Source organism: Paenibacillus sp. Soil787, from assembly GCF_001429545.1.
Taxonomy (GTDB): domain Bacteria; phylum Bacillota; class Bacilli; order Paenibacillales; family NBRC-103111; genus Paenibacillus_E.
Genome location: NZ_LMSP01000012.1, coordinates 576,713 through 634,383 on the forward strand (window position 1 = coordinate 576,713; position 57,671 = coordinate 634,383).

48 protein-coding genes and 1 other annotated feature (2 of these 49 running past the window's edge) are annotated in these 57,671 nt (G+C 45.3%); of the genes, 5 read left to right on the forward strand and 43 right to left on the reverse strand.

From position 1 onward, the window contains the following. The 5 genes from carB to pyrR form a co-directional block, all read right to left on the reverse strand. Nucleotides 1-2,149 carry the 5' portion of a carbamoyl-phosphate synthase large subunit gene (gene carB, locus ASG93_RS15250; RefSeq protein WP_056833290.1) on the reverse strand. 1,061 nt of this gene lie to the left of the window's left edge, so 2,149 of the gene's 3,210 nt are visible here — the first part of the coding sequence; it begins with the start codon at nucleotides 2,147-2,149; its stop codon lies off the left edge, out of view. A 14-nt stretch (nucleotides 2,150-2,163) separates the two neighbouring features. After that, on the reverse strand, nucleotides 2,164-3,348 hold the full coding sequence (gene carA, locus ASG93_RS15255; protein WP_056833293.1) for a glutamine-hydrolyzing carbamoyl-phosphate synthase small subunit: 1,185 nt from the start codon (nucleotides 3,346-3,348) through the stop codon (nucleotides 2,164-2,166). Nucleotides 3,349-3,535: 187 nt separating this feature from the next. After that, nucleotides 3,536-4,819, reverse strand: coding sequence for a dihydroorotase (locus ASG93_RS15260; protein ID WP_056833295.1), 1,284 nt, complete (start codon nucleotides 4,817-4,819; stop codon nucleotides 3,536-3,538). Nucleotides 4,820-5,031: 212 nt separating this feature from the next. Further along, a complete protein-coding gene (locus ASG93_RS15265) occupies nucleotides 5,032-5,937 on the reverse strand; it encodes an aspartate carbamoyltransferase catalytic subunit (RefSeq protein WP_056833297.1) in 906 nt (301 codons plus the stop codon). Further along, nucleotides 5,934-6,488 carry a bifunctional pyr operon transcriptional regulator/uracil phosphoribosyltransferase PyrR gene (gene pyrR / locus ASG93_RS15270; protein WP_056833298.1) on the reverse strand — a complete coding sequence of 185 codons (555 nt, stop codon included), beginning with the start codon at nucleotides 6,486-6,488 and terminating at the stop codon, nucleotides 5,934-5,936. Before pyrR ends, ASG93_RS15265 begins: the two co-directional genes overlap by 4 nt. 1,067 nt (nucleotides 6,489-7,555) lie before the next feature. On the opposite strand from pyrR, the gene ASG93_RS15275 reads away from it, so the two are divergent. The 4 genes from ASG93_RS15275 to ASG93_RS15290 all read left to right on the forward strand — a co-directional run bounded on the left by ASG93_RS15275 (nucleotide 7,556) and on the right by ASG93_RS15290 (nucleotide 13,083). Continuing rightward, nucleotides 7,556-9,280 carry an ABC transporter ATP-binding protein gene (locus ASG93_RS15275; protein WP_056833300.1) on the forward strand — a complete coding sequence of 575 codons (1,725 nt, stop codon included), beginning with the start codon at nucleotides 7,556-7,558 and terminating at the stop codon, nucleotides 9,278-9,280. After that, on the forward strand, nucleotides 9,277-11,157 hold the full coding sequence (locus ASG93_RS15280) for an ABC transporter ATP-binding protein (RefSeq protein ID WP_056833302.1): 1,881 nt from the start codon (nucleotides 9,277-9,279) through the stop codon (nucleotides 11,155-11,157). Before ASG93_RS15275 ends, ASG93_RS15280 begins: the two co-directional genes overlap by 4 nt. 72 nt (nucleotides 11,158-11,229) lie before the next feature. Next, nucleotides 11,230-11,940, forward strand: a complete 711-nt coding sequence (gene dapD, locus ASG93_RS15285) for a 2,3,4,5-tetrahydropyridine-2,6-dicarboxylate N-acetyltransferase (protein WP_056833304.1) — start codon at nucleotides 11,230-11,232, stop codon at nucleotides 11,938-11,940. A gap of 21 nt (nucleotides 11,941-11,961) precedes the next feature. Beyond that, on the forward strand, nucleotides 11,962-13,083 hold the full coding sequence (locus tag ASG93_RS15290) for an N-acetyldiaminopimelate deacetylase (protein WP_056833306.1): 1,122 nt from the start codon (nucleotides 11,962-11,964) through the stop codon (nucleotides 13,081-13,083). A gap of 94 nt (nucleotides 13,084-13,177) precedes the next feature. Here the strand turns inward: ASG93_RS15290 and ASG93_RS15295 are convergent, their stop codons facing one another. The 3 genes from ASG93_RS15295 to lspA are packed head-to-tail and all read right to left on the reverse strand — an operon-like array spanning nucleotide 13,178 to nucleotide 15,810. Continuing rightward, entirely contained in the window at nucleotides 13,178-14,335 is a 1,158-nt protein-coding gene (locus ASG93_RS15295) for an aminotransferase A (RefSeq protein ID WP_056833308.1), read from the reverse strand. A gap of 31 nt (nucleotides 14,336-14,366) precedes the next feature. Then, entirely contained in the window at nucleotides 14,367-15,317 is a 951-nt protein-coding gene (locus ASG93_RS15300) for an RluA family pseudouridine synthase (protein WP_056833309.1), read from the reverse strand. Next, nucleotides 15,292-15,810 (reverse strand): signal peptidase II, encoded by a 519-nt coding sequence (gene lspA / locus ASG93_RS15305; protein ID WP_056833311.1) that lies wholly within the window; start codon nucleotides 15,808-15,810, stop codon nucleotides 15,292-15,294. Before lspA ends, ASG93_RS15300 begins: the two co-directional genes overlap by 26 nt. Before the next feature lie 134 nt (nucleotides 15,811-15,944). On the opposite strand from lspA, the gene ASG93_RS15310 reads away from it, so the two are divergent. Next, entirely contained in the window at nucleotides 15,945-16,688 is a 744-nt protein-coding gene (locus tag ASG93_RS15310) for a molecular chaperone DnaK (RefSeq protein WP_056833312.1), read from the forward strand. Nucleotides 16,689-16,739: 51 nt separating this feature from the next. Here ASG93_RS15310 and ileS read toward each other — a convergent pair whose 3' ends face one another. The 35 genes from ileS to ASG93_RS15485 form a co-directional block, all read right to left on the reverse strand. Further along, on the reverse strand, nucleotides 16,740-19,508 hold the full coding sequence (gene ileS / locus ASG93_RS15315; protein WP_056833313.1) for an isoleucine--tRNA ligase: 2,769 nt from the start codon (nucleotides 19,506-19,508) through the stop codon (nucleotides 16,740-16,742). A gap of 66 nt (nucleotides 19,509-19,574) precedes the next feature. Continuing rightward, nucleotides 19,575-19,823, reverse strand: a binding site (T-box leader). Between the two features lie 72 nt (nucleotides 19,824-19,895). Next, nucleotides 19,896-20,372, reverse strand: coding sequence for a DivIVA domain-containing protein (locus tag ASG93_RS15320; RefSeq protein WP_029196502.1), 477 nt, complete (start codon nucleotides 20,370-20,372; stop codon nucleotides 19,896-19,898). Between the two features lie 156 nt (nucleotides 20,373-20,528). Then, entirely contained in the window at nucleotides 20,529-21,311 is a 783-nt protein-coding gene (locus tag ASG93_RS15325; protein WP_056833314.1) for an RNA-binding protein, read from the reverse strand. A 2-nt stretch (nucleotides 21,312-21,313) separates the two neighbouring features. Next, entirely contained in the window at nucleotides 21,314-21,553 is a 240-nt protein-coding gene (locus tag ASG93_RS15330) for a YggT family protein (protein WP_056833507.1), read from the reverse strand. A 65-nt stretch (nucleotides 21,554-21,618) separates the two neighbouring features. Next, nucleotides 21,619-22,041: a cell division protein SepF gene (locus tag ASG93_RS15335; protein WP_047672372.1), complete on the reverse strand. Its 423-nt coding sequence runs from the start codon at nucleotides 22,039-22,041 to the stop codon at nucleotides 21,619-21,621. 39 nt (nucleotides 22,042-22,080) lie between these two features. After that, entirely contained in the window at nucleotides 22,081-22,767 is a 687-nt protein-coding gene (locus ASG93_RS15340; RefSeq protein ID WP_056833315.1) for a YggS family pyridoxal phosphate-dependent enzyme, read from the reverse strand. Between the two features lie 44 nt (nucleotides 22,768-22,811). Further along, complete coding sequence (pgeF, locus tag ASG93_RS15345; RefSeq protein WP_056833316.1) at nucleotides 22,812-23,657, reverse strand: peptidoglycan editing factor PgeF; 846 nt, start codon at nucleotides 23,655-23,657, stop codon at nucleotides 22,812-22,814. Between the two features lie 118 nt (nucleotides 23,658-23,775). Then, a complete protein-coding gene (locus ASG93_RS15350) occupies nucleotides 23,776-24,075 on the reverse strand; it encodes a YlmC/YmxH family sporulation protein (RefSeq protein WP_047672367.1) in 300 nt (99 codons plus the stop codon). 135 nt (nucleotides 24,076-24,210) lie between these two features. Further along, complete coding sequence (gene sigG, locus ASG93_RS15355) at nucleotides 24,211-24,993, reverse strand: RNA polymerase sporulation sigma factor SigG (protein ID WP_056833317.1); 783 nt, start codon at nucleotides 24,991-24,993, stop codon at nucleotides 24,211-24,213. A 161-nt stretch (nucleotides 24,994-25,154) separates the two neighbouring features. After that, a complete protein-coding gene (gene sigE / locus ASG93_RS15360; protein WP_047672364.1) occupies nucleotides 25,155-25,877 on the reverse strand; it encodes an RNA polymerase sporulation sigma factor SigE in 723 nt (240 codons plus the stop codon). Between the two features lie 189 nt (nucleotides 25,878-26,066). Then, nucleotides 26,067-26,990: a sigma-E processing peptidase SpoIIGA gene (spoIIGA, locus tag ASG93_RS15365; protein ID WP_047672362.1), complete on the reverse strand. Its 924-nt coding sequence runs from the start codon at nucleotides 26,988-26,990 to the stop codon at nucleotides 26,067-26,069. A 234-nt stretch (nucleotides 26,991-27,224) separates the two neighbouring features. Further along, the gene (gene ftsZ, locus ASG93_RS15370) at nucleotides 27,225-28,346 is read right to left on the reverse strand and encodes a cell division protein FtsZ (protein ID WP_029196512.1); all 1,122 of its coding nucleotides are present in this window, start codon (nucleotides 28,344-28,346) and stop codon (nucleotides 27,225-27,227) included. Nucleotides 28,347-28,376: 30 nt separating this feature from the next. Further along, nucleotides 28,377-29,624, reverse strand: a complete 1,248-nt coding sequence (gene ftsA, locus ASG93_RS15375; RefSeq protein WP_056833318.1) for a cell division protein FtsA — start codon at nucleotides 29,622-29,624, stop codon at nucleotides 28,377-28,379. Nucleotides 29,625-29,993: 369 nt separating this feature from the next. After that, nucleotides 29,994-30,902 carry a cell division protein FtsQ/DivIB gene (locus ASG93_RS15380; protein WP_056833320.1) on the reverse strand — a complete coding sequence of 303 codons (909 nt, stop codon included), beginning with the start codon at nucleotides 30,900-30,902 and terminating at the stop codon, nucleotides 29,994-29,996. A 98-nt stretch (nucleotides 30,903-31,000) separates the two neighbouring features. Next, nucleotides 31,001-32,269, reverse strand: coding sequence for a UDP-N-acetylglucosamine 1-carboxyvinyltransferase (murA, locus tag ASG93_RS15385; protein WP_056833323.1), 1,269 nt, complete (start codon nucleotides 32,267-32,269; stop codon nucleotides 31,001-31,003). A 15-nt stretch (nucleotides 32,270-32,284) separates the two neighbouring features. Continuing rightward, the gene (gene murB / locus ASG93_RS15390) at nucleotides 32,285-33,190 is read right to left on the reverse strand and encodes a UDP-N-acetylmuramate dehydrogenase (RefSeq protein ID WP_056833324.1); all 906 of its coding nucleotides are present in this window, start codon (nucleotides 33,188-33,190) and stop codon (nucleotides 32,285-32,287) included. A 203-nt stretch (nucleotides 33,191-33,393) separates the two neighbouring features. After that, nucleotides 33,394-34,464, reverse strand: a complete 1,071-nt coding sequence (locus ASG93_RS15395; protein ID WP_056833326.1) for an undecaprenyldiphospho-muramoylpentapeptide beta-N-acetylglucosaminyltransferase — start codon at nucleotides 34,462-34,464, stop codon at nucleotides 33,394-33,396. A gap of 7 nt (nucleotides 34,465-34,471) precedes the next feature. After that, entirely contained in the window at nucleotides 34,472-35,569 is a 1,098-nt protein-coding gene (gene spoVE, locus ASG93_RS15400; RefSeq protein WP_056833329.1) for a stage V sporulation protein E, read from the reverse strand. 101 nt (nucleotides 35,570-35,670) lie between these two features. Further along, nucleotides 35,671-37,065, reverse strand: a complete 1,395-nt coding sequence (murD, locus tag ASG93_RS15405; protein WP_056833331.1) for a UDP-N-acetylmuramoyl-L-alanine--D-glutamate ligase — start codon at nucleotides 37,063-37,065, stop codon at nucleotides 35,671-35,673. A gap of 3 nt (nucleotides 37,066-37,068) precedes the next feature. Beyond that, nucleotides 37,069-38,004 carry a phospho-N-acetylmuramoyl-pentapeptide-transferase gene (gene mraY / locus ASG93_RS15410; RefSeq protein WP_056833508.1) on the reverse strand — a complete coding sequence of 312 codons (936 nt, stop codon included), beginning with the start codon at nucleotides 38,002-38,004 and terminating at the stop codon, nucleotides 37,069-37,071. A gap of 99 nt (nucleotides 38,005-38,103) precedes the next feature. Then, nucleotides 38,104-39,501, reverse strand: a complete 1,398-nt coding sequence (locus tag ASG93_RS15415) for a UDP-N-acetylmuramoyl-tripeptide--D-alanyl-D-alanine ligase (RefSeq protein ID WP_056833332.1) — start codon at nucleotides 39,499-39,501, stop codon at nucleotides 38,104-38,106. Further along, nucleotides 39,498-40,985 carry a UDP-N-acetylmuramoyl-L-alanyl-D-glutamate--2,6-diaminopimelate ligase gene (locus ASG93_RS15420; RefSeq protein ID WP_056833335.1) on the reverse strand — a complete coding sequence of 496 codons (1,488 nt, stop codon included), beginning with the start codon at nucleotides 40,983-40,985 and terminating at the stop codon, nucleotides 39,498-39,500. Before ASG93_RS15420 ends, ASG93_RS15415 begins: the two co-directional genes overlap by 4 nt. Before the next feature lie 110 nt (nucleotides 40,986-41,095). Beyond that, nucleotides 41,096-43,024 carry a stage V sporulation protein D gene (locus tag ASG93_RS15425; protein WP_056833337.1) on the reverse strand — a complete coding sequence of 643 codons (1,929 nt, stop codon included), beginning with the start codon at nucleotides 43,022-43,024 and terminating at the stop codon, nucleotides 41,096-41,098. 86 nt (nucleotides 43,025-43,110) lie between these two features. Next, the gene (locus ASG93_RS15430) at nucleotides 43,111-45,393 is read right to left on the reverse strand and encodes a penicillin-binding transpeptidase domain-containing protein (RefSeq protein WP_063891872.1); all 2,283 of its coding nucleotides are present in this window, start codon (nucleotides 45,391-45,393) and stop codon (nucleotides 43,111-43,113) included. A 16-nt stretch (nucleotides 45,394-45,409) separates the two neighbouring features. Next, the gene (locus ASG93_RS15435; RefSeq protein ID WP_056833339.1) at nucleotides 45,410-45,847 is read right to left on the reverse strand and encodes a septum formation initiator family protein; all 438 of its coding nucleotides are present in this window, start codon (nucleotides 45,845-45,847) and stop codon (nucleotides 45,410-45,412) included. A 92-nt stretch (nucleotides 45,848-45,939) separates the two neighbouring features. Continuing rightward, nucleotides 45,940-46,890 carry a 16S rRNA (cytosine(1402)-N(4))-methyltransferase RsmH gene (gene rsmH, locus ASG93_RS15440; RefSeq protein ID WP_056833341.1) on the reverse strand — a complete coding sequence of 317 codons (951 nt, stop codon included), beginning with the start codon at nucleotides 46,888-46,890 and terminating at the stop codon, nucleotides 45,940-45,942. 50 nt (nucleotides 46,891-46,940) lie between these two features. Continuing rightward, on the reverse strand, nucleotides 46,941-47,378 hold the full coding sequence (mraZ, locus tag ASG93_RS15445; protein WP_056833343.1) for a division/cell wall cluster transcriptional repressor MraZ: 438 nt from the start codon (nucleotides 47,376-47,378) through the stop codon (nucleotides 46,941-46,943). Nucleotides 47,379-47,502: 124 nt separating this feature from the next. Further along, entirely contained in the window at nucleotides 47,503-48,438 is a 936-nt protein-coding gene (locus ASG93_RS15450; RefSeq protein ID WP_162262856.1) for a DUF4349 domain-containing protein, read from the reverse strand. A 1,199-nt stretch (nucleotides 48,439-49,637) separates the two neighbouring features. After that, entirely contained in the window at nucleotides 49,638-50,900 is a 1,263-nt protein-coding gene (locus ASG93_RS15455) for an adenosylhomocysteinase (protein ID WP_056833346.1), read from the reverse strand. A 12-nt stretch (nucleotides 50,901-50,912) separates the two neighbouring features. After that, nucleotides 50,913-52,547, reverse strand: a complete 1,635-nt coding sequence (gene bshC / locus ASG93_RS15460) for a bacillithiol biosynthesis cysteine-adding enzyme BshC (protein WP_056833348.1) — start codon at nucleotides 52,545-52,547, stop codon at nucleotides 50,913-50,915. 144 nt (nucleotides 52,548-52,691) lie between these two features. Beyond that, complete coding sequence (locus ASG93_RS15465; RefSeq protein WP_056833350.1) at nucleotides 52,692-53,654, reverse strand: ABC transporter ATP-binding protein; 963 nt, start codon at nucleotides 53,652-53,654, stop codon at nucleotides 52,692-52,694. Then, complete coding sequence (locus tag ASG93_RS15470) at nucleotides 53,647-54,684, reverse strand: ABC transporter ATP-binding protein (protein ID WP_056833352.1); 1,038 nt, start codon at nucleotides 54,682-54,684, stop codon at nucleotides 53,647-53,649. The genes ASG93_RS15465 and ASG93_RS15470 overlap by 8 nt, the downstream gene beginning before the upstream one ends. A gap of 13 nt (nucleotides 54,685-54,697) precedes the next feature. After that, entirely contained in the window at nucleotides 54,698-55,630 is a 933-nt protein-coding gene (locus ASG93_RS15475) for an ABC transporter permease (RefSeq protein WP_056833354.1), read from the reverse strand. 2 nt (nucleotides 55,631-55,632) lie between these two features. Then, on the reverse strand, nucleotides 55,633-56,565 hold the full coding sequence (locus ASG93_RS15480) for an ABC transporter permease (RefSeq protein ID WP_029196531.1): 933 nt from the start codon (nucleotides 56,563-56,565) through the stop codon (nucleotides 55,633-55,635). Nucleotides 56,566-56,666: 101 nt separating this feature from the next. Then, nucleotides 56,667-57,671, reverse strand: partial view of a peptide ABC transporter substrate-binding protein gene (locus tag ASG93_RS15485; protein ID WP_056833356.1) — the 3' portion only. 678 nt of this gene lie beyond the right edge of the window; the window shows 1,005 of its 1,683 coding nt (coding positions 679-1,683); the start codon falls outside the window, past its right edge — the gene reads right to left on this strand; it ends in the stop codon at nucleotides 56,667-56,669.

The window sequence follows — 57,671 nt, forward strand, 5'->3', positions numbered from 1 at the left end:
AGGAAGGGCGAACGATAACCGGATAACCGAATTTCGCAGCTGTACCCACAGCTTGGTCAACCGATGTAACGGTGCCGCCTGGTGGTTGAGCAATCGAGAGCTTGCTAAGTAAAGCTTCGAATTTCTTACGATCTTCCGCTGTATCGATACTTTCAAGATCGGAACCGAGAATGCGTACACCGGCTTTGTGTAAAGGTGCAGCCAAGTTAATCGCTGTTTGACCACCGAATTGAACGATAACCCCGATTGGGTTCTCGCGTTCGATCACATTCATCACATCTTCAAAGAACAGAGGCTCAAAGTACAAGCGATCGGATGTATTGAAATCCGTCGATACCGTTTCTGGGTTATTGTTGATAATAACCGCTTCGTAACCTGCCGCTTGAATCGCCCAAACCGCATGAACCGTGGAGTAATCGAACTCAATCCCTTGACCGATACGAATCGGACCGGAACCCAGAACAACCACTTTCTCTTTCGTTGTTTCCGTAACTTCATCTTCTTGCTCATAAGTTGAATAGTAGTATGGCGTTGAAGCTTCGAATTCCGCTGCGCAAGTATCAACCATTTTGTAAACCGGCTTGATGTTTTGCTTCAAACGGTGCATTCTGACTTCAGCTTCTTTGGTGAATGTCGAACAACCAGCCAGTGTACGAATCTCAGCAATCGCACGGTCTGTAAAGCCTTTGCGTTTCGTTTCGAATAGCAGCTCGTTTGTAAGTTCGCTAGCTGCAATCTCTTTCTCGTATTTAATCAGACCGTCCAGTTTGTTCAAGAACCACCAGTCAATATTCGTCAATTTTTGCAATTGTTCCACGGTATAACCTCTGCGATAAGCTTCTGCTAGTAAGAACAAGCGCTCATCATCGGGCTTTTGCAAACGGAACTCGAGTGTTTCTTGATCTAAGAGATCCGTCTCTTTAAGGAACAAACGGTGTACACCGATTTCTAACGAACGAACCGCTTTATGAATGGACTCTTCGAATGTACGGCCAATCGCCATAACTTCGCCAGTCGCTTTCATTTGCGTACCCAGCTTACGGTTTGCAGCTGTAAATTTATCGAACGGCCAACGTGGAATTTTGGAAACGATGTAATCCAGAGCTGGCTCGAAGCAGGCATAGGTTTGGCCTGTTACTGGATTGACTAGCTCATCGAGCGTGTAGCCAATCGCAATTTTCGCAGCCATCTTCGCAATCGGATAGCCCGTTGCTTTGGATGCAAGCGCTGAGGAACGGCTTACACGCGGGTTTACTTCGATTACGTAATATTGGAAGCTATGCGGGTCAAGCGCGTACTGTACGTTACAGCCACCCTCGATGTTCAAAGCGCGAATGATTTTAAGCGATGCCGAACGCAGCATTTGATACTCACGGTCTGACAAGGTTTGGCTTGGTGCTACAACGATACTATCTCCGGTATGTACACCAACTGGATCAAAGTTCTCCATGTTACATACCACGATGCAGTTATCGTTCGCGTCACGCATTACTTCGTACTCGACTTCTTTCATGCCTGCAATACTGCGCTCTACTAGACATTGACCGATTGGGCTGTAACGAATACCGGAAGCAACGATTTCCGTCAACTCTTCCATCGTGTTACAGATACCGCCGCCCGTTCCACCTAATGTGTAGGCAGGACGAACAATGATAGGAAAGCCGATTTCGTTAGCAAAATCCACCGCTTGAGCAACCGTAGTTACGATTACGCTATCTGGTACAGGCTGCTCTAATTCTCTCATCAAGTCTCTGAAAAGGTCACGATCCTCTGCTTTCTCAATCGCTGTTAGCTGTGTTCCCAGAAGCTTCACGTTCTCGCTTTCTAGAACACCTGCGCGAGCCAGTTCTACAGCCATGTTCAAACCTGTTTGACCACCGAGTGTTGGAAGCAAACCATCGGGACGCTCTTGACGAATGATTTGCGTAACAAACTCAAGCGTAATCGGTTCAATATATACTTTATCCGCCATGTTCGTATCCGTCATGATCGTAGCAGGGTTGCTGTTGATCAGGATAACTTCCATGCCTTCTTCTTTAAGCGCTTGGCAAGCTTGTGTACCTGCATAGTCAAATTCCGCTGCCTGACCGATGACGATAGGACCGGAACCGATAACTAGAATCTTTTTGAGTGTATTATTTTTTGGCATATTGCAGTTCCTCCCTAGAGTTTTGCGTTAGCAAAACTTGCTTCGTAAGCTTTACTTACAGATGTCGATGCCGTTGAAGCTTTCCACTGTGCAAGCATTTGCGCTTGGCGCGGCTGCTGTGGGTTATCGATTTTGTGCTGACGAATCAGCGAGATGAAATCATCGAACAAGTAGCTGGAGTCAAATGGCCCCGGTGCTGCCTCTGGGTGATACTGAACCGAGAAAGCAGGGTATTTTTTATGTTTCAAGCCTTCAATAGTGCGGTCATTATTGTTGATGTGCGTCACTTCAAGGTCAGTTCCTTGGACGGATTCTTCCTTAACCGTGTAGCCATGGTTTTGTGATGTAATGTAGCAGCGTCCGGAAATTAAATCTTTTACCGGATGGTTACCGCCGCGGTGACCGAACTTCAGTTTGTCTGTGTCTGCGCCGCATGCTAGTGCGAACAGCTGGTGACCCAAGCAAATGCCGAAGAGCGGGATATCGCCGAGCAAGCCTTTGATCATTTCGACAGCGTGAGGTACGTCTTTGGGATCCCCAGGGCCGTTAGACAGCAGCACGCCGTCTGGCGCAAGGCGACGAATTTGTTCAGCTGTAGCATCTTGAGGTACAACGACAACGTCGCAGTCACGTTTGCTTAAGTCGCGGATGATTCCGCTTTTCGCTCCGAAGTCTACGAGAACGATACGTTCTTTGTGACCAGGTGCACCGTATACACTTTTCGTGGATACACGAGCGACTTGATCCGTTATAAGAGGCGTTCCTCTTAAGATTTCAGTCAGCTCAGCAATGGATTTATTCGATGTTGTCAAAAGGCTTTTCATAACGCCGTGATGACGGATTTTACGAGTTAACATGCGCGTGTCGATGCCGCTGATCCCAACGATGCCGTATTCTTTCAGCAGGCTGCCCAGCGTATATTGCGCCCTCCAGTTACTTGGAATCTCTTCATGTTCACGAACAACAAAGCCATGAATGAAAGGACGTACGGATTCAAAATCATCCCGAATCACACCGTAGTTCCCCACCAATGGATACGTCATAGTCACGATTTGACCGCAGTAGGAAGGATCGGAAAGCACCTCCTGATAACCTGTAATTCCTGTATTGAATACAACCTCGCCGACGGATTCACCTTCACTACCGAACGATTTTCCTGTAAAAAGAGTGCCGTCTTCCAGCAACAATCTTGCCTGCATGTTCTTTCAACTCCTTCGCTATTGTCAGCGATCCTCACGAACCGCGGATGTCATGCCTACATTTCTTTGTTTTTGCATAAGATTTGCATAAAAATCAATCATTCCGTATAAATATACACGAATTTTCGATCTGCGTATAGATCTTAATGCGGATTTACGCTTGATTTCGACGTTATTTAAGAACGATTTATGACCAAACCACTTTACCGGAAGCGATGGTAACAATCGGCCAGCCTTGCAGCTTCCAACCGATGAATGGCGTGTTTTTGCTGCGTGAAACGATCTCTTCTTTGAGAACTTCGCGCTCTGTTTCCAAATCCACGATGGTAATATCAGCTGCGCTGCCTACTTCCAGTGTTCCGTATGGAAGACCGAATACGTCGGCAGGTTTTTTCGTCATACGATCCACGAGGAATCCTAAGGACCATTTGCCTGTCAGCACAAATTTCGTGTACAGCAGGGAAAACGCAGTTTCGAAGCCGAGGATGCCGAATGGAGCCAGCATCATGCCTTTCTCTTTCTCTTCTTCGGTGTGCGGCGCGTGATCCGTCACGATAATGTCTATCGTACCGTCTTCCAATCCTTCAATGACTGCCTGCACATCGCGCGGCGTGCGCAGCGGCGGATTCATCTTCCAGTTGGCATCGAGCCCAGGAATGTCTTCATCCGAGAGCACGAGGTGATGCGGACATACCTCGGCAGTTACTTTGATTCCGAACTGCTTCGCATGTCGGATTAAGCGAACTGATTGCTCGGTGCTTACGTGGCACACGTGGTAGTGAACACCCGTCGCTTCAGCTAGCAGCACGTCGCGACCTACATGAATCGCCTCGGACTCATTCGGAATCCCCTTCAGCCCGTGCTTCTTCGCGAACGCGCCTTCGCTTACCGGCGCGCCAACCACAAGCGTGTCATCTTCGCAATGCGCGATGATTGGCATCCCGATCGATGCGGCCAAAGCCATAGCATCCTTCATCATTTGCGCGCTTTGTACGCCAACGCCATCATCGGTGTAGCCGATGACGCCCGCTTCTTTCAGCGCAGCGAAATCGGTCAACTCGCGGCCGAGCTCGTTCTTCGTAATCGTGCCGTATGGGAGAACACGGACGACACCTTCCGTTGCAGCTTTATCTAATATGTAGTTCACTGTATCAACGGTATCGATCACAGGTCTTGTATTCGGCATGCAAGCGATGGTTGTGAAGCCGCCTCTTGCTGCGGAACGTGTTCCAGTCGCAATATTTTCTTTATGTTCAAAACCAGGCTCTCTCAGGTGAACATGCATGTCGATGAATCCTGGAGTCACCAGCTTACCTGCTGCATCAATAACTTCATGGCCTTCGGTTTGTGGAGCCGAACCTTCTGCTGCATCTATAACCTTTGCAATTTTATCATTCTCTACCAAAATGTGTTTCTTCGCTTGTACATTATTTACATCGACTGTTAGTCCGTTTAATACCCAGATACCCATTGTGAGATTGTCCTCCTAGTATTCGTTTGGGGCCCCCGCAAGTAATGTCTAAACTCTTATCGAAGCAATTCGACGTAGTATGACCGCTTTGAATGGTAAGTTTAGTCGCCGATCGAGCTAAAGCTCAATGCGGGAGGAATCAGCTTTCAGAGCTTGGCTTCACTTTGTGAGACATTATAGGGATCATTGATCAAAGATCAAAGTCTCTCCTTTTAGGATAAAGCTCGTTCGATGACCGCCATACGAATCGGAACACCGTGAGCAATTTGTGTGAAAATTTTGGATTTCTCGTGTTCAACCAACTCATCATCAAGCTCTACGTTTCGATTGACCGGAGCTGGATGCATGATGATTGCGTGAGGTGCCATGCGGCTTGCACGCTCTGCCGTTAGCCCGTACTGCTCGCGGTATTCCTCTGCTGAGCGAATGATTCCTTTGTCGTGCCGTTCAAGCTGCACACGCAGCATCATGACCACGTCCGCTTTCAGCGCTTCCTCGAAGGACACATACGGAGCAAACTCAGCTAGCTCTGGAGCTTGCATGCTTTCCGGCGCGCAGAACTGCACTTTTGCTCCCAGGGCGATGAGTCCCCATAAGTTGGAGCGAGCGACACGGCTGTGCAGGATATCTCCGATGATCGAGACCGTCAAACCTTTGATGGCGCCGAACTGCTTGCGCATCGTGTAGAAATCGAGCAGCGCTTGCGTTGGATGCTCGTTATTGCCGTCCCCCGCGTTAATGAGCGGGATTTTAATTTTCTCAGCCAACTCTTGCAGGACACCGTTCGGCTTCAATCGGATAACTCCCGCATCGATGCCCATGGACTCGAGTGTACGTACTGTATCGTAGATAGACTCACCTTTTTGTACACTGGATTCTGCAGCGGAGAAATTGAGTACGTCGGCTCCTAGCCGCTTTTGCGCCAGTTCAAAAGAGAACCGTGTTCTTGTACTATTTTCAAAAAACAAGTTGGAAACGAATTTGCCTTGAAACTGATTCGTCACTTTCGAAGAAGATTGTTCCCAGTAGGCAGCACGATCAAGTATGCTCGTTATCTCCCCTGCGCTTACGCCTTTCAATCCCAGAAAATGCTTGGTTTGTATACTCACTATGCTCACTCCTGTTTCCCCCTCTGTTGAAGAATAACGACGCCATCTTTTTCATCGATTTCCGTAAGCAGCACTTCAATACTTTCACTTTTGGAGGTAGGTACGTTCTTTCCTACATAATCAGGACGAATGGGCAACTCACGATGTCCTCTGTCAACTAGAACGGCCAGCTGGATCATTTGCGGTCTACCCAGATCGATCAATGCATCCATGGCTGCCCTCACCGTTCTTCCGGTGTAAAGCACATCATCGAACAGGATAATTTTGCGGTCTTGAATTTGGATCTTACCGCCTTCCTGAACATTTTCCACTGACCTCACCTTAACGCGATCATCACGATAAGAAGTGATATCAATCTCACCGACAGGAATCGGCACACCTTCAATCTCAAGAATTCGCTCTGCTACTCGCTTGGCCAAGTAAATACCACGGGTCCGAATCCCAATCAAGGTACAATTCTCTACACCCTTATTCTTTTCCAGTATCTCGTGTGCAATCCGTGTCAGCGCCCTGCGAATTCCCATTTCATCAATAATCGTGTGTTCGGCCGTTTCATTCATCTTTTTCGCCTCCTAAGAGTTTTGCTTTAGCAAAACTGGCATCGTAAGCATTAACTGAGTTTTGCTTTAGCAAAACTGGCATCGTAAGCATTAACTGAGTTTTGCTTTAGCAAAACTGGCATCGTATGCATTCGCAGGTTTTCTGTTAGTAAAACCAAAAAACTCCTTGCCATTTATTGGCAAGGAGTTACGAGTGCGTAAAGATACAGAGCGGGGCATAAGGATGCGCACATCCCCAAGCTTTGTCATACACTGAATTCGCGACTCAGTATATCCCGTCTTTTCTCATCGACTACCTTGCCAGCCTCTCTGGACTGTTTTTAAAGGTACATATTTAATTAAAAGAATTATCCCACTTTCGACACGATAAGTCAATATCAAAATCTATTTTCATGACAAAAGCTGAGATGTATTCAGCTATTCCTTTCGGAAAGCTCGTGACATGAGTCAGACGGTAGATTGCAACGTGATGGCTGCTCCAAATGATCAAAAAATCAGCATGTGAACGAAACGTAGACGCGAATTTGCGACAGCTGATGAGCGTTCGAAATCAATTGATGCAAAAAGTGCAGTTAGTCAGAGATATTTCCTCAATAAATGGCGTTTAACTGCATTTTGTACAACTCTATTGTTAGTTTTCACCCGATATTGAGAGTTGAGCGCAGATTATATGCATTTTTTGCATCTATTCACCTGAAATTAAAGATTTAGGAGAAATTAGATGTCACAAATGCATCTATTTCCACTGGTCCATTATGGACTCACGCCCCTACTCCGTCCCATAACTCTTTTTGAGCAGACGCTCATCCATGTGTTATAATTTACATATGAGAAAACCTCTATCGAGGCCATTCAAAGATGAGCGACCGCGTTCATCGAGGAGAGACTTTGGTTACGACCAAAGATCCCTATATTAGGTTTTATCGCCAATAAGAAAGCGGTTTTCGGGAACCAAAAACTTATACTTTCTTATGTGGTAAAAACTCGAGCTTTGCCCGTTTTCTTGCGAAAATTCAGCAACGCTTATGATACCCGTTATACTAGGGTAAAACGCTAAGGAGGAACCTATGTTCAAATTGTTTCGGCTTCTGAAACCGTACAAAGCTTCTGTGGTTGCGATTATTACTTTGATGCTCTTGCAATCACTGGCGCAGTTGTACCTGCCCACTCTGCTCGCTGACATTGTCGATGTCGGGGTTGTGAAAGGAGATATTTCCTTTATTCTCCGGTTTGGCGCTTACATGCTTTTAGTAGCGATGGGTGCGATGGTTTGCGTCATTATCGCGAGCTACTTGCTCGCACGAACGGCGACAGGATTCGGCAGGGATTTACGGCGAACACTTTTTACTCATGTTGAAAGCTTCTCCTTGCACGAATTCGATAAGCTCGGTACTTCCTCCCTCATAACCAGAACTACGAATGACATCGCACAAGTTCAGCAAGTGATTGTCATGATGCGGATGTTCATCGGCGCACCTACGATGCTAGTAGGCGGAGTCATCATGGCCACTTATAAGGACGCTCATCTCGCCATTGTACTAATCTCCATCATCCCCATTCTTGCACTTGCTATTGCGGGGATCATGCGTAAAGGACTTCCCTTATTCAAAGCATTACAGATCAAAATCGATGGCATTAATCTGGTGCTGCGTGAAAATTTAACCGGCATTCGCGTCATTCGAGCCTTTAATCGTTCTGAACATGAAAAACGTAAATTCGAAAAAGCGAACCTGGATTATACGCAAATAGCTGTAAAAGTAAATGTGATCATGGCTACGATGATGCCCATCATGATGCTTGTATTTAATCTTGGGGTTGTCGTCATTCTTTGGTACGGCGGAGTTCGTATTGATGCCAATCAAATGCAGATTGGTGACTTAATGGCCTTCATCCAATATGCCATGCAGATTATGTTTTCTATGTTCATGATGACGATGATTTTTATGATGATTCCACGTGCATCCGCTTCTTCTGTCCGTATTAATGAAGTTTTAGCCCATCAATCTAATATACATAACGCCGAAATGGCAAAATCTCTAGAGTCCAATCAAGCTGCCGTTGAATTTAAGCATGTATCCTTTAGTTATCCCGGTGCTGAGCAGCCAGCAATTCGTGATCTATCCTTCCGGGCTGAGCCTGGTGAGGTAACAGCAATTATTGGAGGAACCGGATCAGGCAAGACGACCCTCATTCATTTACTTTTGCGCTTCTATGATGTAGAGTCCGGCACGATCCTCTTAGATGGTCATCCCCTGCCTACTTTGAAGTTAGAAAGTCTACGACAGCAAATCGGTTATGTCCCGCAAAAGGCGGCGCTTTTCTCAGGAACCGTTGCGGATAACATTCGTTTTGGGCGTGAGATAGCAACGGAAGAGGAAATTCAGCATGCTGCGACCACTGCCCAAGCTGCAGATTTCATCGCCGAGATGAAAGATGGCTACCAAGCTGTTCTGGCCCAAGGTGGAACGAACTTATCCGGCGGCCAGAAGCAGAGGCTTGCCATTGCGCGTGCACTCGTTCGTAAACCAAACATCTATGTATTTGATGATAGCTTCTCTGCGCTTGATTTCAAAACAGATGCTAAGCTTCGCGCAGCTCTCAAAGCCGAAACCGAGCAAGCAACGATGATCATTGTCGCTCAACGTGTCAGTACAATTATGGATGCCAGCCGAATTATCGTACTGGAAGAAGGACAAATTGCAGGGATCGGCACCCATTCAGATTTGATGAAAACATGTGCTGTGTATCAAGAAATTGTTGCTTCTCAGCTGTCAGAGGAGGAAATTGCATGAGCGACAAACCAAAAGAGAGAACTCCTTCTCAAGCGGGTGTAAATCCTGGTCACTTTGGCCGAGGCGGTATGGGCGGCATGGGAATGCCAGTTCAAAAGGCTAAGGATTTCAAGGGAACTATACGACGGTTGTCCCGGTATATGAGTCCTTTCCGTATATCTATCCTACTTGTTTTAATCTCGGCTGTACTCAGCACACTTTTCAGCATTATTAGTCCCAAACTTATGGGTAACGCAACAACCATATTGTATGAAGGCTCTATCGCGAAGTTCAAGGGTGTTGCCGGTGCCAAAATTGACTTTGATGCTATTTTCCAAATCGTTATTATCCTAGCAGCTCTTTACATACTTAGCGCCATACTTACTTTCATCCAGCAATGGATTATGGTCGGTGTCACACAGAAAATCGTATTTAATCTTCGTAAAGATATCAGCGAGAAGCTCACCCGAGTACCTCTCTCCTTCTTCGACTCACGCAGTCATGGAGATACGATGAGCCGAGCTACTAACGACGTAGATACTCTCAGTTCTACCATGCAGCAAAGCTTGACGCAGTTGATTACTTCAATCGTTACCTTGGTCGGGATCATTATTATGATGCTAACCATTAGTCCTTTGTTGACCTTGGCCACGATCGTAACCTTACCGCTCAGCATTTTGGGAACGAAAATGATTGCATCACGGTCACAGAAGTATTTTAAAGGACAACAAAAAACGCTCGGTGAACTGAATGGTCACGTGGAAGAAATGTACACAGGGCATACCATTGTCAAAGCTTTCGGCCGTGAGCAGAAATCCGTTGAGCAATTCAATGAAATTAATGAGCGCTTGTATCATTCAGGCTGGCGTGCCCAGTTTATCTCTGGGATGATCTTCCCCCTTATGTCCTTTATCGGGAATATCGGCTACGTATTGGTCAGTGTGATTGGTGGCATCATGGTAACAAATGGGGCTATTAAAATCGGAGATATCCTAGCGTTTATTCAATATTCAGGACAATTCGGGATGCCTATTGCTCAGGTGGCTAATATAGCCAACGTGATTCAATCCACAATCGCTGCCGCGGAACGTATCTTTGAGTTGTTAGATGAGCCTGAAGAAGTACAGGAACTCGCCCAAGTAAAAACGACCCAGAATGTTAAGGGTCAAGTTCAATTTAAACAGGTTGACTTTGCTTACAAAGAGGACACCCCGTTGATTCAGGATATGAATATCCAAGTAGAGCCTGGACAAACGGTTGCCATTGTTGGCCCTACAGGTGCGGGTAAAACAACGATTGTCAATTTACTGATGCGTTTCTACGAATTAAAGAATGGTACGATTTCCATTGATGCGGTAGATACACGTGAAATGTCACGCAGTCATCTGCGCGGACTATTCGGTATGGTCCTGCAAGACACATGGCTGTTCAACGGAACGATTCGCGAAAATATCGCTTACGGACGTGATGGCGCCACTGAAGAAGAGATCGTTAGTGCGGCTCGCGCGGCTTATGCCGATCATTTCATACGAACCCTGCCGGAAGGTTACGATACTAGATTGAATGAAGAAGCATCCAACCTTTCACATGGGCAAAAACAGCTTCTGACCATTGCCCGCGCCATACTTGCGGATCCAACCATTTTGATTCTTGATGAAGCGACGAGCAGCGTAGATACACGCACGGAAGTATCCATTCAAAAGGCGATGAATAACCTGATGGAGGGTCGCACAAGCTTCGTCATTGCACATCGACTTTCCACCATTCGAGATGCTGATCTCATTCTTGTTATGAATCATGGTTCCGTTATTGAACAAGGAACACATGAGCAGCTGTTGGAACAGCACGGTTTTTATGCAGATCTGTACAATAGTCAGTTCGCTCAAAAAGCTCTATGAATACACATTGGCTGAAATGCCCCCTTTCTGATAATATAGGAGAGTCAATCTAAATTTTAAGGAGATGTCACCATGACCGAGATGAATACGTTAGAAATTATTCAGTTTATTAAAGAAAGCAAGAAAAAAACGCCTGTTAAAGTATACGTAAAAGGAAACCTTGAAGGTATTAACTTTGGCGAAGGCAGCCAATCCTTTATATCCGGCGGAAGTGGCGTTGTTTTTGGCGAATGGAGTGAAATTCAGCCCGTTCTTGAAGCAAACAAAGCGCAGATCGCTGATTTCGTTGTTGAAGCGGATCGTCGCAACTCTGCGATTCCAATGCTTGATCTGAAGCCAATCAATGCCCGCATTGAACCAGGTGCGATCATTCGTGATAAAGTACATATCGGAGATAACGCCGTCATCATGATGGGCGCTCTCATTAATATCGGTGCTTCTGTTGGCGATGGCACAATGATCGACATGAATGCTGTTCTTGGCGGTAGAGCACAAGTCGGCAAAATGTGTCACATCGGTGCTGGTGCAGTTGTTGCAGGCGTTATTGAGCCCCCTTCCGCACAACCTTGTGTGATTGAGGATGATGTGCTTGTTGGAGCAAATGCTGTTATCTTGGAAGGCGTACGTATCGGAAAAGGATCTGTTGTTGCTGCCGGCGCAATCGTTACACAAGACGTAGAAGAATATACAGTTGTAGCAGGAGCACCTGCACGAGTGATTAAGAAAGTGGACGATAAAACGAAGTCCAAAACAGAAATTTTACAAGATCTGCGCACCCTGTAAGGTGTTCTGGAGGTATTCACCATGCTTAGCCCCTTTATAGAGCTGCGCCGTCAGCTTCACCAAATTCCGGAGCCGGGCTTTCAAGAGTTCAAGACGCAACAGCTTCTCCTTGATCATCTAGCAGAGCTTCCTCAGGATAGACTGACGATTCGCACTTGGCGCACTGGCATTTTGGTTTACATCAAAGGTACGAATCCTACCAAACGCTTCGGATATCGTGCGGATATGGACGGGTTGCCCATCACGGAAGAGACCTCTCTTCCGTTTCCTTCCCAGCATCCTGGTTACATGCATGCGTGCGGACATGATTTTCACATGTCGATTGGGATGGGTGTTGTTACGCATTTCGCTCAGCAGCCAATGAAGGATGACCTGATTGTACTGTTTCAGCCGGCTGAAGAAGGCCCTGGCGGTGCATTGCCCATGCTTGCTGCTGAAGAATTACAGGACTGGAAGCCCGACCAGATTGTAGCTCTCCATATAGCTCCTGAGTATCCAGTAGGCACGATTGCCACGAGGCCGGAGATCTTGTTTGCCAATACATCTGAGCTGTTCATTGACCTGCTAGGCAAAGGCGGACATGCCGCTTACCCGCACCAAGCGAACGATATGATCATTGCTGCGACACAAATGGTTGGTCAACTGCAAACCATTGTTTCCCGCAATGTGAATCCGCTTGATTCGGCCGTCATTACCATTGGCAAAATGGAGGCAGGAACAAAGCAGAATATAATCGCGGAAAAAGCCCGCTTGGAAGGTACAATTCGAACTCTTTCCGCTGATTCTATGAATAAGATCAAGAAACGGATCGAAGCTGTAGCGGCAGGAATCGAAAGCTCCTTCGAGTGTCAAGTCTCTATTGATTATGGCTCGAATTACCGCCAAGTGTTCAATGATCCTGCTTTGACCGTGGAATTCATGAACTGGCTCCGCGGTAAGGATAACGTACAGCTTGTGGAGTGTACAGAAGCGATGACAGGCGAAGACTTCGGCTACTTTTTGGAGCAAATACCCGGCTTCATGTTCTGGTTAGGGGTAGATACCCCTCATGGGTTGCATAACGCCAAGCTTGATCCTAACGAGAGTGCCATTGATTTAGCCATAGATACCATTACAGCCTATTTACGGTTTAAATCTAATTAAAAGCAAAGAAAACCTCCAACCCACTTTTGTGGATTTGGAGGTTTTTTCGTATTGTCTTTAACACAACGCTGAAATGCTTAACATTTAGCTAAGTTCACGTTAGCTTATTTACAAAGCGCTCAAGACGATCGAGGGACTCTGCTAATACTTCTTGTGAATAAGCATAAGAAATGCGGATATAGCCTTCTCCATAAAAAGTGAAAGCATCACCAGGAACAACAGCAACATGCTCCTCATGAAGCAGCCTCATAGTAAAGTCTTGCGAACTTAGTCCGAATTTGGCGATGGAAGGGAATAAATAAAACGCCCCATTCGGCTTTTCCAACTCGAAGCCCATAGAGACCAAACGATCATAGACATAATCCCTACGAACTTCATAGGCATTGCGCATAGGCAGAGCATCATCCATACCAACTGTCAAAGCCTCTAATGCCGCATACTGGCTTACTGAGCTTGCGCAAGTCACATTATACTGATGCACCTTGACCATATGCTCGGTAATGTAAGCAGGCGCTAAAGTGAATCCAACTCGCCAGCCTGTCATAGCGTGGGATTTGGATAGGCCATTAATAACAATTGTTTTCTCGCGAAGCTTACCTATCGTTGCAATTGAATGATGTCGGACTCCGTACACAAGCTCACTATAAATTTCATCGGATAAAATAAATAATTCCCGATCTTCTAATAATTGAGCCAAATCGGCCAATTCCTGCTCCGTGAGTACTTGCCCTGTAGGATTAGATGGGTAGCACAAGATAACGCAGCGCGTGTTAGCTGTTAGATAAGGCTCAAGCAACTCTGCCGTTAACTTCAAGCCATTCGGCCTGGTATCGACGTAGACAGGAACTCCCCCTGCCAACCTGATTAATGGCTCGTACCCAGGGTAAATTGGCGCGGGAATAATAACTTCCGCACCAGGTGTAAGGATGGTACGTAACGTAATGTCTACCGCTTGACTCGCTCCAGCGGTCACGATAATTTCATCAGCCGCGCGGTATTGTTGGCCGTACTTACCCAGAACGAAGCTGGATACCGCTTCTCGGAGCTCCAATAGTCCGGGATTTTGTGTGTAAACTGTTTTATTTTGATCCAAAGCCCTCTGTCCCGCCTCAATAATATGCCGCGGCGTCGGGAAATCAGGTTGTCCAATCGTTAACGTCAATGCTCCCGGAATCGTGCTGACGAGATTAGATATTTTGCGTATGCCCGAAATTTGAATGTCTTTCACTTGTGGATTAATCAGATGCTCCATGTGATTCACTCCTCTCCCACTCTGAAGAACCCTAGGATGTTCGAATTGTTTGCAGAAGGTTTTCCATATCAGCTGGAATCGGCGCTTCAAATTGCAGCCATTCCTCTGTTCGAGGATGCTTAAAGCCCAGAATGGCAGCATGCAGCGCTTGGCCATCCATCAGCATCCCTTTGCTCTTGCCATACATCGGATCACCAACAAGCGGGTGACCAATGAATTTCATATGCACACGAATTTGGTGAGTTCTTCCTGTTTCCAGCTTCAACTCCACCAAGGTAAAATCGCCAAAGCGTTCGATAACTACGAAATGAGTTACCGCTTGCTTGCTGTTTTTCTCCGTTACCGCATACATCTTGCGATCATTGGAATCGCGTCCGATCGGAGCGTCGATGGTACCTTGATCGTGCTGTAGATTCCCATGTACCAAGGCGATATATTTGCGATTGACCGTATGAGCCTTTAACTGTTCAGCTAAGCTAGCGTGTGCTTTGTCGTTCTTTGCTGACATGATAAGACCGGATGTGTCCTTATCAATCCGATGTACGATGCCAGGACGCAGTTCTCCGTTGATGCCAGACAGATCCTTGCAATGGTACATCAATGCGTTAACCAATGTACCTGAGTAATGACCAGGCGCTGGATGAACGACAAGTCCCCGCTGTTTATTGATCACGATGACATCTGCGTCTTCATATACAACATTCAGGGGTATGTTTTCCGCGGCTAGCTCAACACCCTGGGGTTCAGGAATTCGCAAAGAAATAATATCTTGTTCAGACAGCTTATAGTTTGGTTTTATTGTTTTCCCATTCACTTTAACATGTCCATCTTTGACCCATTGCTGAACAAGTGTTCTTGACACATCTTCTTCCAATGCTTCCGTAATGAATTTATCAATACGTTCACTGGCATACTGCCCTTCAACCGTCCATTCGACGACTTCATTTGTCGCGGCCTCAGATGAGGTCTGGTTTGTGTTCATTCGTTGCTCCTTTTTTCTCTTTTCTCCAAGTAAGTAACGATTCTAGGAAAATCAGGATGACCCCGATCACGATGGCCGAATCAGCTAAATTGAAAATTGGATAGATATAATAAATGGCTTTGCCGAACAAGCTAAAATCAAAGGTAAACTGCAGGAAATCCACAACTTCACCGAATAAAGCTCGATCAATGAAATTACCGATTGCTCCTCCTAGCAGAAGGCTAAGCGCAAAAGATAACAAAACTTTTCTTTCACGAATCGTCCGACGGATGTACCAGAGTATACCAATCACTACAATAAGCGTAATCACAATGAAAAACCATCTTTGGTTTTGCAAAATGCCGAATGCCGCGCCTCTATTACGATGCGACGTTATGATGAAGAAATCACCCAACACTGGTCGCTCCTCGCCAAGCGGTATCCGTTTCACAATAAACCATTTGGATACTTGATCCAAAATAAATACGATGAGCGCATAAAAATAATATTTCATTATCTTTTCCTCCTAATAGTTTTCGTAAGCTTAAACATGTTCCTTAGTTTCAAGGAATTACCTCACTAAAAAAAGCTGTCACTCGGCATTATAACGGTATGCATCAGCTGTAAGAAAGGAGCTGTACACGACCTATGAGCCATTTATCCGAGGAGCAATTAAAAGAATTATATTTGCAATTATTGGAGGAAAAGGTTTATCTCGAGAAACATTTTGCCATGAATGATAATTATGGCCTGTCCAATTCTTTTAAAGATAGCACGGGAGAGCTCTCCATGTACGATAATCATCCAGGAGATATCGCCACAGAAATTTACGAACGGGAAAAAGATATTTCACTCAACGAACATGCTGAATTTCATTTAAATCAAGTCAATGAAGCCTTAGCTCGCATGGAGAGTGGAGAATACGGTATATGTGTGTTCAGTAAACAACCGATTCCCTTTGAGCGTCTTCAAGCTATCCCTACAACCATTTACAGCTTAGAACACGTTCCTGATCCTGACCGGTCATTCAGAAGACCAGTTGAAGAACAAATACTCTACCCGCCTTTTGGCCGAACCAGCTTTGACGAACGTGACGATGAGACCGAATTCGATGGTGAAGATGCCTGGCAAATCGTTGAAAGTTGGGGCACCTCCAATTCGCCTGCCTTTGCTGAAGATCCCAATGTGGATCACTATAATGAAATGTATGTGGAAGCCGATGAGCACGTTGGTTATGTTGAGTCCTTTGAGAGCTTTGTTGCGACAGACCTGTATGGTGAACATGTCACTATTGTTAGAGGCAAGGCCTACAATGATTATATGCATAAAGGCGAGGGCGATCCTCTACTCGAACCAGAAAACCTTTCCTACTCGGAGGATGAGCAGCTCTAGAAAAAACAGGACAAACGAGCATCGCATAAGCGAAAGCTCGTTTGCTTCCTTTTACTCGTGGTAATGAGCCGAAACAACCTCATTACATCTGGCACAAAGTGTCGGATGTTCTTTATTTTGCCCCACCTCAGGGGTCACTATCCAGCAGCGCTCGCACTTCTCGCCTTCAGCTACAGTGATAGCAATGGCAGCGTCCTTCGATTGATACACCCCAGCAGGAGCCTCCGAACCAGGTTTGTGCACGCTCACAGCAGACACGATGAACAATTGATCCAATTGCTCTAATTGCATAAGTAAGTTGTAAGCAGCTTCATTCGGATATAGATGTACAGCAGCTCCTAACGAGTTACCGATGACCTTCTCTTTACGCGCCTCTTCGAGAGCTTTCAGAACTTCATCTCTCACTTCCAGGAAGCTATTCCATTTATTTTCCAATTCTTCCTTGTATAAACTTGAATCGACTTCAGGCAGCTCATCTAACTGCACACTGCTCAGCTCAACTCCAGGGATGTACTTCCATACTTCATCCGCTGTGTGCGGGAGAATCGGTGAAATCAGCTTCGTGATCGCAGTTAGGGAAGCATATAATACGGTTTGCGAAGCTTTCCGAGCTGGATCATGAGGCGCGTTTGCATACAAACGGTCTTTGATAATATCCAAATAGAATGAGCTCATTTCAACCGCGCAGAAATGATGAATCGTTTGGTATACGACATGGAATTCATACGCTTCGTAAGCCTTCACTACCTTCTCAATCATGCGATTCAAGCGAATCAACGCATAACGGTCGAGCTCCGACAAACTCTCCGTAGCTACACGATCGGTTTCTGGGTTGAAATGACTCATGTTACCCAGCAAGAAGCGCATCGTGTTGCGGATTTTACGGTATACTTCCGTCGTTTGGTTCAAGATATTATCCGAGATCCGGTGATCCGATTGATAATCGACTGAGGATACCCACAGACGCAGAATATCGGCACCTAGCTTCCCACAGACAACATTCGGATCAATCGTGTTTCCGATCGACTTGGACATTTTCCGTCCTTCTCCATCCAGCGTAAAGCCATGGCTAAGAACGCCTTTATATGGCGATTTCTCTCTTGTGGCAACACCAGTAATGAGGGAGGAGTTGAACCAACCACGGTACTGGTCAGAACCTTCTAAGTACAGATCCGCAGGCCACTGCAGCTCTGGACGGGATTCTAGAACAGCCACATGGCTGGAACCAGAATCAAACCATACGTCCATGATGTCCGTTTCCTTACGGAACTCACCATGACCACATTTGGAGCAGCTGGTTCCCTGAGGAAGAAGATCCTTTTCATCCTTGATAAACCAAGCATTTGAGCCTTCTTGCTCAAATAACTGAGCCACATGTTGGGTGGTTTGCTCATTGACAAGCGGTTCGTTACAACTGCGGCAGTAGAAGATCGGAATCGGAACACCCCAAGCACGCTGCCTCGAAATACACCAGTCTCCGCGATCTGCAATCATGTTATGGAGGCGGATTTCGCCCCACTCTGGCGTCCACTTCACTTGCTTGATTTCATCCAGCATCTCTTGTCTGAATTTATCGATAGACGCAAACCATTGCTCAGTTGCTCGATAAATTACAGGCTTCTTCGTACGCCAATCATGAGCGTATTGATGCTGAATTTCGCCAGCTTTAAGCAATAGACCTGATTCTTGCAGCTTTTCGATAATCAGTTTGCCGCCTTTTTCATAGAACATGCCTTCAAATCCCGGTGCTTCCGCTGTGAAATGCCCTTGATCATCTACAGGACATAGCACACCGATGTTGTAACGTTGTCCAATTGCGAAATCGTCTTCCCCGTGTCCAGGAGCAGTGTGTACACAACCAGTACCTGCCTCAAGTGTCACATGATCGCCAACCATCACAAGTGATTCACGGTCATAGAACGGATGCTGACACGTAACGAACTCAAGCTCACTGCCTTTTACCGTCGATAACACTTCGTAATCAGTCCAGCCAATTTCCTTAGCTGCGGCTGCAAGCAAGCCCTGAGCAAGTACATACTTCTTCCCACCGGCCCCAACAACAACGTAGTCGAACTCAGGATGAAGTGAAATACCCAGGTTGGCAGGCAGTGTCCATGCTGTAGTCGTCCAAATCACAATAGCGGCATCCTGCGGCAGCTTGCCTTTGCCGTCTTTAACAGGGAAGGCCACATAAATGGAAGTGGAGGTTTTTTCTTTGTATTCAATCTCTGCTTCTGCAAGTGCACTTTCGGAAGATGGGGACCAATAGACAGGCTTCAAGCCTTTGTAAACAAAGCCTTTTTGGACCATTTTACCGAACACTCGAATTTGCTGAGCTTCATAATTTGGCTGGAGTGTGATATACGGATTCTTCCAGTCACCGCGGATACCCAGACGCTGGAATTGGCTCTTCTGTTTCTCAACAGACTGTAAAGCATACTCTTTGCAATATTCTCGGAATTCAGGGACGGTCATTTTTTTACGATCAACTTTTCCGCTATTCGTAATGACTTGCTCAATCGGCAAGCCATGCGTATCCCAGCCTGGAACATAAGGCGCATCGAAACCTTGTAATGTTTTGAATCGCACGATGATATCTTTCAATACCTTGTTTAACGCATGTCCGATATGAATATCGCCGTTCGCGTACGGAGGTCCATCATGCAGAATGAATTTTGTTCTGCCTTTGCGACTCTCCTGTACTTTGGCATAAATGTCTTCAGCTTCCCAATGATCTTGAATTTTCGGTTCCGCCTGCGGCAAATTGCCTCTCATCGGAAACTCCGTTTGTAGTAAATTTAATGTTTTACCATAATCCATGCCAACCACTCCATTCCAGCCTCAAACTATATGTTGTCAGAAAAACAAAAAAAGCCTCTCATCCCCAAAAGGGACGAGAAACTCTAGCTCGCGGTACCACCCTCGTTAAAAAGCTAAATGAACTTACACACTCAGGTGTAACGAACATAAGCTTAATCACTCGATCATGTGTAACGGCATGACCCGTTTCTCTCTACTCGCTTCAAGAGACGCTCCTGGGGGATATTCGGTACGCTGCAGAGATTAGGCTCACACCAATACCCTAACTCGCTGACACTGCTCATTCGACCTACTCGTTCCAGTCATAGCTTTACTGAGATACATTTAACAGGAGTATAACCAATTCATTAGGCATAGTCAATATGACTGCCACCTAATCATTGATTCCTACTCTTCTTTATTTTCAAACTGCATACTTTGCCAGCCTTCCGTGTTAAGCAGCTCTAATTGTGCTTCAAGCAGTGTCCGGAAGCGTGTGCGATAAATGGAGGCTTGTTTCTTAAGCTCTTCAATCTCCAAAGCAACCTTGCGTGAACGCGTCAAGGATTCGTTAATAATCCGATCTGCATTCTTTTCAGCTTCCTTCAAGATCAGCTGTGCTTCTTTCTTGGCGTTGCTTCTCACTTCATCCGCAGCTTCTTGCGCAACGATAATCGTTTTGCTAAGTGATTCCTCAATGTTGGTGAAATGGTCCAAACGTTCCTGCAGTGTCACCGTTTGATTATGCAAGTCTTTATTCTCACGAATCAATGCCTCGTAATCCTTAATGACTTGATCCAGGAATTCATTCACTTGATCTTCATCATAACCGCGGAACGAGCGGGAAAACTCCTTATTATGTATGTCTAGCGGTGTTAATGGCATCAGTGCCCCTCCTTAGCGTTTTGCGCAGCAAAACTGACTTCGTAAGTATAAGCTGAGCTTTCTTCCAAGAAAGCTAGTTTGAACCCACATCTATACTGAATCAGTTCGACAGAAAATAAGCAATTCCTGCAAAGTTCGTGGATAAATTATCCACGCTCATGCAAATTTGCCGATCTTCACACGAATTCGCCCTTTTTTCGTTACGCCTTCCACTTCAAGCACCTTGAATCTGCCAAATCCTTGCAAAGACACCATATCCCCCTCTTTAAGGGGCTTGCTAGGATCTTCCTCAAGCTTCCAATTGACGCGGCAGCGGCCAGCTTGAATGGGAACCAATATTTTAGCCCGGCTTAGCCTGAATACATCACTCACAATCCCGTCCATACGCATCGATGCAACAGACAGGTTCAACTCGTCCAATTGTACCTGAGCTAGTTCCAGCTTATCTAACGACAGCAGTTCTGTCTGTACATGAACCCTATGTACCTGAGACAAATTCAAGTGCAGGTAATCCGCAGCATCCTGGGTAACCAAACAATGGCAGCCACCCTCTATAACATGAATATCGCCAACCTTGTCCCGCTTCATGCCGAGTCCAAGAATGGCGCCCATATAATCTCCATGTTCTAATGTTAGAAATTTGCCGTCACCGGAAGAAACGGACAAGACCGCCATCGCCATATCTTCCCCGTCCAAAGATCGGTAATCTGGGGCAATCAGAGCCCTTCTTCGTTCGGCGGCCGAATATCCGCCATCTAGACGGCAGTGGACATCTGGGTGCCTATTCACGAGTGATGTCAGTATAAAAGCCTGTCTGGGATCCAGAAAATCCGTTAGCTTCACAGCATGCTGCTCGGCTGCCCGTTCCACCCAATCCCACGCCTTATCGACAAAATGATGTTCATCCGAATGAAAATGACCATAGAGTTCTTTTGCCAATGTTAGAACAACCCCACAATGAAATTGATCACAGCCAATATCCCCATAACCACAAATCGCAATGCGATTAAGGCCACAATTGGCGAAAGATCAATGAACCCTATGCTAGGAATAATTTTCCGGAAAGGGCTTAAATACGGTTCAACCAATTTCCCAAGAAGTCCTCCAATGAAGCTATCACGTGCATTAGGAAACCAAGAGAGAATCAAATAACCAATAATCATGAAATAATAAATTTCCATCAAAATACTAAGATAATATTGAATGTAATACACGTATGCATCCACCTCTGTGTTAGGATATGCGCCTATTCCTCACCCATCATCTCGGAGATGTGACCATGAATATCAACTGAATCTGGCGTACAGAGGAAGATATTTGGTCCTAGTTTGGATATAGACCCATTCAAAGCATATACCGTCCCGCTTAAGAAATCTACGATACGTATGGCTTGATCACCTCGAACTCGCTGCAAATTGACAATCACAGCTCTTCTGGAGCGAAGATGATCTGCTATATCTTGCGTTTCTTCATAGGTTCGAGGCTCACTTAGCACGACACGCGCATTTTTCTGTGAATGAATGCTGACGACATTCGCCTTATTTTTATTACGTAATTCATAAGGATTGGTTTCAGGTTCTTCCGTTGCTTCCACAATGCGCTCCCGCTCCACAATCTCTTCCTCTTCTTGCAGCCCAAGAAAATTCATAAATCGGTTATAAACACCCACTATAGTTCCCTCCTTATCATGTTCTTAAATCCGTTTTAACTAAAGTTCTTTCCCTACCAGAACAGTACCCAAACGAACCCAAGTTGCACCCTCTTCAATCGCTACTTCAAAGTCTCCGGACATCCCCATGGATAACTCGGTAATCTCGTATGGAAAAATTCGCTGGTCATTCAGACGGTCTCGCAATTCTCTTAATCCACGGAAGACAGGTCTTGTTGCATCGGCCTCCATCTCATAGGGAGCCATGGCCATCAAACCAGTGATATGTATATGTTTTAGACCGCTAACTTCTGTAGCAAAATGGAAGAAATGCTCAGGAGCAATACCGTACTTTGACTCTTCGCCGGAAACGTTCACTTGCAATAAACAATTCACTACAATTCCCATAGCTGCAGCCTGCTTGTCCAGTTCTTTGGCCAGAGATATCCGATCCAAAGAGTGAATGTAGGCGAATTTGCCAATGACGTCCTTTACTTTATTCGTTTGCAAATGTCCAATGAAATGCCATGTTCCCCGTTCGTGGAGCGCTTCCCACTTCGGCTTTACATCCTGCCAGCGGTTCTCACCGATGTGAAGAAGACCTGCATCCAAGACGCTTTTGGTTGTGTCTAAGGAAACATATTTCGTTACAGCAATCAGCTTAACTTCGTTCTCATTCCGTCCAGACCGCTTACATGCTGCGGCGACACGGGCTTCTACCTCTTCTTTACGGTCCAGTAAACTCACTTATGCAGACACCTCAATTCAACGCATCGCTTGCATCCATCTCCTCAAAGAAGACCTATCCAAGCAATCATTCTACCTGTAGAACCGCCTTCTTTTCGATGTGAAAAGAAGTGATCATTGCTACAACTCGTACATAACTGTGATACTTCGATATGGGACGACAAAATTCCTGCTTGCTGTAACAATTTTCGGTTCATTTCTTGTAAATTCAGCATGTACTTGCCATTTCCTTTGTCGACCATAACAGCTTGACGCTCATCTGATGATGCTTTGACATCCGTAAGAACATCATTTACACGATTAGCTACAGTCTCATCAACCTCATAACAGCACGCCCTAATGGATGGACCAATTGCCGCTCGAATGTCTGTGGCCTGACTACCAAAAGTATGTGTCATTAAGGATATCGTAGCCATGGAAATGTTTAACACCGTGCCTTTCCAGCCGGCATGAGCAAGCCCAGCAACACGCTTAACAGGATCATAGAAAAATAACGGCACACAATCTGCAAATTGCGCACAAAGAACGATCCCCTTCTCATTTGTAATGAAGCCGTCCTTCGCTTGAATAGCCGTTTCCCTGGATGTTCTGCCCATTCCTCTTTCCTGTAGGCTTACTACAGTGACTTCATTACCGTGTACCTGCTCAGCATACGTAAATGCTTCAAATGGCTGACCTACGGCCTCAGCGAGCAGCTCACGATTCCTCACTACATGCTCCGGCACATCGTTCACATGCAGCCCGCAATTAAGCGTCGAATACGATGCTTGACTCACTCCTCCATGGCGTGATGTAAAACCAACTGTCAATTCGCTGTATTGCTCCATCCAGCTTGCTATCGTAAATAGGACTGGCCTATCCTCTTTTCCTTGTTTCACAAATGGTTCCACGGTTACTCTCTCCCCACACTCAATCTTTACTTCCTTTTACTTTAGCACAAAATAAAAAGACACACGATGTTTGCTTGGCATGCCCATGAAGCAGCAGCCTTCGCTCGTGTGCCTTCCGTCAATTTCGGAATTGCTGATTGAACTCATAAACACCTTCGTTATCATCCGTTTGGCGATAAGGCCGGACGTCTTCTAATTTCACAAGAACGACATCTGCACCGATTTTCACAATATGTTTCCAAGGTATGATGACATCTGTCCCTGAACCAAACAACCCGAAAAATCGGCTTTGATTGGGCACAACAATCGATTCGATACGACCCTGACGAAGATCAAGCTCCAAATCACTGATTTGACCGAGCTTTTTACCATCGACAATATTGATTACATCCTTCGTCTGGAAATCAGATATTTTCATGAGGCTATTCACCACGAATCTCATTAGGATTTTTAACTGATTTTGTACTAGTATATGTGCAGTGTGGGCAAAATGTCCTGAAAACCAAAAAAAGACCTTCACGGCTCGTCACAGCCGATCCAGTCTTTATGTTAATTACGATTTCACATGTTTCTGCATCTGACTGATGGCTGACTTCTCAAGCCTAGAAACCTGAGCTTGGGATATGCCGATCTCATCGGCAACCTCCATCTGCGTTTTCCCTTCAAAAAAGCGCATGGAGAGAATCATCTTCTCTCTAACATTTAGTTTACGCATTGCTTCACGAAGAGCAATTCCTTCTATCCACGACATGTCCTTATTGCGCTCATCACTAATCTGGTCCATGACATAGATGGGATCTCCCCCATCATGATAAATCGGTTCGAATAACGATACGGGGTCTTGAATGGCATCAAGCGCGAATACCACATCCTCCTTAGGCACATTAAGGGCCTCGGAGATCTCATAGATCGTAGGCTCGCGTGAATTCTGATTCGTCAAGCTGTCTCTGACTTGCAAAGCTTTGTAAGCAATATCTCTTAAGGAACGAGAAACGCGAATCGGGTTATTATCTCGTAAGTAGCGGCGAATCTCACCTATAATCATCGGTACAGCATAGGTCGAGAACTTGACGTTTTGACTTAAATCAAAGTTATCAATGGCTTTCATCAAACCAATACAGCCAACTTGGAAGAGATCGTCCACATACTCTCCGCGATTGTTGAACCGCTGGATCACACTTAGAACCAACCTTAGGTTCCCATTGACCAATTTCTCTCTTGCAGATCGCTCCTGTTTCATCTGCAAATCAGCGAACAGTTCACGCATTTCAGCATTGGTCAGAACAGGCAGTTTGGCGGTATCAACACCACATATCTCAACTTTATTTCGGGTCACCGTGATTACCTCCCAAGGAGAAACATTACTGTTAATTATCCCCGTGAGCGGTTGATTTATTCCTGTCCTATCCTTGTTGGAGCTACTTGACAAAAGGGTTTCGACTCGCTCCCTCCCGTGACTCCTGAACAATTTCGACATGACCCGTCAAAAAATATTTTTCAGACCATCTTATTAAATTCTTTACGAAGCCTTTTAATAATACGCTTTTCTAATCTGGAGATATACGATTGTGAAATTCCCAGCAAGTCAGCGACGTCCTTTTGCGTTTTTTCCTCCCCGTCTTGCAGGCCAAAACGAAGCTCCATAATGATGCGTTCTCGCTCTGTTAACTTATCCAGTGCTTTATGCAACAGCTTTCGATCTACTTGTTCTTCAATATTTCTATAAATGGTATCATTTTCGGTCCCTAATACATCAGATAACAGAAGTTCATTTCCATCCCAATCAATGTTTAGCGGTTCATCGAACGAAACTTCCGTACGTATTTTACTGTTACGTCTTAAGTACATGAGAATTTCATTCTCAATACAGCGGGAAGCATATGTAGCAAGCTTGATTTTTTTCTCCGGATCAAAGGTGTTCACAGCTTTAATTAAACCGATGGCTCCGATAGAAACCAAATCCTCGATATTGATGCCAGTATTTTCGAACTTTCTAGCTATATAGACAACCAATCTCAGGTTGCGTTCAATCAGCATAGCTCGCACTGCAGCATCCCCGGACGGTAACTTTTCCAATAAGTACTCTTCTTCTTCTCTCGTAAGTGGGGGCGGTAACGCTTCACTGCCACCAATGTAGTAGATTTCTTCACCTTTGAGACCTAATAGCATTAAAATACGATAATACGCTAGTTGAAAGAGCATTTTCCACTTCAAGAACATGTTAGTTTCCTCCTAAGAGTTTTGCGTTAGCAAAACTTTCATCGTAAGCATAGGCTGAGTTTTGCGCTAGCAAAACTTTAATCGCAAACATATGTTGAGTTTTGCTGCTTTAGCAAAACCATATTTCCTAAATCAACGAAGTTTTTCATCGTATCTTATTGCTCAATTTAATCTTACATTTTGAAAGCGCTATCCGGCTGAAATCAAGGCTGGATGGATAATTGCTTGATAAGTGCCGTCACTGCAAAGCTTGCCTCCGTCAAGTCCGATAAGCACCTTAGATGCTTCAATTTGCAAATGATTATGGGTGATCACCACCTTATCCGGTTTAATGGCCAGCATGAATTGGGTATTACGGTTAACGCCACGGTATGGCACGAGACGCAAGCGATCCTGCCAAACAAATTCCTCTACACCCAAGCCACTTATGATCTGATCAACATCCGCCGATCGAATCCTTTGGAGCCATTCTACAGGCAATACATCCCCCCACTCAGACACTTCCATTACCATTACAGGAGTACGTGTCAACGGGTCGTACAATTGATTGCCCGTATCAATTAAACCTTTGCAAGAGGCTGTATAATCACCCACATGAATCGTTACTTCCGCCAAATAAGATGTCAACACCTCACGCTGTTTCGAACTCTGAAACACCGTTCTAAACCACCACAGCAAAGGTAAGAGCAACATGAGCACAAACAGGATGCCTCCAACCTGCATCTGAAACATGGCCACACCCGTTTGCGTAAATACAATCCCCTCCATCACATCGGATGAGGATGCCAGTACATAATGAATCCCGAACATACCACCGGCTACAGCAAAATTCACTAAAAGGAACGTTCCGATGTTTCTCAATAAATTTTGTAAGGAGCCAAACCCAAAAGCAGTCATAATCATACCGACACAAAACATACATTTCACAGAAAATGTAAAAAGAAACAACGGAACTGGCAAGAACATAATGACCACATAGGAAGCTCCCAAAACCGACGAACCTACGATTCTCCACCACTTGAACGATATTTTCCGTGTTTTAGCCGTTACGATAAGCATGGCCGCATCCATCAGAAAGTTCAGCAGGAAAATGAGATCCGCATAGACGACCACAATTTCCTCACCTCCAGGACGGATGCTTTTATAGCAATTTTTCTGACGAAACTTTAAGGTTCTAAATCAGTATATGGGAATTTAAATTCAAAGTCTGTCTAAACTTGCTAGTAGGATGATACTTTTTTTGTCAGTTGACGCGGCTTATTCCAAGCTAGAAAAGCCCTATGGACAACAAAAAACCGAAGCCTTTACATCATGTAGGGCTTCGGTCTCTTTACAATTATTGTGTAATTATTTGTCGGTATTCCGTCCGCGATTCCGAAGAAACGTCGGAATATCTAATTGGTCGTTAGATGGTTGAGAACCAAATGGTTTCAAGTTGTTCAACCGATTGTCTGGAGCGGGAGTTTCTGGTTGACCCGTGCCTGGACGTTTGATAGGTTGATGAACAGGCGCTGCCTTATGCTCGAAACCCGTTGCAATAACAGTAACCAGAATTTCGTCCTTGAGTTTATCATCGATAACAGCTCCGAAAATCATGTTCACTTCGATATCCGATGCAGATGCAACGATATCAGCTGCTTCATTGACTTCGTACAAGCTGAGATTCACGCCGCCCGTAATGTTCATCAGAACCCCGCGAGCGCCTTCAATGGAAGTTTCCAACAAAGGACTGGAGATCGCTTTTTTGGCTGCTTCAGCTGCACGATTCTCACCTGTTGCAACACCGATACCCATGAGGGCCGAGCCGCGTTCAGTCATAATCGTTTTGACATCCGCAAAATCCAGGTTGATTAGTCCAGGTACAGCGATTAAGTCAGAGATCCCTTGTACACCTTGACGAAGTACGTTATCCGCTTCACGGAAAGCTTCAAGCATAGGAGTCTTCTTATCTACAATCTCTAAAAGACGGTCATTCGGGATAATAATAAGCGTGTCTACCTTCTCTTTCAATGCTGCAATACCTTGCTCAGCTTGCAAAGAGCGTTTGCGTCCTTCGAACGTGAACGGACGAGTAACAACACCTACCGTTAAAGCGCCTACTTCTTTAGCAATTTCCGCAATAACCGGAGCAGCTCCAGTACCCGTACCGCCACCCATACCTGCTGTAACGAATACCATGTCAGCGCCGCGAAGCGTATTCAGAATTGTCTCCCTTGACTCTTCTGCCGCTTTCTTACCTACTTCAGGGTTCGCACCTGCACCAAGACCGCGTGTCAGTTTATCCCCGATTTGTAATTTATGAACAGACTTAGCTAAGTGTAAAGCTTGAGCATCTGTATTAACGGTGATAAACTCAACGCCTTTAACACCGTTCTCGATCATTCGGTTTACTGCATTGCTTCCGCCGCCACCAACACCGATGACTTTTATTTGAGCCAATTGGTCTAAATCCATATCAAATTCAAACATGTGAGTCATATCCCCCTAACTTTGCGTTCACTATATAAATTCACTGAAAAAACTTTTTACACGTTCTAGAAAACCTGGTTTATTACTGTCGGAGGATTTTTTTGCTGCTGTCTTCGAAACTACTTTTTTCGAGAAACCCGAATTCCGATTTTTCATGTATTTGGATACGAATTGAATGATACCAACTCCGCTAGTGTAAGAAGGATCGCGTACTCCAATAAAGTCAGGTACAGCGATGCGTACAGACGTAGCGAGTTCAGCTTGTGCGACCGCAAGTATACCTGGCATACAAACAGTTCCGCCTGTAAGCACATAACCACCAGCTAAATCACCATATCCCAAACGATGAACTTCCGCGCGGATCATTTGGAAAATTTCTTCAACGCGGGGTTCAATGATATTCCCGAGGTCTACTTGCGAAAACTCTTTTTCCACATTGCTTCCCATTCTCGTAACCTTAAACATTTGATCGGGCGCTGAATCTTCAACAGAAGCACAACCGTATTTCAGCTTTATTTTCTCTGCGATTTCAAGCTGAGTCCGGAGTCCAATTGCAATATCATTACTGATGTATTCGCCACCAATTTGAATGGTCGACGTAGCCACAAGATTACCTTGTTCAAATACAGCAATCGTTGCTGCACCTGCTCCTACATCAACCAGAACCGTTCCAACAGCTTTCTCATCTTTCGATAAGGCTAACTGTCCAGATGCTAGCGACATCAAGATGAGGCCTGCAACCTTCAGTTCGGATTTTTCCACAACACGGATTAAATTATGTATCCCTGTCTTCGCTCCAGTGATAATTGTCGCTTCCACTTCTAAGCGAACACCAATCATGCCACGAGGATCATTAATGCCTTCTTGTCCATCTACTAAATACTGCTTAGGTACAACTCCAATAATTTCACGTTCGGGAGGTAATGCGATGACTCTAGCCGCCTGAATAACACGATCGATATCCTCTTCTCCGATTTCTCGGTCTTCATTAGAAACAGCGACAACACCATGACTAGATTGAAGAGCAATATGATTACCTGAAATTCCTACGTAAACCTCGGAAATTTGTACGCCGACCATTCGTTCTGCATGATCGACAGCGCTGCGAATTGAATTCACAGTTTGATCAATATCAACGATTGCGCCTTTACGAATACCCTCCGACTCGGCAGATCCCACTCCTATTATATTAATGGTTCCGTTTACGACTTCCCCAATAATAGCTCGAACCTTGGATGTACCGATGTCTAAACTAACAATGATATCATTGTTGCTCAAGCCCCTGGCACCTCCTGTAACTTGGGTAATAAAGTGAATTCCTCACAAATACTTCTATACGTATTCCACACAACCGCCATATTCCCTCTTTTTTCTACATTTTTTTTGCCAGTAAAAAAGTCGTTTACATATCTAGTCTTAATGATGAGAAAATGATATAGATCCTGTCTAGTAACTACTCAAGGATAAACGACTCCGTCGTCCTTCTGGGACGAGCGCGTTTGTCAAGGTAGATGCGAAGCAAAAGTATAAAACTTATACTTTCTTATCTACTAAAACAATCTAACGAACTGATAGATACCTAATTAACCATAAATCTAATTTTAACATTATTTTAAGTGATTGAGTAGCCCATTAAACGTTTTTTTGTCAGGAAGGACGCGATGTTTCCTTTGGTGGTGATTTGGGCGTCGCTTTTGGAGTCGGCTTCGGGCTTGTCTTACCCCCATCTTTGTTCGAATCGGGTGTAGGACCCGGGGAATTGCCCCCAGTCTTCTGACCAGATGAATTGTTTGCTTCATTTTTGGACTCTTCATTCGGTTCGAAAGGAGCGTGATACTCTACTTCTAGCATTTTGATAACACCACTAGTAATATGATCTTCTTGTAAGCTTGCTATATAAGCAGGCAAATTGTCAATTTTCTCAGGTAAATAGGCAATCGTTGTATACACTTCGAATTGAGATCTAGTATACAGTTTGATCTTGTCAGGGTATGGTTCTGACGGGTCTGGTTTAATTTCGGATATGTCAGAAAGCGCACTCTCCGGGATTTCTCCAAGCACTTTGCAAAGTGCGGCCTTGTTCGGATCGCCGTCTGTCCACCCTGTCAAAATGGGCATATCCAGAGGAATGCTTCCAGCAGAAAGCTGCACGACAGCCCCATCAGCGAGCACAGCCTGCTTCTTACCGTCAGCTCCAATTTGGAACGCTACTTTAGGGAATTCTTCTACAGTAATACGGATAATGCCTGGAAAATGCTTCTTCACGACTGCCGATTTGATCATGGGCATCTTGGCAACGCGCTGCTGGATAGCCTGTGAGCTAACGGCAAAGAAACGATCACCTACGGCAATTTGACTTGCTTGTCCAATTGTTTCTGATGCCATAAGTTCGTTTCCTTCAACTTCAATTGCACTAATTCGGCTAAGAGAAGATTGAAAGAACAAAATGATAAGAACTGTGATGAAAAAGACGAACAAGAAAATGAGCAGCTTCCGATTCGTACGCGCACGCGGCTTAGGGACAGGCAGAGCGGGTACTTTGCGGTCTTCAGACAAGATGGGCACCACCTATTATTTGTGTATGACAAACAAAATGAAAACCGTGTATCCCCACCTGCAAGCAGGAAGGGATCCGCGGAAGTCATTCAAACATTCTACTCGCTTGGGACGGGTGATTGGCGATGAACGGAGGCTCCCAGCATGGAAAGCATTAGTTCAATTCTATCATAGCCTCTATCAATATGATGAATTTGCTCAACGATCGTTGTGCCATGCGCAGCCAGACCGGCAATGACAAGTGCTGCACCGGCTCGCAAATCAGTCGCTTCAACCGTTGCTCCATATAACCTCGGAACCCCTCGGATAAAGGCTGAGCTCATATCCACACGGATATCCGCTCCCATACGGGAAAGTTCATCGACGTGTTTAAATCTACCTTCGAATATCGTTTCTTTCATTACGCTCAGTCCATCTGCTAGAGATAACAGCACCATGACTTGCGATTGAAGGTCCGTTGGAAAGGACGGATGCGGTGAAGTAATAATACGTTCGACCGCCTTCGGTCTTGTTGGACAGCTTACATGTATTATATCACCGTCCGTGATGATTTGAACACCTGCGCGCTTAAGGACATGAATAACCGAGGTTAAATGAGCAGGATTCACCCTCTCGAGTGTAATGCTTCCTTTGGTCGCAGCTGCTGCAACAAGGAATGTTCCTGCTACAATACGATCGGGTATGATGCGATATGCACAAGGAGATAATGACTCCACTCCGCGAATCGTTATAGTGTCCGTACCTGCGCCAATGATATCAGCGCCCATTGCGTTCAGGAAGTTTTGCAGATCCTGAATCTCAGGTTCACGGGCAGCATTGTAAATCGTTGTGATGCCTTCTGCTTTGACAGCAGCCATCATAATATTTTCCGTAGCGCCCACACTTGGGAAGTCTAGAACAATCTCACTCCCTTGAAGTGAATCTGCGGTGCAAACAATCTGGTTGGCGAATTCTTCTATGCTGGCTCCGAGAGCCTGCAAGCCTTTAAGGTGCAAATCGATTTTACGTTCGCCGATCGCGCAGCCACCTGGTTGATATACCGTAACACTGCCGAATCTAGCGAGTAGCGGACCCATTAGAAAGATGGAAGAACGCATCTGCCCCATCAATTCTTCTGGGATATGTGAGGAATGAGCTGTGGATGTTGTGATAGATACCGTATCCCCTTGCTGCTCAGCACGACAGCCCAGCGCACGAAGAATGTGCAGCATGGTGTCGATGTCGAGCAAATTAGGAACATTATGCAGAGTATGAGTGCCGTTAGCCAGGATGCAGGCTGCTAAGATTGGTAATGCGGCGTTTTTCGCGCCGTGTATCTGGATGGCTCCCGTAAGAGGTCTTCCACCTTCGATAACGAGCTTCTCCAAAGTTCCACCTCCGATTTACCTCTCACCAATCACCAAAACTTCCGGTACTAGCGATATGCCGTACTGTTCCTGTACGATTAGCTGTACCTCGCCTATGAGAGTGAGAACGTCCTCGGCTGTAGCATCTCCGGTATTAACAATGAAATTGGCGTGAAGCGTTGAGATTTCCGCTCCACCGACACGTTTGCCTTTCAGGCCGGCATCTTCGATAAGCCTAGCTGCGAATCCCCCTTCGGGGTTGCGGAATACACTTCCAGCGCAAGCTAATTGGCCGGGTTGAGTACGCCGACGCCGATCGCGGTAAGCCGCCATAGCACCGGCAATTTCTTTGCGCTCTCCAACCTGTAATTCAAAGACAGCTTCCGTTACAATGCCGGGCAATGTTTGCAGAATGGAATGTCGATAGGCATACTCCAAATCCTCCGCCTGCATAGTGACCAATTCCCCTGTGTCCAGGATGACTTCAGCCTGCTTGAGTATGCGTGACACATCGGACCCATGAGCCCCTGCATTCATGTAGACGGCGCCTCCCACAGAACCGGGAATGCCAGAAGCAAACTCCAGTCCGGTTAAACCCTCTTTGGCCGCTAGTACGGACAATTTAATGAACGAATAGGAACCACCTGCGTAGACCATCGCACCATCAAAACGAAGCGTTTCTAACGCATTGCCAAGTTTAATAACGACCCCTCTAATGCCTTTATCACTTACAAGCAGATTAGATCCTCTACCAATGATCGTCCATGGAACACCGCGTCCATATAGAAATCGGATGACAGCAGCTACCTGTTCTTTCGTTTGGGGGATAACGAGGCAATCAGCCGGACCGCCGATTTTCCATGTCGTATAAGGGGCTAGTCGTTCATTCGTTCGAATCTCGCCAATATTTGCTGCCTGTAAGTCGGATATTAACTGTTGCATGGGAAAACCTCCTTCACAGAACGTAGGGCGAAATTATCTTGAAAAGCAGCTTCAAGCTTCATAATTTCATAATATGGACCGAGTCGAAGATGGCCGGTCTTCGTTGTTGGCGCCATATTAAGCCTTAGGTGTCTGTCACGGTTATAGTGTAGTTTATGTAAAATCGGATAGAGTGTGACAATCGCCTATTCGGTTTAGCAAAATCAAGTCGATAAGCTATAAGTTTCAATCAGTTTTACGATCGATGCAACTGCATCGGTTTCTTTGCGTGATTGCATCGCTGCCTTGTGGGTCTCTCGATTCGCATGAAGAGCTTCTACATGCTCTGCAAGTGTATCGGCTGTTAAAGCCTCTTCTTGTAAAACGTCCGCATAGCCAGCCTTCTGAAATGACTCCGCATTTAGAATCTGGTCTCCTCGACTTGCCTGCAGCGATAAAGGAATAAGCAGCATCGGCTTTTCCATGACTAAAAATTCATAAATCGATGTGGCTCCAGCCCGGGAAATAACAAGGTCTGTCATTGCCAAAATATCTGGGAGCTCCTCATTCAAATATTCAAATTGTTTATATCCCCGGGTATTGGCAAGCTCTGAGGCAATATTGCCTTTCCCGCATAGGTGTACGATCTGAAACTGATCTAGTAATCGCTCTAGGTTGCCTCTGACGGCTTGATTAATCACTTGTGAGCCTAGGCTCCCGCCCATCACCAAAATGACCGGTTTCTGCGAATGAAAATCACAAAGCTGGTACGCGCGAGACGCTTTACCACTGAGAATATGTTCACGAATCGGTAAACCTGTCAGCTCTGCCTTGTCTCTTTGAACATGCTGCAAGGACTCCGGGAAGGTAACACAAACCTTGGTTGCAAAAGGTATTGAAATTTTGTTTGCAAGCCCCGGCGTTATATCTGACTCATGAATAATCACCGGAATCTTGTTCATCCGACTGCCTAGAACGACCGGGACGGAAACGAACCCGCCCTTCGAAAAGACGATGGCGGGCTTCAAACGACGGAGCAATCTATAAGACTCATAGACGCCTTTCATCACTTTGAAAGGGTCCTTGAAATTTTTCAGATCAAAATATCGACGTAATTTCCCAGACGAAATGGAGTAAAAAGGTACACCTTCGCGTTCAATGATGTCTTTCTCGATGCCCGTAGCCGAACCTATGTATTTAATTTCCCAACCTAACTGCGCAAGCTTATGCATCAGCGCTATGTTAGGTGTAACATGTCCTGCGGAGCCTCCTCCGGTAAAGACAATCGTTTTCATTCCCCTGTCACCTCGAATAGCGGGATATATTGAGCAGGATGCCGACCGATGTCAGCATAAGCGTCAATGAAGACCCTCCTGCACTTATGAATGGCAAAGTAATGCCGGTTACCGGGAACATTCCGATAACAACACCAATATTAATAATGACTTGAACGGCAATCATGCCGATAATGCCCACAGCGATCAAACTGGCAAATGTATCCGGTGCTGTAATAGCCGCCCGCATTCCGCGCCACACAAGAATCGTAAAGAGCAACAGCACAAGTGTACCGCCGATAAATCCAAGTTCCTCAGCAATAATGGAGAAAATAAAATCTGTTTGCGGCTCTGGCAAATAACTGTACTTCTGACGGCTCATACCAAGACCAAGCCCTACTAGGCCTCCCGGTCCGATTGCATAGAGCGATTGAATCGACTGATAACCTGCACCTAAGGGATCCTGCCAAGGATCCAAGAATGCTGTAATTCGCTTCAAACGGTATGGGGCTGCAATGACGAGCCCGATAAAACCCGCAACCCCTATCATACCCAGATACGAGAGATGAAGCAATCTCGCCCCCGATGTGTAGATGATGAGCAGCGAAGCTCCGACGAGAACGGCACCAGTTCCAAGGTCTGGCTGAAGCATAATGAGACCGAAGGCTAAGCCCATGATGCCAAGCGGTGGCAATAATCCTTTTCTGAATAAGGTTATTTTCGCTTGGTGTTCAGATAACATGTTGGATAAAAAGAGTATCATCCCAATTTTCATAAATTCGGACGGCTGAATACCGAAGGCACCAATCCCTAACCAGCTTCTAGCCCCACCGCGAACAACCCCGATGCCGGGAATCAGCACGATAATCAACATGGCAAAGCAAACAAAAAGCGCTATTCGGGCAAACCTTTTCCAAACCAAGTAATCAACATTCATCGTAAAAAACATGGCGATAACACCCAAAACAGCAAATATAAATTGACGTTTCAAGTAATAAAGGGAGTCGCCAAATTCGCGAAACGCAAGAACACTGCTTGCGCTGTAAACCATAATAACGCCAATTGTCAAAAGCAACAAGGTTGGAACAATAATCCAAATGTCAGGAGCGGACCGCGCTTTACCCATAACAGACACCTCTTCGTGTGTTGTAGGCGTCATCCATGCTACAATTCAGCAAGCAGGCGACATTATCGCCAAACCATGCAGTAAATGTGGATAAGCCCTATTTAAAGGTTATGCACGGACTCCTTAAACATGCGTCCCCTGTCCTCATAGGAGGGGAACATATCCCAGCTTGCACAAGCAGGTGAAAGTAGAACAATATCTCCAGGTTCACTCATTTGCCAGGCTAGCTGTACGGCTTGAGACACCGCGTCCGCTGCATCCTTAGCAGTATCGACGGTTTCAATGCGGCTAATCCCTGCCAGCTCGGCAATATGTGTAATTTTCTCTTTCGTTTGACCTAGGGTAACGATGCCTTTAATCCGCTCACGGAAAGTAGGCAGAAGTTCCATGTAATCCGACCCACGATCCAAACCTCCTGCAATGAGAACCACATGCTGGTTGAACGCCTCAATTGACTTAATTGAAGCTGCCGCATTCGTCGCTTTGGAATTGTTATAGAAGGTCACACCCTTCAGCTCTCTAACGAGCTCCAGACGGTGTTCTACGCCTTGGAAGCTTCTAAGCACATCTGCTATGGCATCTAGCTGAACACCTGCCGTAATGGCCGCTGCCGCGGCTGCTAACGCGTTCTCGACGTTAAAGCTGCCCGGAATCCCCATTTCACTTGCCGGCATAATGGGTTGCACTTGGCCGATTCCATTAGCGTAAACAATGACTTCCGTTTCTACATCGAAGTAAACGCCAAAAACGAGCTTTTCTTTCATAGAAAAAGGGAACAGTTTAGCCTTCAGACTAGGAATTAAAGACAGACACACCTCATCATCCCAATTCAGGATTGCTGTATCCTCTTCGGTTTGATTCGCAAATAATTTAGCTTTCGAAGCGATATAGTCATCCATGGAACCATGATAATCCAAATGAGTTTCGTACACATTCAACAAGAGGGCAATCGTCGGCCGGAACGCAGTTGTTCCTTTCAGTTGAAAGCTGCTAAGCTCAACAACCATCCAGTTATCAGCTGTAACTTCAGGCGCTGCCTCGGTCAACGCGCGCCCAATATTACCCGCTACAACAGGAGATAAACCAGCTGCGTCCAGCATCAAACCAATCAATGTTGTCGTTGTGGTCTTGCCATTCGAGCCTGTAATACCAATAATTGGAGCTTCACAGAATTGATAAGCAACCTCAACCTCAGTCACGACCTCGATTCCAAGCTCTTCTGCCTTGCGAAGCGGCTCTATCGTATATGGAATTCCCGGGTTCTTCACAACGAGAGAAACACCCTCATGCATCAAGGACTCCGGATGAAAGCCGCATACAACAGAAATACCCAGAGCCTCTAATTCGTCGGCTTCAGGGCATGCGCTTCGCTCTTTTTTGTCGTTGACCGTGACCAAGGCTCCTTTTTGATGAAAAAGCTTAGCCGCAGCGACACCGCTGCGAGCCAAGCCCAGAATAATCACTTCAAGTCCACGATAATCCCGCGGATGATTCATGCTCTACAACACCTCATTCATATATAATCCGAGTACAGCAAGTACGAGACCTACGACCCAGAATGTGATAACAACACGCCATTCCGACCAACCCACCAATTCAAAGTGATGATGGATCGGACTCATTTTGAAAACACGCTTGCCTCTCGTCTTGAAAGAAACAACTTGGATCACAACAGAAAGAATCTCAACCAAGAACACACCGCCAACAATGGCAAGCAGAAGCTCAGCTTTGGTCAAAATGGCAACAGCCACAAGGCCGCCGCCAATCCCGAGCGATCCTGTATCACCCATAAATACTTTGGCTGGATGCGCATTAAAAACGAGAAAACCGAGTACGGCCCCCACCATGGCTGCCGAGAAAATAGCCGCTTCCGGCTGTGTATTATTCATAGCAATAACCGTATAAGCACCAAATGCAATGGCACTTGTCCCTGCGAGCAGTCCATCAAGACCATCGGTGAAATTCACCGCATTCGATGCGCCCAACATCAGAATAGCCATTAATGGGAAATACAACCAGCCTGGATTGAAGTGGAACGCCACAAATGGAATATATAAGTCCGTGCTGTGTCCTTGCATGACAAGCAGGTAACAGACAATGGCGGAGATCAAGAGCTGACCGAACAGCTTTTGTTTCGCTGTAAGTCCGAGTGAACGCTTGAAAATAATTTTGATATAATCGTCTAGAAAGCCAACTAATCCATAGCCTAAAGAAGCTATTAACAGAATTAGAAGATCCGTATTTTTATCGGCAAAACGAAGCGTAGCAAGGGCCAGTGCGAGTAAAATGATGACTCCGCCCATTGTTGGTGTCCCTTGTTTTTTCAGATGTCCTTGCGGGCCATCCTCACGAATTTGTTGTCCGAATTTCATACGCCGCAAAATGGGTATAAAAAGCGGTCCCATAATAAGCGCAAGTACAAAAGCTACGCCCATCGTTAATAAAATTGCGTTTTCCACGTTGGTTCCCCCTGCTCGTTTTCGTCTTTCGAAAACGATCTACTGTTTCATCCTATCATTCATTTCAAACGCCATCTAGGCGAGTAAGGCATTAACCACTTGCTCGAGACGCATGCCTCGCGAGCCTTTTACGAGCACAAGGTCCTCGGCTCGCACTTCAGCCCCGAGCTCTGCCGCGAGCTGCTCTTTGTCATCGAAGGCGCGCACGCATGCCTTCGGGAAGCGCTGAGCCGCTTCATCCGCGATGTAGCGGCCTAGACGGCCGAACGTGAAGACGTAGTCTACACGTTCCGGAGACAACACCGCACCAATACTGCGGTGGAACTGCTCTTCGTGCTCGCCAAGCTCCAGCATGTCGCCGAGCACGAGGAACTTGCGACCGAAGCCGCGCAGCTGCTCGGTCAAGTCGATCGCAGCCCGCATGGATGCCGGGCTGGCGTTATACGCATCGTTAAGCACAGTCAGCCCTGAGGCTGCTGTCAACTTCTCGATGCGCATGCTTGTCATCTGCAGCGAGCGAAACCCCGCTGCAATTCCCACAGGCCAGACGCCGAAGGCTTCGCCGATGGCAATGGCCGCTAACGCATTAATCACATTATGCGTGCCGAGCAAGGGAATAAACAATTCCGGGTAACCCGGTGAATTGATCTGGAAGTGCGCCCCGTCCGCATCCATTCGGATGTCGGTCGGGAACAGATCATTGCCCGCGCCGCTGCCAAAGCGGATGCGGCGCAGCCCCTCTGGCAGGCCTTGCTCCGCGAGGGCCTGTTCAATCAGTGGTTCGTCGCCGTTGTAGACGAACAGTCCGCCCTTGGGCATTCCGCTAACGATCTCGGCCTTAGCCCGAGCGATTTCTTCCCGCGAGCCCAGCTGAAGCATGTGCGATTCGCCGATCATCGTAATGATCGACGCTTCCGGCTCCGCCAGATTGGATAGCAGCTCAATCTCGCCGCGTCCACTCATCCCCATCTCGACCACGGCGAATTGCGTGGTCTCTTCAAGCTCGAGCAGGGTAAGCGGTAAACCAATATGATTATTCAGGTTTCCCTTAGTTTTGTGCACTTGAAATGTACTACCCAATACGGACGCAACTAAATCTTTGGTCGTCGTTTTGCCATTACTCCCCGTAATGCCTATAATGCGAACCGGCAGCTGCTTGCGATAAGACTTTGCCAACTGCTGCAGGGCTGTTAGCGTATCCTTGACGCGAATGATCGGCATGCCTTCTGGGGGGTGAGGGTGGTCATCTTGCCATAAGGCAGCCGCAGCACCCTTGCTGTAAGCCTCTGATGCATAAGCGTGACCATCGAAATGATCCCCAATCAGCGGCACAAACAGACTTCCCGGTCGTATTGTTCGCGTGTCGGTAGATATGCCTTTTATTGGAATGTCCTTTGCCGTTGAAGCCGAGGACACCAGCACACTTTCATCGCCTAGCATGTCTGTCATTTGTTTCAACGTGCGCTCTATCATCGTCCTCTCCCCCTTATCGCAGCCTTAGCCACCAATCGATCATCGAAATCATGCTTGACCCCCATGACATCCTGATACGTTTCGTGGCCTTTTCCCGCTATCAATATTACATCTTTAGGGCCTGCCCCTTCAATAGCCTTTTGTATCGCTTTTTTACGATCCACGATTAATTCATACTGTTCTTTTGGGTAATTGACCTCTTTTAGACCAGGAACGATATCATCAAGAATGGCATCTGGATTTTCCGTACGCGGATTATCTGAAGTCACATACAAATAATCACTATACTTGGCCGTAACCTTGCCCATAAGAGGACGTTTCGTTCGATCACGGTCACCACCGCAGCCAAACACAGTGATTACTTTACCTTCTGCAAAGTCACGTACAGTAGACAAGGCATTCTCTAGTCCATCTGGGGTATGAGCATAGTCAACCAAGACTAAGTAATCCTGTCCTTCATTCACAACCTCCATACGCCCATCTACTACCGTAATATCTTCTAAACTATTCCGTATCGCTTCAAGGGGAATTCCTTCCGCCAGTGCCGCAGCAATGGACCCAAGAGCATTGTACACGTTGAATTTACCCACCAACTTCATTCTGAAAAAAGCCTCTCCCGCAAAGGAAATAAGCTGAAATTCCGTGCCTTGGGCTGTAATTCGAATATTTGTCGCCCTTACATCACATTCGTTCTCTATACCATATGTAATAATTTGCGCGGCTGTCAACTTACTGAACGTATGGGAAGCAGCATCATCCGCATTTAGAATAGCATACTGACGCTCCTTGAGATCGCTTGAGAAACCATTCCCTAATCTAGAGAAGAGCAGGCCTTTTGCAGCTGCGTAAGCATCCATCGTTTTGTGATAATCTAAATGATCTTGTGTTAAATTCGTGAAAATACCCGATCGGAAATGAACGCCCTTCACTCGACCTAATTCCAAAGCATGGCTGGACACTTCCATAATGCAGTAATCCGTCTTTTGCTCACACATCTGGCGGAAGCTGCGCTGTAAATCGACGGCTTCCTGGGTTGTGCGCTCCATTTCCGTATAGGCATCCCCGATTTTCATTTGAATCGTTCCCATAAGTCCTGTCGTAAAGCCTTGATCCCTTAGTATTTTCTCGATCAAATAGGTCGATGTCGTTTTACCATTCGTACCCGTAATGCCAATTAGTTTCAGTTCTTTGCTGGGATATCCATAGAAATGGGCTGATAGAGCCGCCATTGCATATCTCGCATCTTTCACAACAAGCTGAGGAATTGGCAAGTCCAGTACTCTTTCCGTTACAAGTGCAGAAGCCCCAAGCGCAATCGCTTTTGGGGCATAATCGTGACCATCTGCTGTCAGTCCAGGGATACACAGAAACATATCCCCTGTTTTTATTTTGCGAGAGTCTGCTTCAATCCCAGTAATCTCTGTTTCAGCATCTCCATGTATGTGGGTAATGAGCAGTGCGGAAGCAAGCTCCTGAAGTTTCATGAGCAACCCTCTCCTTAACGTTATTGCTACCTATTATTGACAATTTTATGCCAGTGGAAAAGCTAAACATGTCTTACTTGCAAATCTTTTTTCGAGCCAACCAAACCACTTTACTGAGGTGGCGCATTATTCGAGAGAAAAATGCGTATTGTAGAGCCTTGATCTACTCGTGAGCCCGCTTTCGGCGCTTGACTGATCACATATTTGCCGCTGCCGGACTTAGCCAGCCTAAAATTCATGTTCAGATCTTCTAATATATCATCAACTGAGGCTCCAACCAAGTCCGGAACCTCAACAACCGGTATTTCTCCATAGCGATAATCTTTATCAAGCTGATTTTTGTCCGGTTCGACTTTCATATATCGCAAAGCATCAGCCATCATATTCTTCACAAGCGGAGCTGCAATCAGACCTCCAAATTGAATTCCTTGAGGATCATCCACAGCTGCATAGATGACAATCTTCGGATTATCGGCCGGCGCGAACCCAATGAAGGAGACAATATGCTCATCCGGCGAATAACGTCCGTTAATAACCTTCTGCGCTGTTCCCGTCTTCCCACCTACGCGATAGCCGTCGATAAACGCATTGCGTCCTGTGCCTTTGGCAACAACGCTTTCAAGCGCTTCGCGTACTTGCTTCGATGTCTCCTCCGAGACGACATTGCGTACAAGCTCGGGCTTTACAACATCAACGATCTCACCTGTATCCGGATTCGTGAATGACTTCGCCACATACGGCTTAAAAAGTTTTCCTCCGTTAATAGCCGCAGACACAGCCGTGATTTGCTGAATCGGAGTGACCGATACACCTTGACCGAATGCCGTCGTTGCAAGCTCAACCGGACCCACTTGTGACGGTTTGAACATAATGCCGTTTTCTTCGCCGCCAAGGTCAATTCCCGTCTTCTTCCCAAAACCAAACTTTGAAATGTAATCAAACAATTTTTCCTTGCCTAAACGCTGTCCCATTACGACGAATCCGGGGTTGCAGGAGTTCTGTACGACTTGCAGCATTGTTTCACTGCCATGACCGCCGCGTTTCCAACAGCGGAGTCTAGCCCCTCCGACCTCAATAAATCCAGGATCGTAAAACTGTTCATTTTTTAAATCAACTTTTTTTTCCTCTAGTGCCGCAGCTAGCGTAATAATTTTGAAGGTAGAACCCGGCTCATATGTTTTCCAAATCGGTAAGTTCCTGTTATAAGTTTCAGCCGGAAAATCCTTATAATTGCCTGGTTCATAAGTAGGCCTGCTTCCCATAGCAAGGATTTCACCATTATTAGGATCCATCATGATGGCAATAACATTTTGCGCCTTATACTGTACCATGGCCTGATCTAATTCTCTTTCCAATACAGATTGCAGATGAGTATCAATCGTCAACTTCATATTAAGGCCGTCTTTAGGCTTCGTATAGGTATCTGTTGTCCCTTCCAGCGTTCTTCCTGCTGCATCAGTCATATAGGATATGTTTCCTGGTATTCCAGTCAATTGGCTGTTATATTTCGCCTCAATGCCTGTCAGCCCTTTATCTAACCCAGCAAAACCGAGAATATGGGCAGCTAATGAGCCAAAAGGGTAGTATCTTTTGTTATCTTCTGCGACCACAATACCAGGAAGATGCAGATTTCGTACTTCTTGCGCTTTTTCAATCGTTATTTTCCGTCCTGAAGGCTTGATATCGTTTTGGGATGTTTTCTTTGTAATCTGTTTATAAATGTCATCTTCGTTCCCTTGCAGCACTTCGGCAAGTTTGGCCGCAGTGCTTCGGGCATCTTGAATTTGAACAGGAATAGCCACGATCGTAGGTGTACTCATACTGTAAGTCATCGTTATCCCATTGCGATCTTGAATCTCGCCTCGCTTGGGCGCAAACTCTATTTTTCTTCGCCAACTATCCTCTGCTTTATTCGCCAAGTCTTGTCCAATCCATAGCTGGACATAAGCTAGACGGAGAATAAGTGCTGCAAATATGACAGTACCAATGATGAGCGCAGTAAACAATCTGCGACGAACGGTAACGTTAGAAACACGCATGAACGTTCAGTCTCCCTTCCCAAATAAGTCAACATCATTCCTAACATGACTATTCAGGACAAACAGGGGTTAGAACAAGCTATCCATTAAGGTGTCTTTTTGGCTGTAGATCGCTGCGTTTCTGTTTTCGTATTCGACGCTGGTGTTGGCGTAGGTGTAGGAGCTGCTGAACTTGCAGCTGCTGATTTATCGCTTAATGGTTTGAGCTGCAAAGTCACACTTCTCCCCTCGCCTTCCCCCGTGGTGGCTTGATCCGAGACATATCCTTCACCAGAGGTTTGACAGTCTACTTTAAAGAAGGAGCAAGCTTCAACTGCATCCCGAAGTGATCTGCCGACCAAGTTAGGCAGCGGCATTTCGTCAACAGCTTGCATCGCAACATATATTCGTTGTGTAGATAGGATTTCAGTACCTGCTTTCGGAAATTGATCCACAACCTTGGCTCCCTTACCGAAAACCTCAAGTGACAAACCGCTCTCCTTCGCTGTAGCCTTGGCGCTTTCTGCTGTCACATCTGCAAAATTAGGCACAGTAAGCTTATTCGCTTCCTTCGTGACCATTTTGGTTTGCTTATTCGAAGCAACGCCCATATACTGCAGCGATTCACCCACAATTTCTTTGAAAGCAGGAGCTAATACCTGCCCTCCTAAGTGATAATTGCCGCCTAGATCAGGTTGATCAGCGATCAGTGTAACTAAGATACGAGGATTTTCTGCAGGAGCATACCCGATAAAGGAAATAACCCATGAATCCGTGGAATACGTCTTTTCACCGGGAAGAACTATGTTAGCTGTTCCTGTCTTTCCTGCGACACGGTAGTCCTCCATAAAAGCAAGCTTACCAGTACCAATCTCTTGATCTGATACAACTTGTTCTAAATATCCGGTCACCTGACTAGCTGTCTTTTCACTTACGACTTGCCTAACGACTTGAGGTGCAAAAGATTGAATGGTTTTCCCTGTTTTCGGATCGACAATATCCTTAACAATGTGAGGCCACATCAATTTGCCGCCGTTAGCCATCGCAGCATAAGCGGCTGTTTGTTGAATGGCTGTAACAACGACCTTTCCTTGTCCATATGTTGCTGTTGCAAACTCAGATGGATATTTCATATCGATTAAACCGGAAACTTCATTCGGCATATCTATATTTGTTTTTTGATCAAACCCAAATTTCGTAATGTAATCTTTCAGCTTAGGCGGGGTTAATTTCTCGTAACCCAATTTAACGAAGGCCACGTTACTAGAGCGCTTAAGGCCATCCAAGAAAGATATTTTCCCCCACCCAACGCGGTTATGATCATGAAGCTCTCTATCTTCAACCTTAATACTACCAGACTGGTACATTTCATTCGGATTGAATAGACCTTCTTCTACTGCAGCAGCTAACGTCACGATCTTAAACGTAGAGCCAGGCTCGTAACGAGAGGCTACCGCATTATTTTTAAAATCACTTTGATCTTTAATCGTCCCATAGGTATTGGGGTTAAAGGTAGGCGTATTGGCCATGCCCAAAATTTCCATCGTTTGCGGATCTACGGCAATTGCCGTCAGGCTCTTAGGGTGCCACTTGTCATTGACCTTTGCAAGTGCGCTCTCCAAATAATACTGAATGTTTTTATCAATGGTGAGCCGCACATTGTTCCCGTCTTGCGCCGGCTTGAAATCAATCTTGGAATCAGGAAGCTCAACACCCTTCGCATCCTTCTCATAGCTCAACATCCCAGGAACACCCTTAAGGGTTTGGTCTAGTTTAAGCTCTAATCCTATGGCAGCCTCGCCTTCTTTATTCGTGTACCCAAGAATGTGAGAGGCTAGTGTTTCACCTGGATAATAGCGTTTCTTATCTTCCAAAATAGTAATTCCTACATTAGCTTTTGCGTTTAACTTGAGTTTTGCTTGAAGAACTGAAATTAACGCACGTATTTGATCTGCCTTCTCTTTCTCAATCTTCCAACCTTCATTTCTAATCTCCGTATAAACCGCAAAATCCGTACCATCCGGCTTCATTTTCGTAGCGCGATCACGGATTTTATTGACAAGCGTAGGCTTCGTTACATCCGATTCTTTCAAAATTTCCGCTAATCCTTGCGTAACATCCTCAGCGATGTGGTTGCTATCAATCATTTTGGGATTAAGTGCAATGGTATAAGACGTAGCTTCCTCGGCTAGCACTTTATTGTTTCGGTCCAGGATCGAACCCCTTACCGGATTAATCACTTTGTCTGTTTCCCATCTCTTCTCGGCTTTCTCTAGCAACCACGAAGCTTCTACCACTTGAATCCAATAGACCTTAGATAGTAGGACAACAAAAAGAAGGGTGAAAAACCCTCCAATTAGCAAAGATCGCAACTTAATTTTTTTTGTCATATGAAATACCTGCCCATTACGGTTTAGAAGAAGCTACTTTATTATTTTTGCTGCTGCTTGTATTTGATTTTGTTTTTTCTGGAGTGACTAAACTGACTTTCTTTTCATCTCCTAAATTAAAACCAAGCCGCACAGCCTCACCCTTCATACGTTCAGGACTTTGCAGCTTTTCTACTTCTTGCTTCAAAGCACTGTTCTGAGCTTGCATCTCACGAATTTCACTTTGCATTTTCAATATATTAGCATTCATCTGATAAATAGCCGCATAACGCCAGATAATAATACCCGCCACAATGACACAAAGGATTACCGTGAATAAATATAGCATTTTCTCTTGTGTCGGCAACGTTTTATTGCGATATACAACCTTCGTTGTTTCTTTGATCTTCACTTTAGGTGCCGGTGCCGAACGTTTTGGATCAATAGCCAAATTGCCTTGGATATAAGATGGCATAATTCATTTCCTCCCTTGTGTTTATTTGGGGCCCCCGCAAAGTAATAGGAATAAGCTTCAGAGCTTGTCTTCTTTTTGTGGGCAATTTAAATTTAAAGCTTTTCAGCGATTCGCAGCTTCGCAGATCTTGCTCTTTGATTAACTTCAAGCTCATGTTCGCTTGGTAAAATTGGTTTTCGTGTTACTAATTTGACAACTCCGGTCTTCTCGCAAACACAAAATGGAAGATCCGAAGGACAGGTACATTTTTCAACGTTTTTTACAAAAAATTGTTTGCATATGCGATCTTCCAGTGAGTGGAAGGTAATTACAGCGACTCTGCCTTGTGGGGCTAAACAACGGAGTGATTGCTCCAGCGCTTCTTCAAAAGCTCCTAGCTCATCGTTCACCGCGATACGCAGCGCTTGGAAACTCCGCTTCGCTGGGTGACCGCCGGTTCTTCTTGCTGCTGCCGGAATACCTTCCTTGATCAGCTCCACTAGCTCACCAGTAGTTTCAATCGGTTGTTTGGTCCGCGCTTCCACAATGACGCCTGCGATCCGCCTGGAAAACTTCTCTTCGCCATATTCAAACAAAATTCGCGCAATTTTGTCAGCGGGCCACTCATTGACGATCGTTTTGGCGGTTAATTCCATCGAACGATCCATCCTCATGTCGAGCTCAGCATCATGGTTGTAGCTGAAACCACGATCCCCTTCATCAAGCTGTGGAGATGACACGCCTAGATCGAAGAGAATTCCATCCACCTGCGGCTTGCCGTCACGAAGTGCTCTAGGCTCATTCTGAAGCACTTGCTCCAACTCTCTGAAATTGCTTTTTACGATTTTCACGCGATCCAGGTAAGGCGCTAACACGGTTTGAGCATTCGCTAATGCGACATCATCCTGATCTAGAGCAATCAACAAGCCATTTGGACCTAATTTAGATGCAATTAGGGAACTATGTCCTGCCCCTCCCATCGTACAATCCACGTAAACGCCATCTGGCTTTATATGTAAACCTTCAACAGATTCTTCCTTTAGTACCGTCACATGATGAAACACTTGGTGTCCTCCTAAAAGTTTTGCCTTGGCAAAACTAACTTCATAAGCCTCTATAAATCAAAATTAAAATCGACGAGTTTCTCAGCTATTTCATTGAATGACTGTTCGGATTCATTGGCATAGCTTTCCCAAATTTGCTTACTCCAAATCTCAACTCGGTTGGAAACACCGATTACCACACAATCCTTTTCAAGTTTGGCATGGTCCACGAGGTTACCTGGAATGTTCGCTCTCCCTTGCTTATCGAGGTCACACTCCGTTGCACCGGAGAAGAAGAACCGGGTGAAGGCACGCGCATCTGATTTCATTAGCGGCAGTACTTTGAGCTTCTGCTCGAGTATCGCCCATTCCGATTGCGGATAAACGAATAAGCACTGATCCAGACCGCGGGTGATGACAAATGAGTCGCCGAGGGCTTCTCGAAACTTGGCCGGGATGATCATTCGGCCTTTTTCGTCGATGCTATGTTGATATTCACCCATGAACATAGCACGGCGCCCCCCTTTCCTCCACTTTGTACCACTTTCCACCACATTTGAATCAATATTCGCTAAAAATAAAAGAAATCCTGCTTTGAGAGCAGGATTTTCAAAATTATTTTCAATTTTAGGTCTATTCTGCGTCTTTTGTTCCTTGTTTCTCATCTTCAAGTGCGTTTAAAGAAGCATTTTGCTCTTTGAGCTGCAATCGCATCTCATGCAGTTGTTTATTTCTTTTGCGTCTGAATACCCAGATCGGTACGCCGATCAGGAGGCCAATGACGAGAATCGGAAATGCAGCTGCTAGGAAAACGAGAATACCTTGCATGACTGCAACCAGTACATTTAGGCTTGAATTCCATGCTTTTTGAATACGTTCCATTAGCGTTAGCTTATTAGGATCAGATAGCAGCGGCTTATTACCCGTTTGCTGGTACATACGAAGCTCAATCGTCGAGAATGAGACATTTTGATCCAAATACCTTATTCGCCCCTTTATCTGTTCAATCGCTTCCTGTACCTTGGACAGCTCGTTTGAGAAAGCGAGCAGCTCATCCGTTTTTGAAGCTTTCTCCATAAAGCCCAATAGTCGGGTTTCCACCATTTGTTTGGCTTTGAGGCGTGAATTAAGATCTACATACTCCTCTGTAACGTCTTGCCCTTGTACATTCCGTTGGAGCGATGGACTCATCTTCTCTAAGCCATCTAGCAAGGACACAAACCCATTTGCTGCTACTTTAATTGTATATGTTCCGCCACGTTCCCCCGTATTCGCATTTTCCGAAAATTGCAGAATATATGCCCCACTAAGCGCTACCAAGTCTCGGAGAGCTGTCTGAGCCTTGCTGTAGTCCTCTACAGGCATAACCAAGTTAGCTCGGTAGATTAACTTACGATTAAATCCCGCTGCTTCATCGTTTCCCGTTGCCGGCATGACCGTGATCGGTGCGTTTTTTACTTCCGTAGGCGCTAGCTCATCTGCTTTCCCTGCAGCAGCAGCTGGAGCTGCGGACTTAGCATCAAGTGACTTTGCAGATTCTGGCTTTATTGCGTCGCTCGTTGCAACCATTTTCATGTCCGCCGATGATGACATTGAGGATTCATTTTTTGAAGAACTACAGCCTGATAGTAGACCAATTACTAGCATGCACGCGGCAAGCAAGAAAGAAATCTTCCGACCAAACCTATTCCTCTTTGTTTTGTTAGCTGCAGTACTACTTTGCATGAAACTGCCGTGCACTTTGCTTTTTAAGACCCCCATCTTGCCATCCCCTCGCTACCAAATATAGGTTATACACCCTATAAACGGGGGTTACGCTCGAAAGGTTGCAAATCAGCGAGTAACTTCAACAAATTTTGGCTGATAAAATAAGCCTTAGCCTCGTCAAACCTTTGTTCCGTATTCATTGCGAAACAATTAAGCGTGAGAACCGCGCTTATTCAGAAGCGCCCGAACAAATAAGCGCCAAAACCGCGCTCTTAGCGAGAGCTCTGCGAGCCGAGGCTCATCGGTAAAGTCTGAGAAGTCGAATATCGACTTCACAGCAAGACCATCCTGCGCTTCCGTTCCAAATAAACGCAGGCCGTACGAGGAGGAACAGCCAAAATTACTGCAAAAGTACAGAATATTTTTGCTGAAATCGTTTAAAAAGAGGAAAAGCCTGCAAAAATGCAGGAATTTTTGGGAGTTTCTCCATCCTGATATTAAAAAAAGCCCGCAAAAGCCTGCACAATTGCAGGTATTTATGAACAGGAGCTATCCAAAAGAAAAAAGCCTGCACAATTGCAGGTTTACCATAATTACCATCACTCCTTCTTGTTAAAGTTCGCGCCAACCCAAAACACATTTTTTTATATGGAAATAAGGGTTAACTCTTCACTTAACCAAAAACATATAAATTACTTGAACAAAATGACCCTGTGGACGAATAAACACTTCTATCCAATGGCTCATCCTACCCTCGGCTTTTCCTTTTCTTACCATCGTTCCATTACATGCTGGACAAAAAAATGTCGGTTCCTCCCCAACCTTATCCCCTACGCTCATTCATCCGCAATGAATCGTACATCCCCCATTTCCATTCTAAACACTTATCCACAGATTCGTATGATGCTAATTTCCTACACAAAACAAAGAACCTTCCAACCCACTCAAATAGTGGTCTGAAAGGTTCTAGAAGTTCTTAATTCTTTCCAAGCTTTTCAAAGCCTATTATGTTCTCTAAAGCTCTTGTATGCTCAAAAGGAGACCTTAGACTCCTTTAAATCTTAATGCTCCGCCCAGCTGTCCAGATACATCTTCTGCTCTTCTGTCAACGAATCAATGCTAGTGCCAAGTGATTCCAACTTGAATCGAGCAACTTGCTCATCCAGCACATAAGGTACATTGACAACGCTTTTGCCTAATTTCTTGTACTCATCATTGACATATTTCAGTGACATAGCTTGCAGCGCGAACGTCATATCCATAATTTCAGCCGGATGACCATCACCAGCAGCTAGGTTAACCAAACGTCCCTCAGCAAGTATGTATACTTTGCGACCGTCTGTTAGTTGGTACTCTTCAATATTGCGTCTTACTGTACGCTTGGAAGAAGACATTGCTTCAAGTTCCGGTTTGTTTACTTCTACATCGAAGTGGCCTGCATTCGAAAGAATCGCGCCATCTTTCATTACTTTGTAGTGCTCTCCACGAATCACGTCACGATTACCCGTAACCGTTACGAAGAAATCGCCCAATTTCGCCGCTTCCAGCATTGGCATTACAGCAAAGCCATCCATGTAGGCCTCGACACCTTTAATTGCATCAATTTCTGTTACAATTACATTAGCGCCCAAACCTTTAGCACGCATTGCCACACCTTTACCACACCAGCCATAACCGACAACAACAACCGTTTTACCAGCTACAACTAAGTTAGTTGTACGGTTGATGCCATCCCAAACGGATTGACCTGTTCCATAACGATTATCGAACAAGTATTTACAGAACGCATCGTTAACTGCGACCATCGGGAATTCAAGCTTGCCTTCTTTCTCCATCGCTTTCAAACGAAGAATACCAGTTGTTGTTTCTTCAGCCCCGCCGCGAACTTGTACAGCCAAATCTTTACGTTCGGAATGTAGGATAGAAACCAAATCGCCACCATCATCAATGATCAGATCAGGCTTCGTTTCGAGCGCTTTAATCAAGAGCTCTTTGTACTCTTCCGGACTCGGATTGTATTTCGCAAAAACAGTAATACCATCCTCAACAAGCGCCGCACAAACGTCATCTTGTGTTGATAGCGGATTGCTTCCAGTAATCGTTACTTCAGCTCCACCAGCTTTTACTACTTTGGCTAAATAGGCTGTTTTCGCTTCTAGATGCAAGGAAATAGCCACTTTTAACCCTTTAAAAGGCTGCTCTTTCTCAAATTGCTCACGAATACGATTCAAAACAGGCATATGCGCCTGAACCCAATCAATTTTCAAATGACCTTCAGGTGCCAGTGTTATATCAGCAACAATACTCTTTTCTACAGTTGTCATGTTCGTTTCCTCCTATAAATAATAAATACGATGCAAACCATCCACAGGAATTGGCGTCTCAACTAAGTCTCGGAGCCATTCATTCCCATACCGATTCATATAAGCACACCCATTATACACTCTTTCTTGCGGCTTGGCGAACGGCAAAATCGTTAGTCTTATGCGTTCTAATTGTCGCAATGCCGCATCGAATTGCGTCTTATAGGCTTCTCCTGCTTTATTACGTAAAAAATCGATTTGCTCCAGGATTTTCGCTAAATTAGTTTCGCCAAGCTTCTTAACCCCGGGGTTGATCGCAACAAGAGATTCCACAAGCGGCGCGTAGTTCATACTGAAATCGGATTTTACGGCTTCGAAGCGCTCATTCAATTGCAAGGTATCTTGCGCATCCAACCATTCTTGCTTCTTGTGTTCAAAGCGTTCAAGAACGTCTTCAAATGTAAAGCCATATTTGTTCATTTGCTTCAGAACCGTACCTTCAATCAACGTAAACTCCATGCGTGGTGCTATGATCGGCATTTTCATGCCAAACTGTTCAAAAGCATGCTTCGTCAGCGACCAATAAGCAATCTCCCCTGGCCCTAACACAGTAGCGAGAACAGGAAATAGAAATTCTTGCATAAGAGGCCGCGACATCACGTTATTACTCAAATTCTCAGGCGTTGTTAATGCTAAATCTTGAAGCTGCTGTTTTGTAAAACTATTATCCTGCTTCTTATCTGTAAATCGTTCACCTTCACGATGCAGCAGCAGCCGCTGTCCATCTGCAAATACAAACAAATTAGCTCCGTCTTTACTTATTTCAGCTTGACTCTCATATCCTGCTTGCTGAGCAGCATCCTGACTCTTCTGTAATGATCCCGAGAATGCTTCATTCTGTAAGATCAACTGCTCAAACATGGGCGCTTCCAAAGCTCGCAGGGAGGGTTCATCGGAATCTATAAGGACAAGACCGTATTCACCAAATAGGATTGCCATCCAGCGAGCAAAAGCATCAGATAAGGTCGCCCCATCCTCTATTGTTCCCTCCAGCTTAGCGATTAGCGAAGCTTTAAACTCTGTATCCATCAGAGATTGATCTAACGCGGTTAAGGCCTCTTTCCATGCATCAGGTTCAATAGGCAGCCTACTGACGGATGTGCGTCGCCCTGTCGGATGATCAACCTTGATTTTCTCAATCTGCTGGGCATTCGATAGCGCGTACGTATGATTAACCTCATCGAAATCATGATCCTCGCCAGCGATCCAAAAGATCGGTACAACAGGCCGTTGTAATTTCCCACTCCATTCACGAGCCAATTGAACAATGGTAATGGCTTTGTACAATACAAGCAGTGAACCGCCGAACAATCCAGCTTGCTGGCCACCAACAATGGCAAGTGTATTCTTATCAGCCAATGCTGAGATTTGGTCAAATGCAGCTTGTGCATTCCCAATTTTCTCATTATATTTCTGTAAAACTTGCACCAAGCGCCCTCGATCAACTTGAGGTGAAGTCTTTGGTTCGTCTAACCATTGCACCCGAGACTGCCAGTCTGCCAAGTTCCCGAAATGGTAAGGATATAAAGCCTTAGCATTATCCGTTTGAGCTATGTAATCTTCCGCTAACTTCTGATTTTTCTTCCAATGAAAAGTTTCTATTTGCATACGCGATTAGTGTCTCCTCTTCATACCAAATAAAACAACTATTCTTTGATTGTACACGTAAGGTCAGCAATCGTCAAAACTGTATTTTTAATAATTACAATTGAACAATAAATAGCCGCCCCCTGAAGGGACGGCCGGATAATCTTAATACAAATGACAAGCTACGAAGTGATTGGGTTCCACTTCTTTTGATGGCGGCATTGATTCCGCACACTGCGGCATTGCTTGCGGACAGCGCGTACGGAACGGACATCCGCTAGGCGGATTAAGCGGACTTGGTACATCACCTTGTAGAATGATGCGATCACGTGTACGCTCAATTTCCGGATCTGGGATCGGAATCGCCGAAAGCAGTGATTGTGTGTAAGGATGAAGCGGCTTCGCGTAAAGTGCGTCAGACGTCGTTACCTCAACAAGGTTACCAAGGTACATAACGCCGATACGATCGGAAATATGCTTAACCATCGCCAAATCATGCGCGATAAACAAGTAAGTCAAGCCCATTTCTTTCTGTAATCTTTTGAACAGGTTTACAACCTGTGCCTGAACGGAAACGTCCAATGCAGAGATCGGCTCATCCGCAATAATGAATTTCGGCTCAATCGCAAGCGCACGGGCAATCCCGATACGTTGACGCTGACCGCCGGAAAACTCATGCGGGAAACGGTTGGCATGCTCATCGTTCAAACCAACAGCGCGCAGCAATTCCATTACGCGTTCTTTACGTTTAGCGCCTTTGTACAAACCATGAATATCAATACCTTCAGCAATGATATTTCCAACCGTCATACGAGGGTTCAAAGAAGCGTAAGGATCTTGGAATACCATTTGCATATTCCGATTAAAGTCTTTCAACTTTTTGCCCTTCAACTTATGAACATCTTCACCGTCGAAAATAACTTCGCCTTCCGTTGCATCATAAAGCTTGATAATCGTTCTGCCCGCAGTCGACTTCCCACACCCGGATTCCCCTACGAGACCAAATGTTTCACCGCGTTTAATTTCTATAGAGAAATTGTCAACAGCTTTCAACACTTTACCGTTGCCAAGGTTAAAATGCTTCTTCATATTACGAATTTGTAAGATAGGTTGATTAGCTTTAGACATGTTGATGACCTCCCACTCCTACAGGACGTTCAACCTTCGGTGCATCTGGGTGCAGCAACCAGCAAGCGGCACTGTGCGTCTCAGAAAGCGACGTATGCTCTGGATCTTCTTCCAAACAATGATTCATGGCATATGGACATCTTGCTGCAAAAGCACACCCTTTTGGAGGTGCGAATAGATCTGGTGGAGTACCCGGAATTGGTACTAGCTCTTCATTACTATTCGTATCCAAACGCGGCACTGAACGAAGCAAGCCCCATGTATATGGATGCTGTGGCTCATAGAAAATTTCATCTACTGTACCTTGCTCAATAATTTTTCCAGCATACATAACGACAACACGCTGAGCCATATCAGCCACAACACCAAGGTCATGCGTAATTAAAATAATTGATGAGTCCGTTTTTACAGAGATCGTCTTCATCAGATCAATGATTTGCGCCTGGATCGTCACGTCAAGAGCCGTTGTTGGCTCATCTGCGATAAGCAGTTTTGGTGAACATGCAAGTGCGATAGCAATCATAACACGTTGACGCATACCACCGGAGAGCTCATGTGGATACTGATGAATCCGGCCCTCTGGGGAGTTAATGCCTACAAGCTTGAGAATTTCAATCGCTTTCTCAGTTGCAGCCTTTTTGTTCAAACCTTCATGCTTGATCAAACCTTCAGTAATTTGATCGCCGACTTTCATCGTCGGATTCAAAGAAGTCATCGGATCCTGGAAGATCATACCCATTTCGGATCCGCGAATTTTCTCCATTTGTTTGTTGGAAAGCTTGGTAATATCCACTTTCCCGTCAAACATGATAGAACCGCTTTTTATATAGCTAGGCGGAGTAGGAATTAAACGCATGAGCGTTTGTGCCGTAACGGATTTACCGCAGCCGGATTCACCTACAATCGCCAACACTTCACCTTTTTTCAAAGAAAAAGATACGCCGCGAACAGCTTGAACTTCCCCCGCATATGTCCGGAAAGAAACTCTCAAATCTTTTACTTCAAGTAAATTGTTATTGGTGCTCATCATTATTCACCCCTTCTTACTTGCGCATTTTTGGATCAAGCGCATCACGAAGCCCGTCGCCGAGTAAATTGAAGCTTAATAGAATCAAGCTGAAAATAATAGTCGGGAAAATAAGGCGATGCGGATATAACCGAATATAGTTGGCGCCGTCAGATAGCAAGTTACCCAGCGATGCGAGCGGCGGTTTAACACCAAGACCAATGAAGCTAAGGAATGCTTCAGTAAAGATAGCGGCTGGAACAACAAAGGTAATTTGCACGATGATGATACCTAACGCATTAGGAATCAAGCTGCGCATAATAATTCTCATTGGCGATGCACCAAGCGTACGAGAAGCAAGCACGAACTCTTGCTCTTTCAACGTTAGCATTTGACCGCGAACCAAACGCGCCATTGGTACCCAACCCGTTATGGCCATAGCCAAAATAATCGATGAAATACCGGAACCGATAACCATAATGAGTAGAATCGCGATCAATAAGAAAGGAATCGCATAGACGATTTCAATCGTACGCTGCATTACTTCATCAACTTTCCCGCCATAGTACGCAGAAATACCACCATAAAGAACACCGATAACCAAATCAATTAAAGCTGCTACAATCCCGATAAATAAGGAGATACGTGTTCCCCACCATATACGGGTCCAAACATCGCGTCCGAAGTCATCTGTACCGAACCAGTGTTCACCACTTGGAGCCACATTTTTTACTTTTAAGTTTTGCGTCTGATAATCATAGCTTGAAACAAAAGGTACAATAATCGCTAATACGATCAAGGTAACTAATATAATTAAGCCAGCCATAGCCAGTCTATTTTTCTTAAGTCGTCTCCATGCGTCCTGCCAATAATTGAGCGAAGGTCTAACAATTTTTTCGCCAGTTAAAGATTTATTTGAAACGGGAGCAAACTTGTAGTTATTCTCAGTTGCATTATTTGGTGTTTGCATGATTATTTCCCGCCTTTCCCAAGACGAATTCTAGGGTCTACAAAGCCATACACTACGTCTGTGATAAAGATTACTAAGATAAGAATACTTGAGTAAAAAATCGTCAATCCAGAAATCATGGTGTAATCGTTTGAATAAACGGATGATACAAAGTGTTTACCCAGGCCCGGCACGGAGAAAATTTGTTCAACTACTAGCGTTCCTGTGATTACGTTTACAAATATTGGTCCAATAATCGTAATAACTGGTAGGATAGCATTTCTAATCGTATGCTTAACAACAACAGTAAAGTTGGTTAAACCTTTGGATTTGGCAGTCTTAATATAATCCTGGTTGAGTACGTCTAACATAGATGTACGCATTAAACGTGCCAAAATGGCAATCGTTCCGAAAGAAAGCGCAAGTGCTGGTAAAACTCGATAACTTGGACCTTTCCATAAACCCGCAGGAAGAATACCCCATTTTACACCGATATAATAAGAAAGCAATGGACCAAGAACAAATGATGGGATAGATACACCGAGAATCGCAATAAACATTGCCGTGTAATCGCCTGCTTTATTATGCTTCAAGGAAGCAATAATCCCTAAAGTAAGACCTGCAATAATAGCAATAGCGATAGAGATCAACCCTAGTTCTAGTGAAGAAGGAAATGCTTGTTTGATAATATCAGTAACTTTGTGAGCAGGGAATTGAAAGGAAGCTCCTAGATCGCCATGGATGATATTGTTCATGAATGTCAAGTATTGTTCCCATAGTGGCTTATCTAAACCGTATTGCTTCATCAGCATCTCTTTCGTAGCCTTAGGAATCTTTTCGGCGCCTTCTCCTAGTGGATTACCTGGTAAGTTTTTCATCAATACGAAAGTGAATGATGCAATAAGCCATAACGTAATAAGCGCATATAAGAAACGGCGAAGAATGAACTTAACCATAATGCTCCTCCTTTATTAAAATTAACTGCTGAGAAATTTAGAAGGGGCCGCTCCCACGAGGTGCGAACGGCCCCTTCTTCTTTAATGATATGCTGTTTGGACTACTTAATAGATGTCCATTTCAATTCCCATTCTTGACCAAAAGATGGAAGAATCAAACCGTCAACTGGAGCCTTTTTCAAGTAAGCACGCGTACGGAAGTAAAGCGGTGATACACCTTGATCATCCATCAGGATTTTCTCAGCTTCAACCAATGCTTTCGCACGTTTGGTAGCATCAGTTTCTGCTTGAGCTTGCTTAACTAAAGTATCATACTGCGGGTTACTGTAGTCGCCTTCATCGAACTCTCCGCCAGTTACCCACATATCCAAGAACGTCATTGGATCGTTGTAATCCGCGCCCCATAGGGAAAGTGCGATATCGAAATCATGTTTAGAAGACAACTCGATACGTAATGCATGCGGAACTGGGTTCGCTTCTGCTTCGTATCCAAGGTTTTGTTTCCATTGAGCAAGGATGAACTCAAGTGATTTTTTCGCAGTTTCTGTATCATCCGCATTCACTTTCATTTTCGGAAGAGCCGTCAAGCCAGCTTCTTTCAAACCTTCAGTAAGCAATTGTTTTGCTTTGGCAGCATCGAATTTAGGTTGTGTTTCGCCAGCGGATTTACGGAAATCCCCGCCTGCACCATCTGAAGTACCACCAGGCACTAGTCCTGTGGAAGCCACAGATCCGTTAGCAAGAACGGTATCTACATACGCTTGACGATCGATTGCCATACCTAAAGCTTGACGAATTTTCTTGTTAGCCAAGGCAGGAACTTTTTTAGTTTGGTACATCAGATAAGAGTTAGTCAACTCAGGTTTTGGCAAATTGTCTGGTTTGCCTGCATATAGTTTAAGTTGATCGCGATTGATTTCAGTCAAATCAGCTGCATCTGTTTCGTATAGGTTAAGTCCTGTATTTGTATCTTTTACGATATTGACAGTTGCTTTCGTAAGTTTAACGTTAGCAGCGTCCCAATATTTATCGTTTTTAACAAGTTCAAGTGTTTGGCCATGATCCCATTTGCTTAAAATAAATGGACCTGCACCAATTACTTTATC

Excerpts from the sequence above, each read along its gene's own strand:
- carA (WP_056833293.1), bottom strand. The coding sequence starts at position 3,348 with ATGCAGGCAAGATTGTTGCTGGAAGACGGCACTCTTTTTACAGGAAAA.
- ASG93_RS15260 (WP_056833295.1), bottom strand. The coding sequence starts at position 4,819 with ATGGGTATCTGGGTATTAAACGGACTAACAGTCGATGTAAATAATGTA.
- pyrR (WP_056833298.1), bottom strand. The coding sequence starts at position 6,488 with ATGAATGAAACGGCCGAACACACGATTATTGATGAAATGGGAATTCGC.
- ASG93_RS15275 (WP_056833300.1), top strand. The coding sequence starts at position 7,556 with ATGTTCAAATTGTTTCGGCTTCTGAAACCGTACAAAGCTTCTGTGGTT.
- ASG93_RS15280 (WP_056833302.1), top strand. The coding sequence starts at position 9,277 with ATGAGCGACAAACCAAAAGAGAGAACTCCTTCTCAAGCGGGTGTAAAT.
- dapD (WP_056833304.1), top strand. The coding sequence starts at position 11,230 with ATGACCGAGATGAATACGTTAGAAATTATTCAGTTTATTAAAGAAAGC.
- ASG93_RS15290 (WP_056833306.1), top strand. The coding sequence starts at position 11,962 with ATGCTTAGCCCCTTTATAGAGCTGCGCCGTCAGCTTCACCAAATTCCG.
- ASG93_RS15295 (WP_056833308.1), bottom strand. The coding sequence starts at position 14,335 with ATGGAGCATCTGATTAATCCACAAGTGAAAGACATTCAAATTTCGGGC.
- ASG93_RS15300 (WP_056833309.1), bottom strand. The coding sequence starts at position 15,317 with ATGAACACAAACCAGACCTCATCTGAGGCCGCGACAAATGAAGTCGTC.
- lspA (WP_056833311.1), bottom strand. The coding sequence starts at position 15,810 with ATGAAATATTATTTTTATGCGCTCATCGTATTTATTTTGGATCAAGTA.
- ASG93_RS15310 (WP_056833312.1), top strand. The coding sequence starts at position 15,945 with ATGAGCCATTTATCCGAGGAGCAATTAAAAGAATTATATTTGCAATTA.
- ileS (WP_056833313.1), bottom strand. The coding sequence starts at position 19,508 with ATGGATTATGGTAAAACATTAAATTTACTACAAACGGAGTTTCCGATG.
- ASG93_RS15320 (WP_029196502.1), bottom strand. The coding sequence starts at position 20,372 with ATGCCATTAACACCGCTAGACATACATAATAAGGAGTTTTCCCGCTCG.
- ASG93_RS15330 (WP_056833507.1), bottom strand. The coding sequence starts at position 21,553 with ATGGAAATTTATTATTTCATGATTATTGGTTATTTGATTCTCTCTTGG.
- ASG93_RS15350 (WP_047672367.1), bottom strand. The coding sequence starts at position 24,075 with ATGAAAATATCTGATTTCCAGACGAAGGATGTAATCAATATTGTCGAT.
- sigE (WP_047672364.1), bottom strand. The coding sequence starts at position 25,877 with ATGTTCTTGAAGTGGAAAATGCTCTTTCAACTAGCGTATTATCGTATT.
- ftsZ (WP_029196512.1), bottom strand. The coding sequence starts at position 28,346 with ATGTTTGAATTTGATATGGATTTAGACCAATTGGCTCAAATAAAAGTC.
- murB (WP_056833324.1), bottom strand. The coding sequence starts at position 33,190 with ATGCAACAGTTAATATCCGACTTACAGGCAGCAAATATTGGCGAGATT.
- ASG93_RS15395 (WP_056833326.1), bottom strand. The coding sequence starts at position 34,464 with ATGAAAACGATTGTCTTTACCGGAGGAGGCTCCGCAGGACATGTTACA.
- spoVE (WP_056833329.1), bottom strand. The coding sequence starts at position 35,569 with ATGGGTAAAGCGCGGTCCGCTCCTGACATTTGGATTATTGTTCCAACC.
- murD (WP_056833331.1), bottom strand. The coding sequence starts at position 37,065 with ATGAATCATCCGCGGGATTATCGTGGACTTGAAGTGATTATTCTGGGC.
- mraY (WP_056833508.1), bottom strand. The coding sequence starts at position 38,004 with ATGGGCGTAGCTTTTGTACTTGCGCTTATTATGGGACCGCTTTTTATA.
- ASG93_RS15415 (WP_056833332.1), bottom strand. The coding sequence starts at position 39,501 with ATGATAGAGCGCACGTTGAAACAAATGACAGACATGCTAGGCGATGAA.
- ASG93_RS15420 (WP_056833335.1), bottom strand. The coding sequence starts at position 40,985 with ATGAAACTTCAGGAGCTTGCTTCCGCACTGCTCATTACCCACATACAT.
- ASG93_RS15425 (WP_056833337.1), bottom strand. The coding sequence starts at position 43,024 with ATGCGTGTTTCTAACGTTACCGTTCGTCGCAGATTGTTTACTGCGCTC.
- ASG93_RS15430 (WP_063891872.1), bottom strand. The coding sequence starts at position 45,393 with ATGACAAAAAAAATTAAGTTGCGATCTTTGCTAATTGGAGGGTTTTTC.
- ASG93_RS15435 (WP_056833339.1), bottom strand. The coding sequence starts at position 45,847 with ATGCCATCTTATATCCAAGGCAATTTGGCTATTGATCCAAAACGTTCG.
- mraZ (WP_056833343.1), bottom strand. The coding sequence starts at position 47,378 with ATGTTCATGGGTGAATATCAACATAGCATCGACGAAAAAGGCCGAATG.
- ASG93_RS15450 (WP_162262856.1), bottom strand. The coding sequence starts at position 48,438 with ATGGTTGCAACGAGCGACGCAATAAAGCCAGAATCTGCAAAGTCACTT.
- ASG93_RS15455 (WP_056833346.1), bottom strand. The coding sequence starts at position 50,900 with ATGACAACTGTAGAAAAGAGTATTGTTGCTGATATAACACTGGCACCT.
- bshC (WP_056833348.1), bottom strand. The coding sequence starts at position 52,547 with ATGCAAATAGAAACTTTTCATTGGAAGAAAAATCAGAAGTTAGCGGAA.
- ASG93_RS15465 (WP_056833350.1), bottom strand. The coding sequence starts at position 53,654 with ATGTCTAAAGCTAATCAACCTATCTTACAAATTCGTAATATGAAGAAG.
- ASG93_RS15470 (WP_056833352.1), bottom strand. The coding sequence starts at position 54,684 with ATGATGAGCACCAATAACAATTTACTTGAAGTAAAAGATTTGAGAGTT.
- ASG93_RS15475 (WP_056833354.1), bottom strand. The coding sequence starts at position 55,630 with ATGCAAACACCAAATAATGCAACTGAGAATAACTACAAGTTTGCTCCC.
- ASG93_RS15480 (WP_029196531.1), bottom strand. The coding sequence starts at position 56,565 with ATGGTTAAGTTCATTCTTCGCCGTTTCTTATATGCGCTTATTACGTTA.